52 protein-coding genes and 2 tRNA genes (2 of these 54 only partly in view) are annotated in these 56844 nt (G+C 71.6%); 19 read left to right on the forward strand and 35 right to left on the reverse strand.

Annotation, left to right across the window (positions count from 1 at the left end; genetic code table 11):
* From DA085_RS03905 to DA085_RS03940, 8 genes are all read right to left on the reverse strand, one after another.
* A protein-coding gene (locus DA085_RS03905; protein ID WP_109471636.1) for a proline racemase family protein crosses the window boundary here: on the reverse strand, nt 1–529 show its 5' portion. Its footprint begins 485 nt before the window's first position; the window shows 529 of its 1014 coding nt (coding positions 1–529); the start codon lies at nt 527–529; its stop codon lies off the left edge, out of view.
* Between the two features lie 36 nt (nt 530–565).
* Entirely contained in the window at nt 566–1513 is a 948-nt protein-coding gene (locus tag DA085_RS03910) for a proline dehydrogenase family protein (RefSeq protein ID WP_237565297.1), read from the reverse strand.
* Nucleotides 1514–1517: 4 nt separating this feature from the next.
* On the reverse strand, nt 1518–1937 hold the full coding sequence (locus tag DA085_RS03915) for a cupin domain-containing protein (RefSeq protein WP_109471637.1): 420 nt from the start codon (nt 1935–1937) through the stop codon (nt 1518–1520).
* 1 nt (nt 1938) lies between these two features.
* Complete coding sequence (locus tag DA085_RS03920; protein WP_161958405.1) at nt 1939–2826, reverse strand: glycine betaine ABC transporter substrate-binding protein; 888 nt, start codon at nt 2824–2826, stop codon at nt 1939–1941.
* Nucleotides 2827–2935: 109 nt separating this feature from the next.
* Nucleotides 2936–3853, reverse strand: a complete 918-nt coding sequence (locus tag DA085_RS03925) for an ABC transporter permease (RefSeq protein WP_109471639.1) — start codon at nt 3851–3853, stop codon at nt 2936–2938.
* On the reverse strand, nt 3843–5075 hold the full coding sequence (locus tag DA085_RS03930) for a quaternary amine ABC transporter ATP-binding protein (protein WP_109471640.1): 1233 nt from the start codon (nt 5073–5075) through the stop codon (nt 3843–3845). Before DA085_RS03930 ends, DA085_RS03925 begins: the two co-directional genes overlap by 11 nt.
* Nucleotides 5072–6031 carry an ornithine cyclodeaminase family protein gene (locus tag DA085_RS03935; RefSeq protein WP_161958406.1) on the reverse strand — a complete coding sequence of 320 codons (960 nt, stop codon included), beginning with the start codon at nt 6029–6031 and terminating at the stop codon, nt 5072–5074. The genes DA085_RS03930 and DA085_RS03935 overlap by 4 nt, the downstream gene beginning before the upstream one ends.
* Nucleotides 6032–6059: 28 nt before the next feature.
* Nucleotides 6060–8108, reverse strand: a complete 2049-nt coding sequence (locus DA085_RS03940) for an oxidoreductase (RefSeq protein ID WP_161958407.1) — start codon at nt 8106–8108, stop codon at nt 6060–6062.
* 95 nt (nt 8109–8203) lie between these two features.
* Here DA085_RS03940 and DA085_RS03945 point away from each other — a divergent pair, with 95 nt between their 5' ends.
* From DA085_RS03945 to DA085_RS03960, 4 genes are all read left to right on the forward strand, one after another.
* Complete coding sequence (locus DA085_RS03945; RefSeq protein ID WP_109471642.1) at nt 8204–8875, forward strand: GntR family transcriptional regulator; 672 nt, start codon at nt 8204–8206, stop codon at nt 8873–8875.
* A complete protein-coding gene (locus DA085_RS03950; protein ID WP_237565298.1) occupies nt 8872–10179 on the forward strand; it encodes an aconitase X in 1308 nt (435 codons plus the stop codon). Before DA085_RS03945 ends, DA085_RS03950 begins: the two co-directional genes overlap by 4 nt.
* On the forward strand, nt 10160–10624 hold the full coding sequence (locus DA085_RS03955; RefSeq protein WP_109471643.1) for an aconitase X swivel domain-containing protein: 465 nt from the start codon (nt 10160–10162) through the stop codon (nt 10622–10624). The genes DA085_RS03950 and DA085_RS03955 overlap by 20 nt, the downstream gene beginning before the upstream one ends.
* Before the next feature lie 121 nt (nt 10625–10745).
* Nucleotides 10746–11156: a transferase gene (locus DA085_RS03960; protein ID WP_109471644.1), complete on the forward strand. Its 411-nt coding sequence runs from the start codon at nt 10746–10748 to the stop codon at nt 11154–11156.
* A gap of 1 nt (nt 11157) precedes the next feature.
* On the opposite strand, the gene DA085_RS03965 is transcribed toward DA085_RS03960, so the two are convergent.
* From DA085_RS03965 to DA085_RS04015, 11 genes are all read right to left on the reverse strand, one after another.
* Nucleotides 11158–11931 (reverse strand): anti-sigma factor, encoded by a 774-nt coding sequence (locus DA085_RS03965; RefSeq protein WP_109471645.1) that lies wholly within the window; start codon nt 11929–11931, stop codon nt 11158–11160.
* On the reverse strand, nt 11928–12488 hold the full coding sequence (gene sigK, locus DA085_RS03970) for an ECF RNA polymerase sigma factor SigK (protein WP_202619093.1): 561 nt from the start codon (nt 12486–12488) through the stop codon (nt 11928–11930). The genes DA085_RS03965 and sigK overlap by 4 nt, the downstream gene beginning before the upstream one ends.
* Before the next feature lie 81 nt (nt 12489–12569).
* Nucleotides 12570–13373: a class F sortase gene (locus DA085_RS03975; RefSeq protein ID WP_202619094.1), complete on the reverse strand. Its 804-nt coding sequence runs from the start codon at nt 13371–13373 to the stop codon at nt 12570–12572.
* Nucleotides 13374–13376: 3 nt separating this feature from the next.
* Complete coding sequence (locus tag DA085_RS03980) at nt 13377–14150, reverse strand: CHRD domain-containing protein (protein ID WP_109471647.1); 774 nt, start codon at nt 14148–14150, stop codon at nt 13377–13379.
* A 73-nt stretch (nt 14151–14223) separates the two neighbouring features.
* A complete protein-coding gene (locus DA085_RS03985) occupies nt 14224–14835 on the reverse strand; it encodes a response regulator (protein ID WP_109471648.1) in 612 nt (203 codons plus the stop codon).
* Nucleotides 14832–16988 carry a sensor histidine kinase gene (locus tag DA085_RS03990; protein ID WP_109471649.1) on the reverse strand — a complete coding sequence of 719 codons (2157 nt, stop codon included), beginning with the start codon at nt 16986–16988 and terminating at the stop codon, nt 14832–14834. Before DA085_RS03990 ends, DA085_RS03985 begins: the two co-directional genes overlap by 4 nt.
* A 4-nt stretch (nt 16989–16992) precedes the next feature.
* On the reverse strand, nt 16993–17727 hold the full coding sequence (locus DA085_RS03995) for a hypothetical protein (RefSeq protein ID WP_109471650.1): 735 nt from the start codon (nt 17725–17727) through the stop codon (nt 16993–16995).
* 383 nt (nt 17728–18110) lie between these two features.
* Nucleotides 18111–18187: transfer RNA gene (locus DA085_RS04000), tRNA-Asp, on the reverse strand.
* Nucleotides 18188–18267: 80 nt separating this feature from the next.
* Nucleotides 18268–18340 (reverse strand) — tRNA-Glu (locus DA085_RS04005).
* A 112-nt stretch (nt 18341–18452) separates the two neighbouring features.
* A complete protein-coding gene (locus tag DA085_RS04010) occupies nt 18453–19658 on the reverse strand; it encodes a YkvI family membrane protein (protein ID WP_109471651.1) in 1206 nt (401 codons plus the stop codon).
* Between the two features lie 90 nt (nt 19659–19748).
* The gene (locus tag DA085_RS04015; protein WP_109471818.1) at nt 19749–20777 is read right to left on the reverse strand and encodes a PHP domain-containing protein; all 1029 of its coding nucleotides are present in this window, start codon (nt 20775–20777) and stop codon (nt 19749–19751) included.
* 46 nt (nt 20778–20823) lie between these two features.
* Here DA085_RS04015 and DA085_RS04020 point away from each other — a divergent pair, with 46 nt between their 5' ends.
* Nucleotides 20824–21270 carry a GNAT family N-acetyltransferase gene (locus DA085_RS04020; protein WP_202619095.1) on the forward strand — a complete coding sequence of 149 codons (447 nt, stop codon included), beginning with the start codon at nt 20824–20826 and terminating at the stop codon, nt 21268–21270.
* Nucleotides 21271–21309: 39 nt separating this feature from the next.
* On the opposite strand, the gene DA085_RS04025 is transcribed toward DA085_RS04020, so the two are convergent.
* Nucleotides 21310–21810, reverse strand: a complete 501-nt coding sequence (locus DA085_RS04025; RefSeq protein ID WP_109471652.1) for an Lrp/AsnC family transcriptional regulator — start codon at nt 21808–21810, stop codon at nt 21310–21312.
* A gap of 72 nt (nt 21811–21882) precedes the next feature.
* Here DA085_RS04025 and DA085_RS04030 point away from each other — a divergent pair, with 72 nt between their 5' ends.
* Nucleotides 21883–22500, forward strand: coding sequence for a LysE family translocator (locus tag DA085_RS04030; RefSeq protein WP_237565320.1), 618 nt, complete (start codon nt 21883–21885; stop codon nt 22498–22500).
* Between the two features lie 25 nt (nt 22501–22525).
* Here the strand turns inward: DA085_RS04030 and DA085_RS04035 are convergent, their stop codons facing one another.
* The 3 genes from DA085_RS04035 to DA085_RS04045 are packed head-to-tail and all read right to left on the reverse strand — an operon-like array spanning nt 22526 to nt 25244.
* Nucleotides 22526–23245, reverse strand: coding sequence for a DUF4097 family beta strand repeat-containing protein (locus tag DA085_RS04035; protein ID WP_109471654.1), 720 nt, complete (start codon nt 23243–23245; stop codon nt 22526–22528).
* The gene (locus tag DA085_RS04040) at nt 23245–23913 is read right to left on the reverse strand and encodes a response regulator (protein WP_109471655.1); all 669 of its coding nucleotides are present in this window, start codon (nt 23911–23913) and stop codon (nt 23245–23247) included. The genes DA085_RS04035 and DA085_RS04040 overlap by 1 nt, the downstream gene beginning before the upstream one ends.
* Nucleotides 23910–25244 carry a sensor histidine kinase gene (locus DA085_RS04045; protein WP_109471656.1) on the reverse strand — a complete coding sequence of 445 codons (1335 nt, stop codon included), beginning with the start codon at nt 25242–25244 and terminating at the stop codon, nt 23910–23912. Before DA085_RS04045 ends, DA085_RS04040 begins: the two co-directional genes overlap by 4 nt.
* 131 nt (nt 25245–25375) lie before the next feature.
* Here DA085_RS04045 and DA085_RS04050 point away from each other — a divergent pair, with 131 nt between their 5' ends.
* Nucleotides 25376–27610, forward strand: coding sequence for an MMPL family transporter (locus DA085_RS04050; RefSeq protein WP_109471657.1), 2235 nt, complete (start codon nt 25376–25378; stop codon nt 27608–27610).
* Between the two features lie 53 nt (nt 27611–27663).
* Here DA085_RS04050 and DA085_RS04055 read toward each other — a convergent pair whose 3' ends face one another.
* Nucleotides 27664–28368: a DUF2461 domain-containing protein gene (locus DA085_RS04055; protein ID WP_237565300.1), complete on the reverse strand. Its 705-nt coding sequence runs from the start codon at nt 28366–28368 to the stop codon at nt 27664–27666.
* Between DA085_RS04055 and DA085_RS04060 the strand changes: the two genes are divergently transcribed.
* Nucleotides 28367–29311 (forward strand): GNAT family N-acetyltransferase, encoded by a 945-nt coding sequence (locus DA085_RS04060; RefSeq protein WP_161958408.1) that lies wholly within the window; start codon nt 28367–28369, stop codon nt 29309–29311. The two genes, DA085_RS04055 and DA085_RS04060, sit on opposite strands and share 2 nt — an antisense overlap.
* A 106-nt stretch (nt 29312–29417) precedes the next feature.
* Here the strand turns inward: DA085_RS04060 and DA085_RS04065 are convergent, their stop codons facing one another.
* The 8 genes from DA085_RS04065 to DA085_RS04100 form a co-directional block, all read right to left on the reverse strand.
* Nucleotides 29418–30677, reverse strand: a complete 1260-nt coding sequence (locus DA085_RS04065; RefSeq protein ID WP_109471660.1) for an MFS transporter — start codon at nt 30675–30677, stop codon at nt 29418–29420.
* 243 nt (nt 30678–30920) lie between these two features.
* Nucleotides 30921–31892, reverse strand: a complete 972-nt coding sequence (locus DA085_RS04070) for a glycine betaine ABC transporter substrate-binding protein (protein WP_109471661.1) — start codon at nt 31890–31892, stop codon at nt 30921–30923.
* A 77-nt stretch (nt 31893–31969) separates the two neighbouring features.
* The gene (locus DA085_RS04075) at nt 31970–32890 is read right to left on the reverse strand and encodes an ABC transporter permease (RefSeq protein ID WP_109471662.1); all 921 of its coding nucleotides are present in this window, start codon (nt 32888–32890) and stop codon (nt 31970–31972) included.
* The gene (locus DA085_RS04080; RefSeq protein WP_109471663.1) at nt 32890–34143 is read right to left on the reverse strand and encodes a quaternary amine ABC transporter ATP-binding protein; all 1254 of its coding nucleotides are present in this window, start codon (nt 34141–34143) and stop codon (nt 32890–32892) included. The genes DA085_RS04075 and DA085_RS04080 overlap by 1 nt, the downstream gene beginning before the upstream one ends.
* A gap of 259 nt (nt 34144–34402) precedes the next feature.
* Complete coding sequence (locus DA085_RS04085; RefSeq protein ID WP_109471664.1) at nt 34403–37633, reverse strand: S41 family peptidase; 3231 nt, start codon at nt 37631–37633, stop codon at nt 34403–34405.
* A 137-nt stretch (nt 37634–37770) separates the two neighbouring features.
* A complete protein-coding gene (locus tag DA085_RS04090) occupies nt 37771–39156 on the reverse strand; it encodes an SPFH domain-containing protein (RefSeq protein ID WP_202619096.1) in 1386 nt (461 codons plus the stop codon).
* Nucleotides 39149–41086, reverse strand: a complete 1938-nt coding sequence (locus DA085_RS21790; RefSeq protein ID WP_272914473.1) for an SPFH domain-containing protein — start codon at nt 41084–41086, stop codon at nt 39149–39151. The genes DA085_RS04090 and DA085_RS21790 overlap by 8 nt, the downstream gene beginning before the upstream one ends.
* Before the next feature lie 383 nt (nt 41087–41469).
* Nucleotides 41470–42441, reverse strand: a complete 972-nt coding sequence (locus DA085_RS04100) for a hypothetical protein (protein WP_109471665.1) — start codon at nt 42439–42441, stop codon at nt 41470–41472.
* Nucleotides 42442–42758: 317 nt separating this feature from the next.
* Here DA085_RS04100 and DA085_RS04105 point away from each other — a divergent pair, with 317 nt between their 5' ends.
* From DA085_RS04105 to DA085_RS04140, 8 genes are all read left to right on the forward strand, one after another.
* On the forward strand, nt 42759–43763 hold the full coding sequence (locus tag DA085_RS04105; RefSeq protein ID WP_109471666.1) for a pirin family protein: 1005 nt from the start codon (nt 42759–42761) through the stop codon (nt 43761–43763).
* Nucleotides 43764–43775: 12 nt separating this feature from the next.
* Nucleotides 43776–45947: an aminodeoxychorismate synthase component I gene (gene pabB / locus DA085_RS04110; RefSeq protein ID WP_202619097.1), complete on the forward strand. Its 2172-nt coding sequence runs from the start codon at nt 43776–43778 to the stop codon at nt 45945–45947.
* Between the two features lie 32 nt (nt 45948–45979).
* The gene (locus tag DA085_RS04115; protein ID WP_109471668.1) at nt 45980–46477 is read left to right on the forward strand and encodes a hypothetical protein; all 498 of its coding nucleotides are present in this window, start codon (nt 45980–45982) and stop codon (nt 46475–46477) included.
* A 10-nt stretch (nt 46478–46487) separates the two neighbouring features.
* The gene (locus DA085_RS04120) at nt 46488–47336 is read left to right on the forward strand and encodes an aldo/keto reductase (RefSeq protein ID WP_109471669.1); all 849 of its coding nucleotides are present in this window, start codon (nt 46488–46490) and stop codon (nt 47334–47336) included.
* A gap of 203 nt (nt 47337–47539) precedes the next feature.
* A complete protein-coding gene (locus DA085_RS04125; RefSeq protein WP_109471670.1) occupies nt 47540–48532 on the forward strand; it encodes an ATP-binding cassette domain-containing protein in 993 nt (330 codons plus the stop codon).
* The gene (locus DA085_RS04130) at nt 48532–49377 is read left to right on the forward strand and encodes an ABC transporter permease (RefSeq protein ID WP_109471671.1); all 846 of its coding nucleotides are present in this window, start codon (nt 48532–48534) and stop codon (nt 49375–49377) included. Before DA085_RS04125 ends, DA085_RS04130 begins: the two co-directional genes overlap by 1 nt.
* 197 nt (nt 49378–49574) lie before the next feature.
* Entirely contained in the window at nt 49575–50537 is a 963-nt protein-coding gene (locus tag DA085_RS04135; protein WP_109471672.1) for a glycosyltransferase family 2 protein, read from the forward strand.
* Nucleotides 50524–50946, forward strand: a complete 423-nt coding sequence (locus DA085_RS04140; RefSeq protein WP_109471673.1) for a GtrA family protein — start codon at nt 50524–50526, stop codon at nt 50944–50946. The genes DA085_RS04135 and DA085_RS04140 overlap by 14 nt, the downstream gene beginning before the upstream one ends.
* Nucleotides 50947–51022: 76 nt before the next feature.
* Here DA085_RS04140 and DA085_RS04145 read toward each other — a convergent pair whose 3' ends face one another.
* The 3 genes from DA085_RS04145 to DA085_RS04155 all read right to left on the reverse strand — a co-directional run bounded on the left by DA085_RS04145 (nt 51023) and on the right by DA085_RS04155 (nt 53932).
* Nucleotides 51023–51520: a hypothetical protein gene (locus DA085_RS04145; RefSeq protein ID WP_109471674.1), complete on the reverse strand. Its 498-nt coding sequence runs from the start codon at nt 51518–51520 to the stop codon at nt 51023–51025.
* Between the two features lie 45 nt (nt 51521–51565).
* Nucleotides 51566–53638, reverse strand: coding sequence for an MMPL family transporter (locus DA085_RS04150; protein ID WP_109471675.1), 2073 nt, complete (start codon nt 53636–53638; stop codon nt 51566–51568).
* Nucleotides 53639–53719: 81 nt separating this feature from the next.
* The gene (locus tag DA085_RS04155; RefSeq protein WP_109471676.1) at nt 53720–53932 is read right to left on the reverse strand and encodes a dodecin; all 213 of its coding nucleotides are present in this window, start codon (nt 53930–53932) and stop codon (nt 53720–53722) included.
* A gap of 234 nt (nt 53933–54166) precedes the next feature.
* Between DA085_RS04155 and DA085_RS04160 the strand changes: the two genes are divergently transcribed.
* The 3 genes in view from DA085_RS04160 to DA085_RS04170 are tightly spaced (each overlapping or abutting the next) and all read left to right on the forward strand, a layout consistent with a single transcriptional unit that may run on beyond the window.
* Complete coding sequence (locus tag DA085_RS04160; RefSeq protein WP_109471677.1) at nt 54167–55177, forward strand: tripartite tricarboxylate transporter substrate binding protein; 1011 nt, start codon at nt 54167–54169, stop codon at nt 55175–55177.
* Nucleotides 55174–55683: a tripartite tricarboxylate transporter TctB family protein gene (locus DA085_RS04165; RefSeq protein ID WP_154402090.1), complete on the forward strand. Its 510-nt coding sequence runs from the start codon at nt 55174–55176 to the stop codon at nt 55681–55683. Before DA085_RS04160 ends, DA085_RS04165 begins: the two co-directional genes overlap by 4 nt.
* A protein-coding gene (locus DA085_RS04170; RefSeq protein ID WP_109471679.1) for a tripartite tricarboxylate transporter permease crosses the window boundary here: on the forward strand, nt 55684–56844 show its 5' portion. Its footprint extends 348 nt past the window's final position; only the first 1161 of its 1509 coding nucleotides appear in the window; the start codon lies at nt 55684–55686; its stop codon lies off the right edge, out of view.

The raw sequence follows: 56844 nt of genomic DNA on the forward strand, positions 1-56844 counted from the left end.
GCTGGGCGTAGATGGCGCCGCTGTAGGAGACGTCGACCACGAGGTCCCCGACAGAGGTGCTGACCGGCACGTCCCTGGCCAACAGATAGCTCGGGACGTTGACGAAGTCGACGGCAGCGACCCGTCCCTGCTCGGTGTGCACGCGCGCGGTGACACGGCCGGAGGGCACGTCGATGACGACGTCCGTGGCGCCCGTGTCAGGTGCGTGGACCCGACCGGTCTCGACCGCCCACACGCCGAGCGCGATGGTGCCGTGTCCGCAGGCCGTGGAGAAACCGTCCTTGTGCCAGAACAGCACGCCGAAGTCAGCTCCGTCGTCGTCGGGCGGAGTGATGAACCCGCCGTACATGTCCGCGTGACCCCGTGGCTCGAAGCAGAGCACCTGCCGGGCCCGCTCCACCGCCTCGTCCGAGGCGGCGTTGACCCGGCGTTCGGCCACGCTCGCCCCGGACAGGGGGATCCCGAGGTGGCTGATGATCCGGAACGGCTCGCCGCCCGTGTGGTAGTCCTCGGTGTGGTACTGCTCCATGGGGCTGCCCTCCGTGGGGTCGGGGTCGTCAGTGCGTCAGGCGCGCTGGACCAGGGCCCGCAGGAAGAACCGGAGGTTGTCGGGCTTCTCGGCCAGCCTCCGGGTGAAGTAGCCGTACCAGTCGGTGCCGTAGGGCACGTAGACCCGCACGGTGTGGCCGAGGTCGCGCAGGCGTCCCTGCTCGTCGGTCCGGATCCCGGAGAGGAACTGGAACTCGAAGCTGCCCGGAGCCCGTCGGGTCTCCTCAGCCAGCGCGAGGGCGGCGGTGATGACCTCCGGGTCGTGGGAGGCGACCATCGGGTAGCCCCGGCCGTGCATCAGCAGCCGCAGGTCCCGCAGGTAGGCGGCCGTGATGGCCGGCCGGGTGCGGTGGGCGACCGTCGGTGGCTCGTCGTAGGCGCCCTTGACCAGGCGCACCCTGGACCCGGTGTCGGCGAGTCGGCCCAGGTCGCCCGGTGTCCGCAGCAGCATGCTCTGGATCGCCACCCCGGTGTCCGGGAACTCCTCACGGAGCGCGTGGAGGACGGTCAGGGTGGAGTCGACCGTGGTGTGGTCCTCCATGTCGATCGTCATCCGTGCCCCGAGGGACTCGGCCTTCTTGGCGATCCCGCGGACGTGCTCGGTGACCCGCTGCATCCCGTAGGACCGGTCCGTGCCGCCGAGGAACAGCCCCAGTGCCGAGAGCTTGACGGAGACCTCGGTGCCCTGAGCGACGCCGGCCTCCTCCAGGGCACCCAGGAGGGTGAGGTACTCCTCGGCCGTCGCCCGGGCGACGGCCTCCTCCTGGGTGTACTCCCCCAGGAAGTCGACCGTGGCCAGCAGCCCACGCTCGCGCAGGGCGCTCACCGCGGCGACCGCGTCGGTGGTGCGTTCGCCGGCGACGAATCGCTCGACGACCCTCCGGGTGACGGGCATCCCGGAGAGGGCCCGGCGCACGCCGGGCAGGGCGGAGAGGGCCAGGATCGGCCTGCGCAACAGGTTCACCTGGTCAGGCCTCGATGATCGATCCGGGCGGTGCGCAGTAGAGCACCTTGAGCATGCCGGGCCCGCGGTTGATCGCCTGGTGGTGGGTGCCGACCGGGTTCAGCAGGAACTGCCCCTCCCGCACCACGATCGCCTCCCTGCGGCGGGGCAGCAGCATGGTCAGCTCGCCGGAGATGACATAGAGGAACTCGTCGGCGTCCTCGTGCAGGTCCACCCAGAAGCTCTCCCCGGGCAGGCACTCGAACTGGCCCAGCTCGTAGCGGTCGTTGGCGATCAGGGTGCGCATCAACGCGTCGCCGGGCTCGTAGCGGTCCTGCGGGCCCGGCCGGTCCGGCCTGGTGTAGAGGGTCAGCGGCACGTCAGCCGGGTCGATGACCTGGGGGAGGCGCTCGTCTGCCGGGCTGTGCTGGTCCTGCTCGCTCATCTCAGCCCTCCGTCCACTCGTTGACGACGTCCTCGTTGTCGGCGATCCACTCCCGGACGGCCTCCTGCTCCTTGCCCTGGCCGGCCTCGGTGATCGTCAGCTCCAGGGACTCCAGCTCCTCGGGCTCCATGTGGAAGCGGGCCAGCTGGTCGATGACCTCGGTGTTGCCGTTGAACTCCTTGGAGGCGATCACCTTGTAGGTGTCGTTCTCGCCGAAGGAGCCCTCCGTGTCCTCGAGGAGCTGCACGGGGTACTTGTTGAAGGCCCAGTGCGGCTGCCAGAGGGTGACCGCGATCGGCTCCTCCTCCGTGATCGCCTTGTCGAGGGCGGCCAACATGGCGGGCGTGCTGCCGTCGAGGATCTTCAGACCGTCCAGGCCGTAGTCGCTCACCGCGTTGTCCTTGAGCTGGCGCATGAGGCCGGTCCCCGGCTCGATGCCGACGATCTGGCCGCCGACCGCCTCCGGGTTGGCCGCCAGGTCCTCCAGCGTGTCCATGTCGACGTAGTCGGGGACCGCCACGCCCTGGATCAGGGTGTCGTACCACTGGCCGACCACCTCGAACTGGTCCTCGAACTCGGCCCAGTAGTCCTCGTGCGTCCGGGGGGTCGCGGCCATGAAGATGTCGAGCTGGCCCTGGGAGACACCGGAGTACAGCGCGGCGACCTCCAGCTGGGTCAACGTCACCGTGTAGCCCTGCTGCTCGAGGAGCTCCTTCCAGAGGAAGCTGTTGGCGATGTTCTCGTCCCAGGCGATGTAGCCGATGTTGACGTTCTTGTCCTCGTCGCCACCGGCGGACGTGGACTGGGTCTCGCCGCTGCAGGCGGTCAGCAGGAGGGCACCGGAGAGCGCCACGGCGGCCAGCCGCTGGAGGGGGGTCGAACGGTTCATGGTGTGGTCCCTTTCAGGGTGGGTTCGGATCGGGTATGCCGTGCGTCGGGGTCGGTCGTCGTGTCTCGTTCGGGGGGCTGCGCCCGCGACAGGGTGGGCGGTGCTGCCGTCAGTGGACGGGGGCCTGGCCCACGACGGTCGGGGGGTCGGCCGCCTGGTCGTCGTCCCCCTCGTCCTCGTCATCGCCGTCCGCGGGGTCGCTGTGCCGGTCGAGGGGGAAGGCGCTGGTCAGTCGGTCCAGGAGGATGGCGAGGAAGACGACGCCGATCCCTCCCTCGAAGCCGGTGCTGACCTGCAGCCGGCTGATGCCCTCGACCACCACCGCGCCGAGGCCTCCCGCGCCGACCATGCCGGCGATGACCACCATGGACAGCGCCATCATGATGACCTGGTTGACACCGGCCATGATCGAGGGGACGGCCAGGGGTAGCTGCACCTGCCGGAGCAGCTGGTTGCGGTTGGCGCCGAAGGCCAGCGAGGCCTCGACCATCTCCGGGTCCACCTGCCGTAGCCCGAGCTCGGTGAGGCGCACGGCCGGGGGGATCGCGAAGATGAAGGTGGCGACGGTGGCGGGGACGACACCGATCCCGAAGAAGAACACGGCGGGGATCAGGTAGACGAAGACCGGCAGGGTCTGCATGAAGTCCAGCACCGGGCGGATGGTCGCGCTGGCGGCGTAGGTGCGGGCAGCGAGGATCCCGGTGGGCACGCCGACCAGGACCGCGAGGAACGCTGCCACGATCACGATGGCCAGGGTCGCCATGGTCGCTCCCCACAGGCCCATGGAGTCCACGATGAGCATGCCCAGCAGGGTGAACACCGCGAAGCCGATCCCCCGGGCCCACAGCGCCAGGACGGTGGCGGCCACCGTGATGACCAGTGCGTGCGGCGCGGTGAGGACGAAGAGCACCGTGTCGATCAGGACCGTCATCACCCAGGCGATGGCGTCGAAGATCACGGTCGCGTTGGTCTGGAGCCACCGGACCGTGGCGGCAGCCCCCTCGCCGATGTGTAGGTCAGGAAGCATGGCTCCTCATTCCGGTCAGTGAGTCGAGCAGGGCACCTCGGGTGAGCACCCCGAGCAGGCGTGCGTCCGCGTCGAGCACGGCCAGCGGAACAGGTCGGCTGCCGACCTGTTGGACCAGGTCGATCAGCACGGTGTGTCTGTCGACGGCCTCGTAGTCCTGGGTGATGAGGTCCCGGACCGGGGAACCGTCGCCGGCAGCAGCCAGGAGGTCCTCGCGGGTGACCACACCGGCCACCCGGCCGTCGTCGCCGACGGCGTAGGCAGCGTCGACCCCTGCCTCGTCGACGCGGGTGAGCAAGGACCCTGCGGCCTCGTCCGGGTGTCCCACCGGGTCGGCCGGGTGCATCGCGGCACCTGCCCGGATGACCCTGGAGCGGTCGACGTCGGCGATGAACTGGGCGACGTAGTCGTCGGCGGGGGTGCTGAGGATCTCGTCGGCGCTGCCGACCTGGACGGCTCGTCCGTCGCGCATCACCATGATGCGGTGGCCCAGGCGCATCGCCTCGTTGAGGTCGTGGGTGACGAAGACGATGGTCTTCTGCAGGTCCGTCTGCAGCTCGAGGAGCAGGTCCTGCATGTCCCGCCGGATGAGGGGGTCCAGTGCGCTGAACGGCTCGTCCATCAGCAGGATGTCGGCGTCGGTGGCCAGGGCCCTGGCCAGGCCGACCCGCTGCCGCATCCCACCGGACAGCTCGCTGGGCCGGGAGCTCCCCCAGCGTCCCAACCCGACCTTCTCCAGGGCCCAGGCGGCCCGCTGCCGACGCTCGTCCGGGTCGACGCCCCTGACCTGGAGGCCGTAGGCGGCGTTCTCCAGGACGGTGCGATGGGGGAAGAGCGCAAAGTGCTGGAAGACCATCGTGACGGTCTGGTTGCGCAGGGTGCGCAGCGCGGACTCCGGCACGTTGGTGATCTCCTGGCCGCCGACCCGGATCGACCCGCTGGTCGGTTCCACGAGGCGGTTGAGCATCCGGAGCATCGTCGACTTCCCGGACCCGGACAGGCCCATGATGACGAAGACCTCACCCCGCGCGACCGTGAAGTTGAGGTCGTCCACGGCCCTGGTCCCCGGGCGCTTGGCCCTGCTCCGTCCGCGCCGGCCCGTCCGGTCCCCCTCATAGATCTTGGTCACCTTCTCCACGACGACCAGCGGCGGGGCGGGTGCGGGGTCCGTCGCGGTCGTCGTGGACCCGGTGAGGGGGGCAGAGGTGCTCGGATATGTCATGACTGGCCTCCGGGGATCGGGTCGGGGAGCAGGTCGAGTCGGGTCGCGACCAGGCGGGCCACGACGACGTCGCTCCAGCCCTGTCCGACGCTCTTGAACAGACGGGGCCGTCCGGCGGCTGGTCGCAGCCCGGCCACGAGCTCGGTCAGGTCCGCGTCGATGGCCCGGGCAGGATCCACGCCGTCCTTCGCGGCGAGCAGGAGGTCCCCGGCCTCGGCCATCGCGGCCTGTCGGTCCTCCACGACGACCGTCGCCGAGGCGACCAGGGCGCTGTCCACCTCCCGGGCGGTGGGCGTGTGCGAGCCCATCGCCACCACGGTGGCCTCCGGCCGGAGGTCCCGGGAGTCGAACAACGGCTCCGAGGCCGAGGTGCAGCACGCGACGATGTCGGCGTCGCCCAGGTCCCGGAGGCTCCCGGGCCGGGCCGGCAGGCCCTTGGCGACGAGACCCTCGGCCAGCTGCGAGACGCGCTCGGGCGAGCGGCCGAGCACCCGCACCTCGCGGAGGGGTCGGACCTCGTGGATGGCCAGGGCGTGGGCGGCGGCCTGCGGCCCGGTCCCGAACACCGCGAGGGTGTCGGACCCGGGCGTCGCCAGGTGCTTCACTGCGAGCGCGGACAGGGCCGCGGTGCGGCAGTTGGTGAGGCTGACGGCGTCGAGCACGACGGCGGGGGCCATGGTGCGCTCGTCGAAGAGGACGTAGAGGCCCTGGATGCGGGGAAGGCCGGCCGCGGGGTTGTCCACGCCCACCGAGAGGAGCTTGACCCCGACGGTGCCTGCGACGCGCGCGGGCATGTAGAGCAGGTGGTCGCTCCCGAACGGGGTGCTGGTGCGCAGGGGCGACTCGGCCGTCACGGAGGGGTCCCGCAGCGCGGCTTCGAGGGCGGTGACGGCGTCGCCGTAACCGACAGTGGCCTCGAAGGTCTCGGCAGTGACCAGGTGGAGCGGTTGACTCATCGGGGAAGGTCCTCGGGGTAGGGGTGGATCACAGGGGGGCGCACAGTCGGAGGGCATCGAGCACGGCCGCGTGGATGTTGCGGCTGGCGACCGCGTCGCCGATGCGGAACAGTTGGTAGGCGCCGGTCTCGTCGCGGGTGACCGACTGGGGCCGGGCGGCCAGGAGAGCGTCCTGGTCGACCTCTCCCAGGTTGCGCGAGCCGGCGAGGAGTGAGTGGTAGAGCTCGTCGACCGGGGTCGTGCCGTGCTCGACCACCACCTGGTCATACGTGCGCACGACCTCGCGATCGGCATACTCCGACCACAGGACCGCCTCCAGGCCGCCGCCCGCCGCCCGCCGGACCTCGCGCAGCTGGAAGGCGAGCGTCACCTGCACGTCGTGCTCGGCGAAGAGGGACAGGTAGGCGGGGGAGTTCATGCTGCCGACGTCCTCGGCGAGCATCCGCTCGGGGGTCACGAAGTCAACCCGTGCACCCGCCCGGACCAGGGCCTCGACCGCGTCCATCGCCGGGTAGCCGTTGTGGTCGTCGTACACGAGCACGTGACCGGGCGACCGCAGCGCGCCGCTCATCACGTCCCAGGTGTCCAGCACCAGGTCGGCACCAGCGGTCAGGAACGAGGTGTCGGGCACTCCACCGGTGGCCACGATGACCAGGTCGGGAGACTCCGCGAGGATGTCCTCGCGCGACGCGTAGGTGTTGAGACGCAGGTCCACGCCTGCGTGTCTCGCCTCGGAGACGCGCCAGTCGATGATCCCCATCAGGTCCCTGCGCCGCGGTGAGGTGGCGGCCAGGGCGACCTGTCCGCCGGGGGCGGCGTTGGCCTCGAACAGGGTCACCTGGTGACCGCGGGCACCCAGGACGCGAGCGGCCTCCAGTCCCGCCGGCCCACCGCCGACGACCACGGCCCGGCGTCGGGAGGACCCGGGGGTGATCTCGTGCGGCAGGGAGAGCTCCCGCCCTGTCGCCGGGTTGTGGATGCACTTGGCGTCCCCGGCCTGGTAGATCGAGTCCAGGCAGTAGGAGGCCCCGACGCACGGCCGGATCCGGTCCTCCTGACCGGTCGCCACCTTGTGGACCAGGTAGGGGTCCGCCAGCTGGGGGCGGGTCATCCCGACGAGGTCGACCAGCCCCTCGCGGAGCGCGTGCCGGGCCGTCGACACGTCCTGGATCCGGGCCGCGTGCATGACCGGGACCCCGAGGGCGCGACGGACCTCGCCCGAGCGGTCCAGGAACGGGGCCGACGGTGTCCCCATGCCGGGGATCAGGCGGGCCAGGGCCTGGTCGCTGCCGATGGTGCCGTAGACGGTGCTCACGAGGTCGATGCCGTCCTGGACGTAGGCCTGGGCCGCCGCCAGCGCCTCGTCCCCGCCCAGCCCGCCGGGGCGGTCCTCCTCCATGGACATGCGGATCCCGAGGATGAACTCGCTGCCGACGGCGGCGCGCACCGCCTGGATGACCCTGCGGGGAAAGGCCAGGCGGGCGGACAGGTCGCCGTTCCACGCGTCGTCACGGTGGTTGAGGTCGGGGGAGAGGAAGCCGTCCAGGAAGTGCCCGTAGTGCTGCAGCTCGATCCCGTCGAGTCCCGCGTCCCGGCACCGTTCGGCGGCGGCGGCGTAGTCCGCGACGATCCGGTCCAGGTCCCACGGCTCGGCCGTCTTGGTGAAGCTCCGGTGGGCCGGTTCGCGCCCGCTGGACACCGAGACGAGAGGGAGCCAGTCACCGGTGTAGTTGCTGGTGCGCCACCCCAGGTGGGTCAGCTGGCACATGACCGCGGCGCCCTCGTCATGGACCTCATCGGCGAGCGCGCGGAACCACGGGACGATCTCGTCACGGTAGGCCAGGAGGTTCCCGAAGGACGCCGGGCTGTCCGCCGAGACCACGGCGGAGCCGCCGATCATCGTGAGACCGACACCACCGCGCGCCTTCTCCACGTGGTAGCGGCGGTACCGCTCCTTGGGCATCCCGTTCTCGCCGTAGGCCGGTTCGTGGGACGTGCTCACCACCCGGTTGCGCAGCTCCAGGTGCTTGATCCGGAGCGGCTGCAGCAGGGGGTCCAGGCTCGTCAGTGCGGGCACAGCTACCTCCTCACAAAGGGACCACGTCAACGGTGACCGGTGATCGATTACCGGCTATCATGGGGAGGTATGACCGACCTGTCAAGGTGTCTCCCATGATTTCCACCACGGCGCTGGAACGCGATGACAGCCTGCGCGACAAGGCGCTGCGGATCCTGCGGCAGGCGATCGTGTCGGGGGAGATCCAGGCCGGCGAGCTGTACTCCGCGACCGCCCTCGCCCGACGGCTGCAGGTCTCGGTGAGTCCGGTCCGGGAGGCGATGCTGACCCTGGTGAACGCCGGGATCATGGAGCCGGTCCGCAACCGTGGCTTCCGGGTCGCCGAGCTCGGGGAGAGCGACCTGGACGAGATCTTCGAGCTGCGCGTGCTGCTGGAGGTCCCCGCCGTCCAGGCGCTGGCCGCCACCGACCTGAGCGGGGAACGGGAGCGTCTGGAGGAGCTGGTGAGGGCGACCGAGGAGTCCGCCCGGGACGGCGACGTCACCCGGTTCCTCGCCACGGACCGCGAGTTCCACCTGGCGCTCATCGAGCAGCACGGCAACGGTCGGCTGACGGACTGGGTGGCCAACCTGCGCGACCAGACCCGGCTCTACGGGCTGAAGGACAGCCACTCCCACCCGCTGGTGGAGGCGGCGGCCGAGCACCGCGCCATCCTGGAGGCCATCCTCGAGGGCGAGGGTGAGCAGGTCGGGCAGCTGCTGACCTCGCACCTGAGCCACATCCGCAACGAGTGGGCCTCCGGACCGGGGCAGGACGTGCCGGAGTGACCGGGACGGCGCCGCCCGCGACCGACCCGCGGCTCACCGACGTCGAGCAGGCGATGCTCGACGGCGCTCACGGACCCGCTGTGGCGATGGCGATGCGACTCGTCGTCGCGCTCGCCAGGGTGCGTGGTGCCAGCCGGCTCATCGAGGTCAGCGCCGCCCACATCGACAGCTGCCTCTATCACGGTCGCGCGGGCCTGGACTTCGCGACCAGGCTGGTCGAGCTCGGCGGCACCGTGCGCATCCCGACGACCCTCAACGTCGGCTCGCTGGACCTGCTCCACCCGGCCATGGTGCTGCGCCGGACGCCGGCGGAGCAGGAGGTGGCCACCCAGGGGCGCGCGCTGATGGATGCCTACGTCGCGCTCGGGTGCCGACCCACGTGGACCTGCGCCCCCTACCAGGTCGACGCCCGGCCCGGGCTGGGCGAACATATCGCCTGGGCGGAGTCCAACGCGATCGTCTTCGCCAACTCGGTGCTGGGGGCGCGCACCGACCGCTACGGGGACTTCCTGGACATCTGTGCCGCCGTCACCGGCCGGGCGCCCCTGGCTGGGCTGCACCTGAGCGAGAACCGCCGGGGGGACCTCATCATCGACTGCAGCGGGCTCCCGGAGCGGGTCCTGGACAGCGACCTCGCCTACCCCCTCCTGGGCTACGTGACCGGACTCCGCTGCGGGTCGGGCAACCCCGTCCTGCTCGGCCTGCCGCCCGACACCAGCGAGGACCGGCTCAAGGCGCTCGGCGCCGCGGCCGCCTCGTCCGGTGGGGTGGCGCTGTTCCACGCCGTCGGCGTGACGCCCGAGGCGCCCACCCTGGCGGCTGCGCTACAGGGCCGGGACGACGGCGACGTCGAGCGGGTCGTCCTGACGACGGCCGACCTGGCCGCGGCCCGCCGGGAGCTGTCCACCGCCGGCGGGGACCACCTGGACGCGATCAGCCTCGGCACGCCGCACGCCTCGCTCGCCGAGATCCGGGCCCTCGCAGAGGGTGTGCAGGGCGGAGCACCACTGCGGGCCGGCGTCCCCTTCTACCTCTCCACCGGGCGCAGTGTCCTGGAGCAGGCCCGGGCGGCGGGTCACGTCGAGGTGCTGGAGGACGCGGGCATCACCTTCGTCGTCGACACGTGCACGTATGTCACCTCGATCCTGGACCCCGGCACCCGCGTGGTCATGACGACCTCCGGCAAGTGGGCCCACTACGCACCGGCCAACCTGGGCATCGACGTGGTGCTGGGCAGCCTGCAGGAGTGTCTGGCCTCCGCCAGGGCCGGGAAGGTGGTCCTCGATGACGCGCTCTTCGGCTGAGCACCGGACCAGGACGTGGACCGGTCGGACCCTGCACGCCGGCCACGCCGAGGGCGCCCTGCTCAAGCTGGACCTGCCGCTGTCGTTCTGGGGCGGGGCGGGACACGACGGCACCATCATCGACCGGCACCACCCCCAGTGCGGCCAGCAGCTGAGTGGCCGGGTGCTCGCGATGACATCGGGGCGAGGATCGAGCTCGAGCTCCAGCGTGCTGGCCGAGCTCCTCCGGGCAGGCGTGGGCCCGGCGGCACTGGTGATGACCGAACCCGACGCCATCGTGGTGCTCGGGGCCCTCGTCGCCTCCGAGCTCTATGACCTGGACACCCCTGTCATCCAGCTCGATCCGGCGGACTTCGCCGACCTGCAGGACGGTGCCTGGACCCGGATCACCGGCGGCGCGAGCACGGTCGTGCAGACGATCACGCCCGGGGGAAGGCCCTCCTGAGGGTGTGATCCGGGCGACCCGCGGCGCGGGAACACGCCTCAGCCATTGAACGTTGGAACAGATCCGGGCGGTGTGAACCGCTCGGTAACCCCAACGACAAGTCCCGAGGGAGGGATCAGATTTGGCGAGGCGTCGCAAGAAGTACGTCGAGATCGAAGAGGTGCCCGGCAAGCCCTTGCGCTACTGGCCGCACGAGCTGGGAGGCGGCCTGGTCGCCGAGGGCGCCGTGGTGGACCCGCACGCCTACGTGCACGAGTCGGCCTACATCGACCGCGGTGCGCGGGTGGCCCGCGGTGCGCGGGTCAGCTCCGGTGCGTGGGTGGCCGAGGACGCGGTGGTCAGTGAGGACGCCGTGGTCGGCACCAACTCCAGCGTGGGCCGGGGCGCCCACCTGGGTCGCGGTGCCCGTCTGGGCATGCGCGTGAATCTCGGCGACGGCGCGCGCGTGGCCGACTTCGTCACCGTGGAGACGGACGAGCGGGTGCCCTCCGGTGCCGTCCTGCGTGACCAGATGGACCGCAGCGCGGCCTGAGTCACCCCTCGAGCGGCACGGCGACGATGGGGTCGCTCGTCGGCTGCTCAGACCCACCTGCCGGCTCGATCGTGATGCCAACCGCGACGGCGCCGGCGGGTTCCCCCTCGAGGAGGACCTGGTCCCCGTCGCGCGGCATGAGCCCGGCGGAGACGGCGGTGCCGTCCTCGTGCACGAACCACAGCTGGTAGTCCTGCCCGGAGGGCGCGGCGGTCATGTCCTCGGTGAGGACGACCGCCCGCTCCAGGGAGGATGCCGTCACGACCGTGACCGTGGCGCCGTCCACCGACTCCGTGGTCCGGACGGCGTCGGGGGCGTCGAGGACCTCCTGCACGGCAACGACCGAGGGGTCGGGCGTGTCCTGGGGCCACTGCGTCACGGCCACGGTGCCGACCGCGATGGTGGCCGCGGCGACACCGGCCAGCAGCCAGCCACCGCCGCGCGAGCGCCTCGCGCGGCGCGTCCGGCGCTCACCCAGCTCGTCCGGGCCGTCGTGCCGAGGTCCCCGGTCCTGGCGTGGCGTCCCCTCCTGCGGCGTCGTCGCGATCTCCCTGAGCAGCTGCGCCCGCAGGGCGGGTGGCGGCTCCACCGAGAGGTGCTCGCTCAGCGCGACCGTCGCCTCCGCCAGCTCGGCGACCTCCGTGCGGCACGCGGCGCACCCGGCCAGGTGCTCCTCGAAGGCGGCGCGCTCGTCAGGGTCGACCGCGTCGAGGGCGTAGGCAGCGGCGAGGGAGTGCACGTCCTCGCCGGGGGCACCCGGCGTCTGCTGGCTCACTGTCCACCTCCCAACTGGTCGCGCATCCGTCTCAGGCCGTCCCGGATCCTCGTCTTGGCGGTGCCGAGCGGCACCCCCAGTCTCTCCGAGACCTCGACATGGGTCAGCCCATCGAAGAACGCGAGCTCGATGGCCGACCGTTGCGTCTCGGTGAGGACGTCGAGGGCCGAGTGGACCCGCGTGGCTTCCATCCGACCCTCCGCGGTCTCGGCGGTGATGTCGAAGGGAGTCTCGACGTGCTGTGATTCGTAGGCGTGGTCCCGCCTGGATTGGGCGGCGGCCGACCGGACCCGGTCGACGGCGCGGCGGTGGGCCAGGGTCAGCAGCCAGCCCAGGGCGCTGCCGCGGGACGGGTCGTAGGAACCGGCCGTCCGCCAGACCTGCAGGAAGACCTCCTGGGTGACCTCCTCGGCCTGGGCCCGGTCGCGCAGCACGCGGAGGACCAGCCCGAGGACGCGCGCGCCCGTGGCGTCATAGAGGACCGCGAAGCTCTGCTGGTCGCCCTGCGCCGAGGCCTGGAGGAGCCGCGACAGGTCCTCTCCCGGGTCGGCGGCCACCGCCCCATCATGCACTGTGGTCAGGGGCCCTGCGTGTTCGAGGCGACGGCGCGCCCCCGGACCGTGCACGGTGGACGCGCGTCACCGGCCCGGCGCGGGGTGGACGAGGCGGGCGAACACCACGATGTTGTCCAGGTGGGCCCGTCGCTCCGGGTCGTAGGTGCCGCCGCACGTGATCAGCCGGAGCTCGGCCCCGCCGGTGTTGCCGTAGACGGTGGCCTTGGGGAAGGCGTCCTTGGGGAAGCTCTCCGCCCCGTAGACCTCGAACACGGCCGTCGTGCCGTCGGCGCGGTCGACCTCGACCAGGTCGCCCGGCACCAGGGCGCCCAGCTCGAAGAACACACTCGGCACCGAACCCTGGCTGGTGACATGGCCCTCGATGACGGCCGGGCCGACCTCCCCGGGAGTGGGCGAGCCCGCATACCAGGCGGCCTGGTCGTACCGGTCCCCGCTGGGCACCTCCAGCCGGCCCTCGTCATCGAGACCCAGGGCGTGCAACGGGCTCTGCACACCGATCGCGGGGATGCTCACCGCCACCGGCTCGGACGCCGGCAACGGCTCGGGCTGCTCAGCCGCCGCCGGGCGGCTGCTGTCCGGGGCCCGCGTGGTGGGTGCCGTGTCGGCCCGGGAGGTGCTGCGCCCCGGTGCGTCGGGCTCGGCCGTCGGCGCGGTGACCCCGGCTGTCGGTTCGGTGGCCGCCGGAGGGTCCTGTTCGTCGGCAGGCTGCCCGGCGCCCGTCGTATGCGGCGCGCTCACCGGAGCGGGCGGCTCACCGACCTGGTGGGCCAGTCCCCATCCCAGGAGGGCGACTCCCAGGGCGAGGAGCAGCCCGAAGGCCACGAACGGCATACGCCGCCCGCGGCCTCCGGTCCGTGCGTTGTCCACGGGTCAGCTGCGCTCGCCGGCCCGGCGACGGGTGGCGGCCAGACCGAGGCCACCAAGGCCGAGCGCCAGGACGCCCATGGTGAGGAGCCCGATGTGCTCGGTGCCGGCCGTGCCGCCGCCGCCCGTCGCGACACCCTCCTCCGGCATCTCCATCTGGGCGACCTCGAGCTCACCGCACAGGGCCGGGTTGGTCGCCTCGGCGGGGAGCGCGGGGTCCAGGTCGGACTTGGCGTCGCCGTCGTAGGTGCCGCTCCCGTCGTGGTCGACGCCGTGGACGACCACCACGCCGTTGCCGTCGGCGATCTGCGCCGCAGTCTCCGCGTCGACCTCGATGGTGCGCTCGTAGGTGTAGCTGCCGGTCGCCGGGAAGTTGGTCACGTCGAGGGCGTGCTCGCCGCTGGTCATGCCCGGCTCGTTGGTGAGGCTGAGCGCCACGCCGCCGTAGGACGGGACGCCGTCAGAGGTCTGCAGCTCGCCGTTGGGGCCGGTGCCCTCGACATCGGCACCGGGGCAGGTGTTGGTGCCGCCGATGTGGACGTGCTGGGCGTGCGGGGCACCGTCGAGCAGCCCCTCGCTCTCCAGGATGATGTGGAGCTGGTTGCCCTCGAGCATGCCCCAGGCGGTGCCGGAGGCCCCCGAGTCGTTCAGCTCGGCGAGCGTGCCGGACAGCTCGGTGCCTCCGTGGTCGTCGGCCGACGCGGGGGCCGCCGCGAGGAACGGGAGCCCGACGAGGGCGGCGACGGCGAGGGGGGCGAGTCGGGATCGGGTGGTGCGCATGACATCTCCTTCGTTGGTGGTCTGTCATGCCTGATTCGCTGCCGTCGCGACATCGGATTGGTCCGCTCCGTCGTCAGGGCCCCAGGCCCCGCATCCGCAGGGCGGCCTGGGTGCGGTCGCGGACCTGGAGCTTGGCCAGGACGCGGGACGCGTGGTTCTGGACGGTCTTGAGGGACAGCCCGAGCTCGCGGGCGATCTCGGCGTTGGACCGGCCGGCGGCGATGCCGCTGAGGACCTCCGACTCGCGCACCGTGAGGTCGTGCGACCACCGGTGGCCCCCGGACAGGACCTCGTTCGCCACGCCCGGCCCCAGGACCGCGCCGCCGGAGGCCACGGTCCTGACCGCATCGAGGACCTGCGCCTGGGTGGCGCCCTTGAGGAGATATCCCCGGGCCCCGACCCGGAGGGCGGCGACCACGGTGTCGTCGTCGTCCACCATGGTGATGACGAGGATCGCGGGGGCGGGATCCTGCGACATGAGCTGTCTCGCCACCTCGATGCCGGGGAGGTGCGGCAGTCCCAGGTCCAGCAGGACGACATCCGGCCGCAGCTCGCGGGCGATCCGGACCGCTTCGCGCCCGTCCCCCGCCTCCGCGACGACAGTCAGGTCATCGGCCGTCTCGAGCAGACCCACCAGTCCTCTGCGGAACAGCGGGTGGTCGTCGACGACCAGGATCCGGGTCATGGTGTCGCGACCGTCCTCGCCGGACCGCCCGAGCGTGTGGCGTCCTGAGGGTGTGTCTCCGGGGAGCGTGTCGTCGGGGCCGCGGGCGACGTGGTGTGGGTCCGGCCCGCCGACGCGGCCAGGGGGAGGCGGGCGGTGACCGTGGTGCCGGACGCCGGGCGCGCGTCGATCGTCAGGGTCCCGCCGAGCTCGGCGGCACGCTCCCGCATGGCCGTGAGGCCGACCCCGCCCTCGCGCGGCTCGAGCACGCCGCTCCCGTCGTCCCTGACCACCAGGACCAGCTCGTCGCCGCGGCAGGTGAGCCCGAGCCAGGCGTGGTGGGCACCCGCGTGGCGGACGACATTGGTGAGGGCCTCCTGCGCGATCCGGTAGGCCGCTACCTCCGTGGCCGCGGGCAGCTCCGGCAGCGCCCCGATCTCCACGTGCGGCTCGACGTGCGTGCCCGGTTCGCCTGCTGCTGGGTGGACCGCGACGCGTCGTGCCAGATGGTGCACGGCAGTGGCGAGGCCCAGTTCGTCGAGGGCCGGTGGCCGCAGTCCCTCGACGACGTGGCGGACCTCGGACAGGGCGCGTTGGATGCCGGTCCTGAGCAGCACGAGCTCACGGTCCGCCTGGTCGGGAGCCAGCGCGCCGACCCGGTCGCGGAGCCGGTCGACGTCCAGGACCAGCGCGGCCAGCGTCGGGCCGAGTCCGTCGTGCAGGTCGCGGCGCAGCCTCTTGCGTTCCTCCTCACGAGCCAGGACGAGACGCTCCTGCGCCCGCCTCAGGTCCTCGACCAGGCCCGCGGCGCGCAGTGCCTCGGCGACCTGCCGGCCGATGTCTCCCAGCAGTCGCCGGTCACCGGCGCCCAAGGGTGTGCGTGCCCACCGCATGGTCCCGACCGTCGCGCCGTAGGCCATGAGCGGCAGTGCCTCCGTCGCGTCCGGACCCGGCCCTGACCGGCCGGGCGAGCGGGCACGGTCGGGGGCGCGGGCATACGTCCCCCGCGCGACCACCTGTCCGGACCGGTCGGTGACGACCAGGTCGGGGAGGCGCAGGAGCGTTGCGAGCTCGGTGACCATCGCGTCGAGGAGCCCCTGCAGGTCGGTGGCGTCCCGCAACCGGCGCTCGGTCGCCGAGAGCACCTCTGCGGGGGCCGACCAGTGTCCGTAGGTGACCCTGTTGGCCACCGACTGCAGTCCCTGGCGCATCGGAGTGAAGGCGAGCGCCAGGACGCCGCCGCCGACCCAGGGCAGCCAGTCCGCATCCGGCCGGCGCAGCAGGATGCCCACGGCGGCGATGGTTCCGGCATACACGGCGACGGCGGCCCCGGTGACGAGCACATAGGTCAGCGAGCGCGACAGGACCAGGTCGATGTCGTAGAGCCGACGCTGCAGCAGCGCGACCGCGATGGCCACCGGCACCGGGGCCGAGGCCACCGCGAAGAGCCAGGGCGGTGCCCACGGTGTCGCGGCCAGGGGGAGGCACAGTGCAGGGACGGCGAACGCGAGGGCGAACCACGCGAGCTGCTGGTGCTCCAGGGCGGTCGCGGCGCGCCACTTGATGCGGAGACCGATGACGGCGACAAGCAGTGTCGCCAGAGCGAGGATCAGGGCCGAGACCGCCAGGGCGTCCGCCACCAGCTGCCACGAGGTGGGCAGGCCCGTGGGGCTGCGGAGGTGGGCCATCCGGCTGTCGAGCGGATACGGTGCCAGCACCGAACCGAGGACCAGCAGCACGACGGACGCGAGCATCAGCCTCGCCGGCGCCCGCTTCGCCGGCCAGGCGGTGCGACCGTCGGGGAACACCAGGGGCACCCCCAGGACGAGGACCAGCCAACCCGTGCCGCGCAGCGCCGTGCCCAGGACAGCCGCGACGGACGCCCCGGCAACCACCTGATCCGCGCTGACCCAGCCGGCCACTCCCCAGGCGAGGAGCAGCTCCCCCACGGCCCAGGTGGTGGTGCCGAGGAGGATCAGCCGGCCCACCCGGTTGCCCGGGCGGGCCACGACGATGACCGTGGCGGTCACCGCATACGCCGTGATGACCAGGGCGACCGCGACCCGGTCGGTCAGGTCGCCGGGCAGCCCCCACCGGACCGACAGCGCGGCGGCCAGCACGGCGACCGTGGCGGTCGTGGCAGCTGCTGTCGCCCGCAGGCGCCCGGGGCCCATCGCCTCAGACCCCGCGCAGCTCGGCGTCGGCGCCGGGAGCGGCGGTGTGGCCGGCGCCAGGAGTGGCGGTGTGGTCGGCGTCCGGTGCCGGGCGGTGACGGAGGAGGATCACACACAGACCGACCCACCACACGATATAGACGAGCGTGGGGCTGTCCTGCTGCCCGACGGCGGCCAACGGCGGGGCGGCCAGCAGCGCTGCCCCGGTGAGCAGCCCGAGGCCCGTGACCCAGCGACGGCCGAAACCGTCGGCGAGGGCAGACAGTGCGACGCAGGTGACGTGCGCCCCCAGGCACAGGAGACTCAGCAGGTAGGCGAAGACGCGCATCGAGTTGAGCGCGGAGGCAGCAGCCACATCGAGGTCGTGCTGGAACCCGTAGGCGGCAGCCGCACCGGCCGGGAACCCGACAGCCAGCGTGACGGCAACGTAGGTCCCGGCCATGACGAGGCCCGTCCTGGCGGCCCACCGGCCCCACTGCGACGACCGGCCCATGGTGCTGGCGAGGAAGACCGCGACCGGGACCAGGAGCACGAAGCCGATCGACTCCACGAGCCAGCCACCCAGGATCATCGTCAGGTCGCCCTGTCCGTAGGCCTCCTCGATCCCGGCGGTGCCGTCCTCTATCAGGGCACCTCCTCCGCTCATCGCCAGGCCCGTGACCAGCAGGGCCAGGTGGGCCAGGCCCAGGCCTCCGGCGACTCTGGCCGCACCGGGTGTGCGGGACAGCGGTGTGTTCATGGTTCCTCCTCGGGGAGCGGCCTCGGTCGAGGCCGGTTCCCACCACCGTGCTGCGCGCGGGGGCGTCACGGAGGAGGCGGATTCCCAGGGCGGCCGGGAAGTTCTCCCGGGTCGGTCTGAGGAGGGTGCCGCCGCGCTGCACGCGGGTCGGCCTGAGGAGGGTGCCGCCGCGCGGCGCGCGAGCCGGGCGTGAGGGAGCGTCGCGCCTGTCTGGAGGGCGCGGACACGGGCACACGAGCCCCCGCTGGGCGGCCACACAGGAGACACAGTACTCGCGGGTCCGGACGGTGGCGCCGGCTGACGTCGTGCCTGGTCGGGCGGCGGGGGCGTGGTGTCCGTCTGGCACAGAAGAGCGCCGCCACCCTGAGGGTGACGGCGCTCTGTGGCGACCCCGACGGGACTCGAACCCGCGACCTCCGCCGTGACAGGGCGGCGCGCTAACCAACTGCGCTACGGGGCCTGGTGTCAGGCCTTCCTGCAGTGACCCGGGGGCCACGTCCTGCTCGGTCCGAAGACCAATTGCGGTCCGGATGGACCACGTATCCCCAACGGGATTCGAACCCGTGTTACCGCCGTGAAAGGGCGGGGTCCTAGGCCGCTAGACGATGGGGACCCGTCCTGTCGGCCCCCCGCCGCCAAGCGCAGCTCGGATCCGTCGAGGACGTCCGAGAGCATACGTCAGGAACTGACCAAACTCCAAAGCGAGCTCCCGGGCGGCCCGCCCCTCAGCTTGCCTCCTGCCCGGCACGGCTCCTGTCGTGCACGAGGGGCTCGGAGGGCTCGCTGATGGACAGCCCCTGCCGGGTCACGATGAGGTAGGTGCCGCGCACCAGCAACGGGATACCGAAGACCGCGATCATGGCATAGGCCATGGCGGTGTAACCCGTGGCGATGAGGTCGATGATGCCCACCTGGGCCAGGAGCAGTGCCAGCAGCAGGGTGACCACGGAGATCGCGCCGGCCGTCGCGCGGCTCATCGGCCTGCGGTCGGCGTCCACGAGGCTCTGGTCGACCCGCGCGACCAGGGCGTAGATCATCCCGGTCGCCGTCTCGATCAGGGTCCAGCCGACCACGATGCCGAAGACGACGATGACCCACAGCGCCTCGGTGCTGAGCATCTCCAGCCACGGCACGGACGCGTCGAAGATGCCGGCGTCCGGGTAGAAACCCATCAGGGCGAAGTAGGTGAGGAACCACGGGACCGTCATCAGCAGACCGGCGACGATGCCGGCCACGACGGTGTGGCGCAGGCGGGTCTGCCGCCGGACCGTGAACAGGGCGGCCGGGTAGACCGCGAGGTTGTAGCCGACGTAGAGGATGCCCGACCAGAGCACGGCCCACACCGAGACGTTCGGGTGCAGCGAGTGGTCGCCGGAGCTGAGCGTCGCGGTGATGGCGTCCCAGTTCTCGCTGATGATCAGGACGGCGAACAGGATGTAGCCGGCGTACAGGGCGGCGGTGCCGACGCTCTTGAAGCGCTCGATCAGACCCTCGCCGTAGAAGTTGAGCAGACCCACGATGACGATCATGATCCCGACGCCCAGCCAGTAGTTGAAGCCGAGGGTCTCCTGCAGGATCTCACCGGTGGCTGCGGCCATGATCGCGATGATCAGGATCGCCAGCAGGATGTAGACGATGTCGAACAGCCAGTAGAGCGGGCCGATCAGCTTCTGCAGCAGCGTGCGGTAGTCGAAGGCCTGGAAGCGGCGCGCGATCTCGAACATCAGGAAGGCCATCAGCCCGAAGCCGATGATGATCGCCACCCCGGCGATCCACCCCAGGGCGCCGTACTTGGCGCCGAACTCGACGATCTCGCGGCCGGTGGCGTAGCCACCGCCGATCAGGACCGACTGCAGGATGACTCCGGGCAGGAGCAGCCGGCCGTAGGGGCCGTTGAAGAAACCTTCTCTCGGGGCAGCCTGTTCGGCCATCGGGACCTCCTCGTCTCCAGCCCCAAGGTAGCCATGTCCGTCAGAAGAGCCAAGGACCCACGCCACCTCGGCGGGCCGTGTGCGGGCCGGTCAGGTGGTGGGGGAGGCCCAGTCCAGCAGCTGCTCCAGCGGCCACGTGTTGACGATCCGCTCCACCGGGACGCCCAACCGCTCGGCCCGCTCCGCGCCGTAGGCCTGGAAGTCCAGCTGACCGGGGGCGTGGGCGTCGGTGTTGAGCGCGAACAGGCAGCCGCTCTCGATCGCCAGGGTCAGCAGGTCGTCCGGTGGGTCGCTGCGCTCGGGCCGGCTGTTGATCTCGACCGCGGTGTCGTGCTCCGCGCAGGCCTCGAACACGGCCACGGCGTCGAACGAGCTCTGGGGCCGCTTGCCCCGGTCGCCGGTGATGAGTCTCCCCGTGCAGTGGCCGAGCACGTTGGTGTGCGGGTTGCGGACGGCGGCCACCATCCGGCGGGTCATCGCGGCCGAGTCCATCTTCAGCTTGCTGTGCACCGAGGCCACGCGGACCTCGAGACGGTCGAGCAGCTCCACGGTCTGGTCCAGCGTGCCGTCGTCGAGGATGTCGACCTCGATCGCCTTGAGCAGCCGGAAGCCGGGGCCGACGGCCTTGTTGACCGCGTCGACGACCTTCAGCTGCTGGGTCAGCCGGGCGGCGGTGAGCCCGTTGGCGACCGTCAGCCGGGGGGAGTGGTCGGTCAGGGCCAGGTAGTCGTGACCGAGCTCCATCGCGGTCGCGACCATCTCCTGGATCGGCGAGCCCCCGTCGGACCAGTCCGAGTGGCTGTGCAGGTCACCGCGCAGGTGCGTGCGCAGTTCCTCCCCGCCATTGACCAGCGGACCGCCCACCTCCGCATCGAGGTCGGCCAGCTTCGTCGGGACCCGGCCCGCGACGGCCTCCTCGACCACCGCTGCGGTGGAGGGCCCGATGCCGTCCAGCTGCTTGAGCGTTCCGCTGCGCACCCGCTCGTGCACCTCGGCCTCCGGGATCGCCAGCAGCGTGTTGGCCGCCTGACGATAGGCCTTGACGCGATAGGTCGAGGCGCGGCTGCGCTCCAGCAGGAAGGCGATCCGTCGCAGGGCATCCACCGGCTCGATGGTCATGGCCCGACGGTAGTTGACCGGCGCCCGCACGGCATACGCTCGGCTGGTGACCGGACCCCAGCTGCGCGTCGCCACCTTCGCCGACCTGACCGCCCGTCAGCTGCACGACCTGCTGCGGCTGCGGGTGGACGTCTTCGTGGTCGAGCAGGAGTGTGCCTACCCCGAGCTCGACGGGCGGGACACGGAGCCGGGCACCGAACACCTGTGGGTCGAGGTCGACGGCGCGGTCGCGGCCTGCGTGCGGGTCCTGGAGGGGGACGGGTGCGCCATCATCGGCCGCGTGGCGACCGCCCAGGGACACCGGGGGCACGGCTACGCCGCCGATCTGGTCCGCTTGGCACTGGACAGGATCGGCAACCGGCGCACCGTGATCGGTGCGCAGACCTACCTCGAGGGCTGGTACGCACGGTTCGGTTTCGTGCGCTCGGGACCGGACTACGTGGAGGACGGCATCCCGCACCTGCCGATGGTGCGTGAAGCACCCGGGGCCTGATCCTCGGCGCCGCGTCGCGCTGGCGGACCCTCGCCCCCGCTAGGGGTGCGCCCGGTGACGCAGCGGCGCGATCCACGGCTCACCGAAGATGAGCTGCGTGCGGCAGTGGGCGACCTGCGGCAGGGCCAGGAGCCGGTCGATGATGAGCGTCTGCAGCTCGGTGCTGTCGGCGACGGCGACGTGGAGCAGGTAGTCCTCGGTGCCACTGACGTTGTAGACGGCGAGCGTCTCGGGGAGCGCGAGCGCCTTGCTGACGAAGTCGGTCGCGGTGTCGCGGGCGTGCGGGCGGATCTGGATGCCCAGGAACGCCTGCTCCCCGCGACCGAGCAGGCTGGGGCGCACGTGCGCCCGGGTCGCCACGATCGTGCCGTTGCGACGCATCCGCCGGATGCGCTCCAGGCAGGTGCTGGGAGCGACACCGACGCGGGCTGCGATGTCCTTGTTCGGGATCGTCGCATCCACCTGCAGAAGCTCCAGGATCGCCCAGTCGACCGAATCCAGTTCGGGAGTACGACCTGATTTCCTCGAATGTTCGATCATCCCCTCAGGCTACAGAACTCTCCCCTTACGGTGGCTCCTCGGTCGGATCGGCACGGAGGAGACACAGTGGGCATGGAGTCGTGGCTGGCGTTCGTCGCGGCGCTCGTCGTGGCACTGGCGGTCCCCGGTCCCGACCTCGTCCTGGTGGTGCAGTCCTCGACCCGGGGTGTGCGGGAGGGGGTCTCCACCGCCGCCGGGGTCGTCACCGGGTTGACGGTGCATGCGGTGCTCGCGGTCGTCGGAGCGACCGCCCTGGTGATGTCGGTCCCCAGCGCGCTCAGCGTGGTGCGCCTCCTCGGTGCCGCAGTGCTCCTGTGGATGGGGGCCAGCATGCTCCGCTCGTCCGCCGAGGCCACGGCCACGGCGTCGGCCTCGGGCCCCGCTCTGCACGGCGGCTACGCCCGCGGCCTGGTCACCAACGTCACGAACCCGAAGGCCCTGTTGTTCTTCGCGGCGATCCTGCCCCAGTTCATCGGCATCGGCGAGGGGGCAGGGCTCCGCACGGTGGCCCTGTGCGCGACCGTCGTGGTGGGGAGCGAGCTCTGGTGGTCGGGCACGATCGCCCTGGTGCACCTGCTCGGCCTCCAGCGGTCGCCGGCGGCCGATCGCGTCATCAGCCTGGTCGGGGGCGCCTCGTTGCTCCTCATCGGTGCCGGACTGCTCGCCTCGACCGTCCTGGATCGGATCTGACCGCCGTGCGCCGTGAGCGGCGCGACTAGCCCGTCCTGCGTAGCGTGATGTCGCCGACCGAGGTGTGCACGTCGAGGAGATGTGACGCCCCCGGCTCCGAGCCCACCCGGTTCGTGACGCTGCCGATCGAGGTGTCGGTCTCGACGCGGTAGACCGTCCCGTCGTCGGGCACGCTGATCTCCACGTCACCGGTCGATGAGGTGACCCGGACCTCGCGCGGCGGGTCCACGAGGTCGAGGGAGACATCACCGACGCTGGACCGTGCGGTCACCGTCTCGCTGCCGATCCCGGTCGCCGCGACGGTCCCCACGTCGGAGCTGATCGAGAGCGGCCCGGTGATCTCGATCACCGTGACGTCGCCGACCGCGCTGGTGACGTCCACGGCCGAGTCGTGGGGCACGACCAGGGACCACGAGACCGAGCAGTTGCTCCACCAGGAGTCGTGGCAGGTGTCGGAGATCGCCGCGCTGTCTCCGTCGACGAGGACCTCCGTATGCGGTGTGGTCAGGCCGGACCGGACGGTGGCCTGGGCGCTCGGGGTCTCGCCCGGGCCGGCGGCCCGCACCGTGACGTCACCGACCTCCCCGTCCAGGGTGAGCTGGCTCAGCCGGGTCGGTAGGGCGTGCCGGGTCTGGTCGGTGCCCTGGACGATCCTCCCCACAGCCGGCAGCGCGAGCGCCAGCACCAGGAGGACGGCGACAAGGCTCCCGGCGAGGAGGATCGCGCGCCTGGTCGAGGCAGTCATCAGGACTCCTTGGTCCGGTCGAGCCAGTGCAGGACGGCCAGCACCCTGCGGTGGTCCTGGTCCGTGGGCGGTAGGTCGAGCTTGGTGAAGATCGCGGACACGTTCTTCTCCACGGCGCCCTCGCCGATGAACAGGGCCCGGGCGATCGCGGCGTTGGTGCGACCCTCGGCCATCAGCCCGAGGACCTCGCGCTCGCGCGGCGTGAGCCGGTCCAGCGGGTCGGCGTTGCGGGCGCGGGACAGCAGCTGCCTGACGACCTCGGGGTCCAGGACCGTGCCGCCGGCGGAGACCTCGCGCAGGGCGGCGATGAAGTCGGCCGTGTCGGCGACGCGGTCCTTGAGCAGGTAGCCGACCCCGGTGGCGCGGCTGGCGACGAGCTCGGTGGCGTACTGCTCCTCGACGTACTGGCTCAGCACGAGCACCGCGGTCGTGGGATACCGGTCCCGGACCTGGAGGGCCGCCCGGATCCCCTCCGAGGTGAACGTCGGGGGCATGCGGACATCCACCACGACGAGCCCGGGTCGGTGCCGCTCCACCGCCTCCAGGAAGGAGGCGGCATCGGGGCAGGCCTCCACGACGTGGAAGCCGCCCTCGGTGATCAGGCGGACGAGCCCGTCGCGCAGCAGCGCGGAGTCCTCGGCCAGCACGACCTGCACGGGGGATGTCATCGGGTCTCCTCGGTCGGGGTGGGAACGTGGCCGCTGCCCTGCGTGGACCGCACGGGCAGATGGATCAGGACGCCGGTCGGGCCGCCCGCCGGCGAGTCCAGCGCGATGGTGCCGTCGACGGAGATGACGCGCTGACGCAGGCCGACCAGCCCGGTCCCGAGACGGGGGTCGGCACCGCCGACCCCGTCGTCCCGGACCTCGATGACCAGCGCCGGCGGGACGAGCACCCGGTCGAGTCCGATCCGGACCCGGGCCCGGGTCGCGCGCGAGTGCTTGGCGATGTTGGTGAGCAGCTCGGAGACGCAGTAGTAGCCGATCGCCTCCGTGGTCGGGTCCAGCCGCCCGACGCCGGAAGCCTCCACGGTGACCGGCACGGCCGACCGGGCTGCGAGGGCGGAGACCGCGGCGTCCAGGCCACGGTCGGCGAGGATCGGCGGGGTGATGCCGCGCGCCACGTGTCGCATCTCCACGATCGCCTCCTTGGAGGCCAGGTGTGCCTTGTCGAGCAGCTCCCGTGCCCCCTCGGGGTCGTGAGTGAGCCGCTCGCGGGCCATACCGAGGTCCATCGCGATGGCGACCAGCCGCTGCTGGGGTCCGTCGTGCAGGTCCCGTTCGATGCGGCGCCGCTCGGCCTCCACGGAGTCGACCGTCTCGGTCCGGGAGGTCGTCAGCGTCTCGACCCGCTCCGAGAGGTGGGCGATCTCCTCCTCGGGGTCCTGCCCCAACAGCGATCGCGCCAGCTGGGTGTCCACCAGGGTGACCTGCCGGGCCGCCAGTGGCACCAGGAGCAGCATGGCCAGGGCCACGAGCCACAGCACGGTCGACGCACCGGTCGACTCCAGCGGCACGACGCCGAACAGACGCATCCCCTCGTCCCTGACCCGTCCGGCATACAGCGGGAGGGCCAGCACGGCGAGGCAGCTCGCCAGGACGCTGCTGACCAGCGAGCCGGTCAGCAGACCCCACAGGGCGTGCAGGCCGGAGTAGGCGGCGGCCCCGCGGTGCGCCCTGCTCATCCCCAGGGTGGTCACCCAGGCGGGCTCGCCGGGGGACCCGCGGAGGGTGATCCGGCGTCCGGTGAACGCCTCCAGCAGGCCGAGCTGTGCCTTGGCGAACAGCAACGCCAGCCACAGTGAGGGCCACAGCAGCAGGAACCCCGCGCCGAGGGCCACCAGCAGGACCGCGCCGAGGACGAGGCACACGGCGAGGACCAGAGCGACCAGTCCCGTCAGGAGGTTGAGCACCAGGAACGCGACGTGCTGCCAGCCCTGCAGCCACAGCCCGAGCAGACCGGGCCGGTGCAGCGCGAGGGGCGGGAGCACGGGGGACATGCCACAACTCTAGGTTTGGGCGCCGGCGTGTGGCAGGCAGCTGACCACCGACCCGGGGGTGGGGTTAACCCCCCTGTCACTCGGGTGTCTGCGCCAGTGTGTCCGGGCCCGCCGGTCGGCAGCCTGGAGGCATGACCACGAACCAGACCCACACCGTGCGGCGCCCGGGGGCGCCCGTCGACGCGGCGGAGAGCGCCGGCACCGTGCTGGAGGCGCCCGCCCACCGCCCAGATCAGTCCCGCAGCGCGGTCGCGCTGTGGTCCGTGCGCCACAAGTGGCTGGTCCTGATCACGTCCTTCGCTATCGTGCTCGGGGGCGTGGCTGCGATGGCCGGCATCGGCATCAGCACGCAGGGCCAGAACGACCAGCTCGTCGGGGACTCCGCGGCGGCGTTCGAGATCCGTGACGCCGCTGACTTCGGCGAGGCGCCGACGGAGTTCATCATCGTGACGGACCCGGACGGACCGCTCGACCCGGCGCGCAGCGAGCAGCTCGCTGCCGAGCTGACCTCGGCGTATGAGGCGGCGCCCGGTGTGACCGCCGTCGGCCAACCCTTCCCCGGGGCTGACGGGAGCCTGGTGCTGCCGCTGGAGTTCGCCGAGGGCGAGGAGGGCGAGGCGCAGCAGGTCGCCCGCTCCGTCGAGATCACCAGTGAGCTGGGAGCGGCGCACCCCGACCTGACCGTCGGACAGTTCGGCGAGACCTCGCTGGACAACGAGGTCAACGGGGTGCTCGGGGATGACTTCCTGCGTGCCGAGATCTTCTCGATCCCGGTCACCCTGATCGTGCTGCTCCTGACCTTCGGCGCCGTGGTGGCCGCGGGGGTGCCGCTCGTGCTCGGCATCGGGAGCGTCGCGGTAGCCCTGGGTGCCACCGCCATCGTCTCCAACGGCATCCTGCCCGTCGACCCCAACAGCCAGAGCCTGGTCCTGCTGATCGGCCTGGCCGTCGGCGTGGACTATGCGCTGTTCGTGCTGCGCCGAGCCCGGGAGGAACGGCACGCCGGAGCCACCGTCGAGGACTCGATCGCGATTGCCGGGGCGACCGCCGGCCGGGCCGTCGTCATCTCGGGTGTCACCGTCGTCATCGCCATGTCCGGGATGCTCGTGGCCGGCGGCCTGTTCACCTCCCTCGGGCTGGGCGCCATGCTGGTGGTCGGGGTCGCAGTGCTGGCCTCCGTCTTCGTGCTCCCCGCGATCCTGGCCGTGCTGGGGGACAAGGTCGAGGCCCTGCGTCTCCCCTTCACCCGGCGCCGTGAGGCCCGCCGCGGGTCGGTCGACACCTTCTGGGGCCGGCTAGCCGGACGGGTGACCAGGCGCCCGGGGGTCGCCGCGGTCGTCGTCGGTGGCCTGCTGCTGGCGCTGGCCTTCCCGGCCCTCGGCATGAAGACCGCCATCGGCGGCGTCGAGACCCTCCCCAGGGACCTCAAGGCCGTGCAGGCCTCCCAGCAGTTCTCGGCCGCTGTCCCTGCGGAGTCCACGGTCCTGCAGGTCGTCGTCAGGGCGCCCGCCGAGTCGGCCGACCGGGTCGAGGCTGTGCTGCTGGGTGAGTCGGAGGACGCCACCGCGCTGGATCTCGTCTCGGCCACCGACGAGGAGGTCGTGCGGTCCACCGACAGTACGGTCAGCACCTGGAACATCGGCACCGAGATCACGGCCAGCGACGACCGGTTGCACGACGTCGTCGACGAGGTCCGGGCCCAGGTGATCCCCGACATCGAGGCCGGCCTGGCCGGCGTCGACGGTGTGGAGGTCCACCTCGGCGGTCAGGCTGCCGTGACCGATCTGACCGACTGGATGGACCAGAAGCTGCCGTGGGTCGTGGGCTTCGTGCTGGTGCTCGCTCTTCTGGTGATGATGGTGTCGTTCGGCTCGCCCGCCCTCGCCATCGCCACCGTGGGTCTCAACCTCCTGTCGGTCGGGGCCGCCTACGGTGTCCTCGCGTTGGTCTTCGGCGGAACCTGGGCCGAGGGACTGCTCGGCTTCACCTCAACCGGTGCGATCGCGGCCTGGCTCCCGATGATGCTGTTCGTGCTGCTCTTCGGACTGTCGATGGATTACCACATCTTCGTCACCAGCCGGATTCGTGAAGCTCGTGACAAGGGAGCCTCGGCCGCGGAGGCCATCCGGGTCGGCGTGGCCCGCTCGGCCGGTGTCGTCACCGCCGCAGCGGCCGTCATGGTCGGGGTCTTCTCGATCTTCGGCACCCTCTCGATCCTGGAGATGAAGCAGCTCGGCGTCGGCCTGGCCGTGGCGGTCCTGCTCGACGCGACCATCGTCCGCGGAGTCCTGCTCCCGGCCGTGTTCGCCCTCCTCGGCGACCGGGCCCACACCGGTCCGTCCTGGCTGCCGCGACTGCACCACTGACCCTCGCCGGCACCGGGCAGGCGTGGTCAGCCCGGCACCACGGGCCGGTCCGATCAGCCCTGCACCACGGGCCGCAGCCAGTCGAGCAGCGGTCGCACCTCGCGCCAGCCGGTCCGGACCTCGTCCAGGAGAGCGGGCGTGGTGACGATGTCGGCGTCCTCGATCCACCGCAGGGCAGAGATCGTCCGGTGCCGCAGCAGGTCGATCCGCTCGTGGTCGCGGCTCCACCCGCGAGGGGCGGTCTTGAGCTGGTCGCCGCCGACCTCCCAGCCGGCACCGCGCAGCTCGGCCACCACCCGCTCCAGCGTCGCCCCGCGTGGACCGGCCACCGCCTCGCGGTAGGCGGCGAGGGTCGGGGCGTCCATCTGGTAACAACCGCCGCCGAGCCGGAACCCGTCAGCCGACACCTCGGCATACCAGCCCGTGCGGCTCCCGGTGCTGACGTAGCCGCCCTGGTGGGTCTTGTAGGGACTCTTGTCCGCGGAGAACCGCAGGTCGCGGTTCGGCCGGAAGACCCTGCCCGGCCCGAACTCGTCCTCCAGCCCCTCGAGCAGGGCGGTCATCGGACCGCGGACGCCCGCCTCGTAACGCTCCCGGTTGGCCTGCCAGAACCCGGTGCTGTTGTCGAGCTCTAGCTCGGCGTAGAAGTCGGCGGCGTCGTGCGGGAACCCGGGGAAGGCCATGCCCGCCAGCGTATGCCGTGGGGTCGGGAAAACCTGGGGCGCACCGTCCGCGGGACGCGGCAGAATCACTGTCATGTCCCTCACCTGGCGCGCCCTGACCCGCGACGACGTGCCTGCCGGGGTCGCGCTCACCAACCTGGTCGGGAAGGTCGACGGGACGGGTGAGGTCACGACCGAGCAGGCGACGGCGGAGATCTTCGAGATGCCCCGGTTCGACGTGTCGACCGACACGGTCACAGTCTGGGACGGGCAGGAGCTGCTCGGGCTGGGCTCGGTGTTCTGCCGTGATGCGCTGGTCGAGGGCCGTGCCATGGTCGGGCTGGACGGGAGCGTCCACCCCGACCACCGGGGCCGCGGCATCGGCAGTGCGCTGCTGGACCGGCTGGAGGCCCGCGCGGTCGAGCTGGCGGGCACGGTCCACCCGGCGGAGCCGCTGCGGCTGCGCAGCTCCGGCGGACTGCCCGACTCCTCCCGTCAGCGGCTCCTGGAGGCCAGGGGCTACCAGCCGGACAACTACTTCGTCACCATGCAGGTGCAGCTCGCGGACTGGCAGGACCCGGGGTCACCGTCCACCGCCGTCGTCCCCGACGAGGCCCAGCTGCGCGGCACGCTGGACGCGCACAACGACGCCTTCCGGGACCACCGCAACTTCAGCCCCATCGCCGCCGACCAGTGGGAGCACTGGCGACGGTCCTCGACCTTCCGTCCCGACCAGTGCCGGGTCGTGGCGGAGGGGGACCGCGTCCTCGCCTACGTGATCACCGGCGAGAACGAGGAGGGGGTCATCCACGTCGAGCTGGTCGGCACGCGGCGTGAGGCACGCGGCCGTGGGCTGGCCCGACAGGTGCTGCTGTCCTCGCTGCGGGCCGCACGGGACGCGGGCTACCGGGTCAGCGAGCTGGAGGTCGACTCGACCAGCCCCACCGGCGCGGACCGGCTCTATGTCTCGGTGGGCTATGAGTCCGTGCGGGTCGTATCGCGCTACTACCGCGATGTCGACCCGGTCCAGCCCGGGTGAGCGAGCCTGCCTCAGCACGCCGTGGGGCGGACGAGACCTCCCTCAAAAGGTGCTGGGGGCGGGCGAAACCTCCCTCAAAAGGTGCTGGGCGCGGGCGGAACCTCCCTCAAAAGGTGCTGTGGGCGGGCCGAGTCTCCCCAAAAATTGGGGAAGTCTGGGCCGCGCGCAGGGTGCGGGCACCCAGCAGTGCCAGGCCCATCGCCAGCCAGGCCGCCACGACGGGCACCACGAACGCCGGCTGGTGACCACCCCAGTCGGCGAGCCGGCCCGCGATGCTGGACCCCACGGCATACCCCAGTCCGGTCGTGGCCGCCAGGATCGTCATGGCGGCGCCGAGGCGACGCACCGGGGTGATCCGCTCGGCGAGGGTGAACGTCGTGATCATCGTCGGGGCGATCGCGACGCCCAGCACCAGCAGCGCGACCGTGAGCAGGCCGAGACCGTCCACGGCCAGCAGCGGCAGGACCAGCACCGCCAGGGCCACGGTGAAGGCACGCAGCCGGCTCTCGTAGGCGTAGGTGTCGGGGACCGCGATCACGGCCAGCCCGGCCAGCACGCTGCCGATGCCGAGCAACGCATGGAACAGACCTGTCAGCCCCGGCTCCCCGGCATCGGTCGCGAGCACCGAGGTGCCGGCCTGCACCGAGCCGAAGATCATCCCGACCGACAGCTGGACCGCGGCGAGCACCAGCAGCGACGGGGTGAGCAACCGGCTCGGCCCGTGACTGGTGCGGGTCGCCGGCCGGCCGACCAGGGCGGCCGTCGGATGGATCGCGAACCAGGTCCCGAACGCCGCCAGCAGGACCCCCGCGGCAACGATCGCGGCACCCGGGTTGACCAGCGCGCCGACCACGCCGACCAGGGCTGGGCCGAGGACGAAGGACGCCTCGTCGGCAGCACCCTCGTAGGAGAACGCCGCGTCGACCACGTCGCGCCGCTCGACGCCGGCGTGACGGCTGATCGGCCGCCAGCGCACGCGCGCCATCGTGCCGACCTGCGGGGTGAAGGCACCGGCGACGGCGGCGACCACGAGGAGGGGCCACCAGGCCTGGCCCTGCTCGTAGGTGTGGGCGAGCAGCACCAGACCCAGGAGGCCGAGGGAGCCGACGACGGACTGCACGAGGAGGACGGGGCGCTGCCCGACCCGGTCAGTGAGCGTGCCCGCGAGAGGGGAGGCGACGGCGTTGGCCACCGCGAGCGCGCCGGCGGTGGCACCCCCGGCGCCGTAGGATCCGGTGACGCCGGAGACCAGCAGCATGGCACCCAGCTGGGACATGGCCAGCGGCAGGCGACCGAGGAAGGCCACGAGGACATAGACGGGGCCGGTCAGGGCAAAGAGGCGTCGATAGGACGCGACGGGTGACACGCAGGATCCTCCGGGAGACAAGAAGGTGAAGCCGCGCCATCCCACCCCTGGCGCGTGAACCCTGTGCGCCACCATTCTACCGGTCCCTCGGGCTGCTCCGGGCCGTGCCGTTGGTGAGACCGGTCACCGTGACCACCCACTCACCGGCTCGGACGCACGCAGCCGGCTGTCGGCATACGGCGGGAATCACGAGGGCCCCGACCGCGCGGTGCGGTCGGGGCCCTCGTCGAGGCTCAGGTGGGATCAGGACGTCGGGATGACGTCCGGGTACTCCTCCAGCCAGGCGTCGATGGCCTCGGCTTCCTTGCCCTCGCCGTACTCGTTGACGACCATGTCCTCCAGGGCGCCGTACTGCTCGTCGTCGAGCTTGATCGAGCCGATCAGCTCGGCCGCCTCCGGGAACTCCTCAGCGAAGCCCTTGGTGCCCAGGAAGTGCAGGGCCTCTGCCTCGCCGAGCGCACCCTTGGGGTCCTCGAGGTCCCTGACCGGGAACGCGCTGTTGGCCCAGAATGGACGCCACAGCGTGACGACGATCGGCTCCTGGTTGTCGGTGGCGTCCTTGAGCTGCGCGAGCATCGCGGTGGTCGAGGACTCGACGAGGGTGAAGTCGTCCAGGCCGTACTCCGGGATCACCGACTCCTTGGTCTGACGGGTGAGGCCGGCACCGGGCTCGATGCCGATGATCTGCCCGCCGAGCTCGTCGACGTGCTCCGGCAGCTCCTCGATCGAGGTGATGTCGCTGTACTCCGGGACCGCGAAGGTCAGCTTGGCGTTGTCGTAGTACGCCCCGAGGTCCTCGATGCGGTCGCCGTACTCGTCCATGTAGGCCACGTGGGTGACCTCCGGCCAGGCGCTGGGATAGATGTCGACGTCACCGTTGGCCAGGGCGGTGTAGAGCGGCGCGGCCTCGGTGAGGGTCTCCATCTCCACGGTGTAGCCCTGCTCCTCCAGGAGGTGCTCGAGCAGGTAGGCGGTGGACAGTCCGTCCGTCCAGGACGGGATGAAGCCGAGGGTGATGGTGCCGCTGGCGCCGCCCTCGCCCCCGGCGGCCGCGGTGCTGTCACCGCCGTCGGCGGTGTCGTCGGCTGCCTCGTCCGCGGCGTCCTCGTTGGTGCCGTCACCGGCGTCCTCGGAGCCGCAGGCCCCGAGGGCGAGAGTCAGTGCGAGGGCGGACGCGATCGTGCCCGCGGTGCGTCGGTTGCGGTGCAACCTCATAGGGATCGTTCCTTTCTTCCTTCTGGGAGCCGGCGCGAGCCGGCCTTGCTCGGTGTGAGTGTCGATCCGTTCGGTGGTCAGGAGGCGGTCGTGCTGGGCTGCCTCCTCGCGGTGGTGTTGCGTCGGATCAGGGACCGCAGGGACTTGTCGGAGCCGGAGCCGCCGACGGCGGCCGTGAGCCGGTCGAGGTAGATGGCGAGGACGACCACGGAGAGCCCGGCCTCTGCACCGAGACCGATGTTGAGGGTCGCGATGGACTCCACGACCTTCTTGCCGAGGCCGTCGGCGCCGACCATGCCGGCGATGACGGCCATGGACAGGGCCAGCATGATCACCTGGTTGATGCCCGCCATGATCGTGGGCACCGCGAGCGGCAGCTGGATGCCGCGCAGGATCTGACGCGGGGTCGCCCCGAAGGCCTGCCCGGCCTCGACGGTCTCGGCGTCCACCTGTCGGATGCCCAGCTCGGTCAGGCGCACGCCGGGGGGCAGGGCGAAGACGATCGTGGAGAGCACGCCGGGCACGTAGCCGATGCTGAAGAACAGGATCGCGGGGATCAGGTAGACGAAGGCCGGCATGGTCTGCATGAAGTCCAGCACCGGTCGCACCAGGTTGCTCACCAGGTTGTTGCGGGCCGCCAGGATCCCGATGGGCACGGCGATGAGCACCGCGGCGGCCGTGGCGATGACGACCAGGGCCAGGGTCTGCATGGCCGGGATCCACATGCCCATGGCCACGATGAGGGCCAGCGTCAGGGCCGAGCCGACCGCGAACTGCCAGGACCGCAGCAGGAGGCCCAGCAGCGCCAGGGCCACGATCATCACGTCCGGCGGCACGAGCAGCATCACGTCGATGAGCCCGTTGATGAGGGTGCCGAGCACGTCGCCGATGGCGCGGAAGATCTCGCGGAAGGTGCTGTTGAGCCAGTCGACGCCCTGGTCGACCCAGTCGCCGACTGCGACGCCGGGGATCACGGTGGTGAGCTCTTCCTCGTTCATCAGCGCACCTCCGTCCCGTGGTCGACCCCTGCGGGTATGCCGACAGGCACGTTCTCCAGGGTCTGGCCGTTGCCGTTCGACTGGCCGTTGCCCATGGCCGCGAGCAGCGTCACGTCGGGGATGACCCCCACCAGCCGTTGGTCCTCATCGCGCACCACGAGCGGCGCAGGGCTGCTGGCGGCCTGGGTGAAGAGGTCGCTCAGCGTGGTGTCCGGCGAGGTGTAGGGAAGCTCGGCCCGGTGGAGCGGGAGGACGTCGGTGCCCTCGCGGACCGCCGCGGCCACGTCGTGGGACCAGACGAGGCCGTGGACCGTGCGGTCCCGGTTGACGACGAGGAGCCACGCGAGCTGGTGCTCGCGCATCAGCTTGTGCGCGGCCTGCGGGCCCGACGTGGAGCCGAGGACGGCGACCGGCTGCTCCATGACGTTGGCCGCCGTGAGGACCCGGGTGCGGTCGACGTCCTGGACGAACTCGGCCACGTAGTTGTTGACCGGGTTGTTGAGGATCTGCTCGGCCGTGCCGATCTGCTCGATCCGCCCGTCGCGCATCATCGCGATCCGGTCGCCGAGGCGCATCGCCTCGTTGAGGTCGTGGGTGATGAACAGGATCGTCTTGTCCAGCCGCTGCTGCAGGTCGATGAGCTGGTCCTGCATCTCACGGCGGATCAGCGGGTCGAGGGCGCTGAACGCCTCGTCCATCAGCATGATGTCCGTGCCGGCGGCCAGAGCGCGGGCCAGGCCGACCCGTTGCCGCATGCCGCCGGAGAGCTCGGAGGGCATTGAGGCACCCCAGCCCTTCAGGCCCACCATGTCCAGGGCCTGCTCGGCCCGGGCGCGACGGTCGCTGCTGTTCATCCCCTGCACCTGCAGCCCGTAGGCCGCGTTCTCGCCGACGGTGCGGTGCGGCAGCAGCGCGAAGTGCTGGAAGACCATGCTGATCTTCTCGCGGCGGACCCGGCGCAGACCGACCGCGTCGAGGCTGCTGATGTCCGTACCGTCGATCACGACGGTCCCGGCCGTGGGGTCGAGCAGCCGGTTGACCGTGCGGATCAGGGTTGACTTGCCCGAGCCGGACAGCCCCATGACCACGAAGATCTCACCCGGGTCGACGCTGAACGTGGCGTCGATCACCGCGGGTGTCAGTCCCCGGGACCGCAGCTCCTCCCGTGTTCTTCCCTCCCGGAGGGCACGCACCCCGCGTTCGGGGCGGCGCCCAAAGATCTTGAATACTCCGTCGGCCTCTAAAGCAGGCACAGGTCTCCCGTGGTCGGCAACACTTATCCCGGCACACCCCTGACGCGACGGACGTCCTGACCGGGGCCATCGTTCCGAAGCGCTCAGACTCGGTGCGCCGAAGCACCCCGACGGTAGCAAGGTTCGGGGAGCGAGGCCCACAAGGTCACGGCAGGGTCACGCCGTGGTCACGAGTTGGCAGACAATTGGCCTCCCTCGCCGGGAGCTACCGCAGGCGCGGTGAGAATGGCACGCGGTCGCCGCCCGCGCGGCACTCCTCTCACCGTACGCGCGGCTCCGGCAGCTCCGGAGGAGTGGCGCTGGGCGCCTCCTCGAGGCGGCGGAGGACCTCCGCGATGGCGCGGTCGAGCTGGGGGTCGGCCGGCCCGAAGAAGTCGGCGGGGGAGTGCACCACCTCGATGTCGGGGTCGACGCCGTGGTTCTCCACCCCGTAGCCCTTGCCCTCCAGCCAGAACGCGTAGCGCGGCTGGGTCACGGAGGTGCCGTCCACCAGGTCGAACCGGCCGTCGATGCCGATGACACCTCCCCAGGTCCGCACGCCGATGACGGGGCCGATCCCCAGGGCCTGGGCACCGGCGTTGACGATGTCTCCGTCGGAGCCGGAGTTCTCGTTGGCGACGAGGACGACGGGACCGCGGGGCGCCTGGTCGGGGTAGGAGTAGGCGGCCGCGAAGTGGCGGCCCACACCCCAGCCGACGACCCGGCCCAGCAGGCGGGAGAGCACCATCTGGCTGGTGTGGCCGCCGCGGTTGTAGCGCACGTCGGCGATGAGTCCCTCGGCGCGGGCGGCCCGCCCGAGGTCGCGGTGCAGCTGGGCCCACCCGGTGCTGGTCATGTCGGGCACGTGGAGGTAGCCGACGCGGCCGCCGGAGTGCTCGCGGACGTAGTCGCGGCGCGACCGGACCCAGTCCTGGTAACGCAGCACCTCCTCGTCCGCCAGGGGCACGACCACGACGCGGCGGTCCCGACCGTCGCGGCGCAGGGTGAGCTCCACGGGCTTGTCGGCCGCGCCCACCAGACGCGGTGCCGGACCGAACGCGGGGTCGACCGGCGAGCCGTCCACCGCGACGACGAGGTCGCCCTCCCGGGCGTCGACACCGGCAGCGCGCAGCGGCGAGCGGGCGTCGGGGTCGGTCGTCTCGCCGGGCAGGACCCGGTCGATCCGCCAGCCGTCGCCCGCGGGCGACAGGTCCGCGCCGAGCAGGCCCAGTCGCCGGGCCTGGTCGCCGAGCGGGTCAGCCGGTGTCACGTAGGCGTGCGAGGTGTTCAGCTCGGCGACCACCTCCCACAGCAGGTCCACCAGGTCGTCGTGGGTGCGCAGCGTCGACACGAGCGGGCGGTAACGCTCGGTCACCCCGGCCCAGTCGACGCCGTCCAGGTCCTCCCGCCAGTAGTGGTCACGCATGAGCCGCGCGTTCTCGTCAAACATCTGGTGCCACTCGCGCTGCGGGTCGACCTCGAACCGGAGCCGGGACAGGTCGACCGTCACGGCCTCACCGGCGTCGTCCTCGGGTTTGTGGTCGGCCGGCTGCACGATCACCTGGTCCTTGGCGGTGAGCACGACGCGCTCGCCGTCACCGGACACGGCGTAGTCGTCCACCCGGTCGGCGATCGTGGTGACCTTGCGCTGCTCGAAGGACCAGAACTCGAGGGTGTCGGCGGTCGGGTCGCCGGCCACTCCGGCCCGGCGGGTGCCGAGGACACCCGCCTCGCCGGCGATCCGCACCCAGAGCAGCCCGCCCTTGGCCGGGCGCAGGTCGCGGTAGTCGCCCGAGGCGACCGGGAACGGGACGATGCGCTCCTCCGCGCCCTCGGGGTCCAGGTCCGGACTGGCCGGCGGTGGCTTCGGCCGGCCGGCCCCGTCGCCGGAGGTGTCGTCGTCCGGGTGCGGCTTGCTGATCCGCCACCCCTGGGCGCTGGGGCCGAAGGGTGCGGGGTCGGTTGCGGCCAGGGGCAGCAGCCACGGCCTGGTCGAGCCGGTGAAGGACAGCATGAACTCGTGGGTGTCGTAGGTCGGGTCGAACGTCCGGTCGGACAGGAACACCAGGTAGCGGCCGTCGTCGGTGAACGCCGGTGACCGGTCGTTGAGGTTGCCCTCGGTGAGCACGACCGGGCCCTCGTCGCGCGTCACGTCGGTCACCACGAGCTGGAACCGCTCGCCCTCGCGGGTGGGCTGGGCCCAGGCCAGGTAGCGCCCGTCCGGCGAGAAGACCAGCGACCGGGGCTCGCCGTGCTGGGAACGGCCGAGGGGGCGGATGCTGCCGTCCGCGACGGTGACCAGGCTGAGGCGGCCGTCGTGCGAGACGGTGGCCACGGTCTCCCCGTCGGGAGCGGAGGAGGTATGCAGCACGCGGCCCAGGGCGCCGCCGGCCAGTCTCCGGGGCGGCTGGCTCCCGTCGAGGTGGTGCACCTCGAGGGCGTCCTCGCCGTCGGCGTCGCTCACCACCACGGCCTGTCCGCTGCGGCCGAGCAGCTCCGGCTCGCGGACGCGCACCGCCGGGTCGGCGACGAGTGCGCGGGCCGGTCCCTCGCGGTGGCTGAGCCAGAACGCCGTGCCCCTCCAGCCGACCAGGCTGGCATCGCCGCCGTGGTCCGGCACCAGGGTGTGGAGCTGGTCGGTCGTGTCGGCCGAGTAGGTCGCCGGCGCGCCGACGGGGACATCGATCTCGAGACGGCGCGGCTGGCCGGCGAGGTCCTCCAGGAGCCACAGCACGCCGTGGCTGTGCCACACGATCCGCGTGCCGTCGGTGCTGGCGTCGCGCACGTATCCCTCGGCCGGGCCCTGGTGGGTGAGCTGGGTCGGCTCGCCGCGCTGTGGGTCGTCCCACAGCCACAGGTTGGCCTGTTCGGTGCTGCGGTCGGGGAAGGTGGCTGCCCGGTCGGAGACGAAGACCAGCCGGTCACCGATCCACATCGGGTCGACCAGGCCGGCCTCGTCGTCGGGGAGGAGCCCTGTCCAGCTGCCGTCGCCGGCGGGATCCAGCCACAGCCGGGGTGCGGTGCCACCGCGGTAGCGCTTCCAGTGAGCCGGCTGCCGGCTGCCGGGGGTGCTGAGCGCGACCGCCCCGTCGGAGCGGACGGCGACACCCCAGGCCGGCCCGTAGGTCAGCCGTTCGACGGAGCCGTCCAGGGCGACGGCGCGCACCGTGAGGTGCCGGATGTTGGCCTCGCCCGCGTGGGAGGCGGCGAGCACACGGCCGTCCGCCGTCCACCCCAGGACCAGGGTGTTCTTGGCGCCCCACCAGGTGAGCCGGCGGTTCTGGCCGGTCGCCAGCTCCACGACGACGACCTCCGGGTGACCGTCGCGGTGCGAGATGTAGGCGATGTGGGTGCCGTCGGGGGAGAAGCGTGGCGTGCGGGCCGGGGCCGCGTCGTTCGTCAGCCGCCAGGCGCGGCCGCCCGACAGCGCGGCCAGCCACACGTCGTCCGCGGCGACGAAGGTGACGAGGTCACCGTGCAGGTGCGGGTAGCGGAGGTAGGGCGAGGTCACCTCGCCAACCTAGTCGTCACGAGGGAGACGGCCCGTCTGGCGCGCCTCAAGGTTCGGCAACGAGTCGGCAAAACGCGAGGGCCCCCGGGTCGCGAGCGAAGTCGCGACCCGGGGGCCCCTGGGTCGTGCGGTGCGGGCTACTGCCGCCGGCCCCGGACGGCCTGCACGGCGCGCTGCGCCACGTTGCCGGCCGCCTCGGCGACCTCGTCACTGGACTGCTGTGCCTGCCGGATCGCCTGGCGCGGCCGGGAGCTCGCCCCCGCCTGGATCTGCGGGAGCAGCTGGGCCATGAGCAGGGTGGACAGGGCCGAGTTGTCGCCGCTGCCGGGATCGGTGTGCACGATGACCGGCCGCGGCGCGCTCTCGGCCAGGACGGCGCCGACGTCGAGTCGGCGACGGGCCAGCTCGTACTCCAGCACGGCCCGGTTGTCCCGGTAGGCCGTCGCCAGCTGCTCCTGGGCCTTGGCCTCACCCTGGGCGGCGACCAGGTTGGTGCGCGCCCGGGTCTCGATCTCGTAGCGCACCTTCTGCGCCTCGGTCTCGCGCTCCTCCAGCATCTGCGCGACGTCCTTGCGCGCCTTGTTGAGGGCCGCCTTGACCTCGACGATCTTGGCGCCGCGGATCTTCTTGGAGCGCTCGATCTCCATGAGGAGGGTGTCGATCCGGCGCTTGCGCGCCAGCTCCCACTCCTTCTCGTAGGCCACGAGCTCCTTGGCGACCCGCTCACGCGTGGCCAGGTGCTCGCGGTACTGGTCGGGCAGCTGGACGTCCGGGATGTTACATCCCATGATCTGCACGCCGTAGCGGGTCAGCTGCCGGTTCAGGAGGTCCTGCATGTCCTTGACGTCACTGCCGCGCAGGTCGTAGGCGCGCTCGGTGCGCACCTGCCGGCTGCGCTGACGGATCGCGTCCTGCACCGAGTTGGACAGCACCAGGTCGAAGTTGCCGGCACCGATCGTCTGCACGAAGCGGATCGCGTCGACGATCCGGAAGCGCAGGAAGAACTCGATGGACTTCAGCGGGACGTTCTCGTGAGTCGGCGAGGACAGGACCGGAGCGGCATACGGGATCTCCGTGGTGACGTCCACGACGTAGGCGACGCGCGCCCACGGGTGCCAGAGGTAGTGACGACCCGGGGCCAGGCCCGGCCCGCTGATCGCGCCGAACTTCGTGAGGACACCGACCGTGCCCTCCTCGATCTCGACGATCGAGGAACGCCACCACCACAGCGCCCCACCGACGAAGGACAGGATCGCCACGGCGATCGCGAGGCCGCCGAGGGCGCCACGGTCGGCACCCATCAGCAGGAAACCGCTGACCAGCGCCCACAAACCGAACCACAGCAGGGTCGTCCACCGCAGGCCACGGCTGTCACGGGGGATGACCACCGGCACCAGGGCGCCGGAGTCACCACCGCGCAGCAGTCGCGCGACGTCGCCCCACGAGGAGACGACCTCCTTGATCGAGCTCATGCCCTGACCGCGGATGGTCCGGGAGGCCTGCTCCATCATCTGCTCAGCCACGGTGCTCACCCTCGTTCCTCATCTGGTCGTTCTGCGGTCGCTGGCCCGGTCCCGGAGGGAACTGCCCGGGAGGCGGTGGCGGGGCCTGGCCCTCGGGCCGGTGCTGCGGCGCTCCTGGGAACTGCTGCCCGGGCGGTGGGCCCTGCGGGGGCTGCCCGCCCTGGAACGGCGTCTGCCCACCGGGCCCACCGGGGCCCTGGGGGCCGGGGCCCTGGGTGCGTGACGGCATACCCGGCTGTCCCGGTGCCGGACGCTCGGGTGCCGGCGCCTCGGAACCCGGCACCTGGCCGGTGTCGCTGGCCTCCTCGATCTGGGCGGCCACCGACTCGTCCGTGACCGACCGCCGGATCTGGTCGAGCACCTGCTCACCCTCCGGGTCGTCGACCGGCTCGCTGGCCGGGAGGATCTCCACGTCCGTGGCCTCCGGGGCCTGCAGCAGGTCACCGATCTCGTGCTCACGGCCGGCGACACGCTCGGCGATCTCCGACTGGCGGGACCGGATCGCCTCCATGTCCTCCGCGGAGAAGAGCTTCTGGTCCTGACCGCCGACGAGCTCGCGGGCGATCTGCAGGTAGTCGACACCGTCGGACTGCCCGCCCACCCGCACGATCTGCGGGAGCGACTCGGACAGGCTCTCCATCTTCTCCAGCATGTCCTGCTGGTAGCGGTAGTCCAGGATCTCCGGGGCCAGGGCCGCGCTGAGCGCGCGGATGTCCAGGGCCTGGGCCTCCAGGAGGGCGGCGTTGGCGTTGGCCGTCGACTCCGACTCCACGAACCGCTGACGGGCCAGGGCGTTGGCGCGGTTGGTCTCCCGCTCCAGCGCCGTGTCCATCTGCGCCTGGTAGCGGGCGATGTCGGCCTGGATCGCCGAGAGGTTCTCGTTGAGCGAGGCGAGGTCCTTGTTCAGGTCACCCTCGTTCTGCTCCTTCTTGAGGTTCAGCTCGTACTCGTAGGTGTAGGCCTCCTTGGCCACCCGGATCATCTCCGGGGCGGCCAGGTCCATGCGGTACTCCTGCGCGGACGGCTCGGCGTGCGTGATGTTCGCCGTCGTGAGCTCGACGGCCGGGGCGAACTGCGCGTTGAGCTGGTCCAGCAGGCGGGCCGTGCTCTCACCGACCAGGTCGTAGATCCCGGAGGCCTCCTGGTCGTAGATGAGCGAGCGGGTGGTCTCGGAGATGGCGTTGTTGAGCTTGTCCTGGAAGCCCTGCACGGCGCCGAGCACGAAGACGAACTCACGGGCGTTGACGATCCGGAACTGCAGGAACAGGTCGACCGAGGCCTGGACACCGGACTTGGTGGGGGCCTGGCGGATCGGGGCGTTGAACGGGTACTCCCGCGTGGTGTTGACGATGTAGGACACGCGCTTCCACGGGTTCCACAGGGTGACCCGGCCGGGCCCGACCTCGGCCTCGACCTTGCCGAACCGGCTGATCAGGGCGGTGCAGCCCTCAGGCACCATCACCATGCCCTGGCGCCACCACATGAAGGCGGCGATCAGGAGGACGAGGATCCAGTAGTGCGGGCCGAAGACCGCCCCGGTCAGCCCCTCGAACGGGAGCAGCACGACGGCGCCGACGACTCCGACGATGATCAGCATGATCACCGGCAGCATGGCGCGCAGCTTGCGCCCCTTGGGCATCACCATCGGCGTGATGACGTGGACCGGTCCGCTCGGCCCCATCTCGAAGTGGCTGCGGCTCAGCTTCTCCGCAGCGTCGTCGAGGGAGACGTTCTCCGAGTTGATCCGCGTCCCGGCGGAGCCCCCCTCACCCCGCGCCGCAGGGAAGTCCCGCTTGTTCAGGTCGAAGTTGCTGTCCGACCCGGCCCCTCCCATCGCCTGCTGGAGCGACTGCCCCACGACATCGCGCACATCTGCGCCGCCGGCAACCTGCCTGGCGGCCTCGATGAACTGTTGTGATCTGTTGCTCACACCATCTTCCCCTCTGTGCTTCCGTCTGGCACGACCTCGCCGCGCGGCTCCGAGTCTGTCACAGGGGCAGACGGCGCTAAAGGGTTCGCGGTTCCCCCGAACGTGCTGGTCGCGTCGGTCCGGCGCCGGTGCTTCCGCTCTGCAGAAGGCGTCGCATGCGACCTCAACTGCAGAGCGCTCGCGGTAGGTGCGCGGGGGTGGGCCCGTAGGTTCTGCAGAAGGTGTCGCATGATGTGACTTGTGCAGAGCGCTGGCGGTGGGCGGAGACGGCGGCGGTGGTGGCGGTGGTGGTCGTGGTGCTCTGACGTCGCTGGCGCCTTTGCTCCGCGGAAGACGCGCACCCCGACCACGCCCGTGGAACCCGCGCGGTGTCGTGTGCGACGTCAGGAGGCCAGGCGACGCCGGGCGAGGCCCCGTCGGACCTGGTCCATGAACCTCTCCTCGAAGGTCCGCAGGCCGAGCAACGGGATGCGCAACGTCATGTCGTCCGCCAGCGCGACCTCGTTCTGGCGCAGCGAGTCCTGGACGGGAGCAAGGCCGACCCAGTGTCCGGACCCGTCGATCTCGACGTGCAGCCCGGGGCCGTCCCAGTAGACATCGAGGTAGGCGCTGCCATCGGGAAGTCGCCGCCGCACCTGGCGACTCGGGATCGGGAGGTGGTAGATCCGGCACAGTCGCGCAAAGTCCAGCTCGCCGAGGCTGTGTGCGCCATCGCAGATGTCGCCGATGATCGTGTCGAGGAAGTGCCGGCGTCGCGAGCGTCGTACCTCGCGCCAGCGGGTGAGCAGGTCCTCAGTGCGCAGGAGCCTTTGCTGCACCGCCATCGCCAGGATCGTGGCGGCCTGTCGGTCCGAGCGTGCCCACTCGGCAGCGCGGACGGCAGCCACGGCGGGTGAGGTCCGGGGCAGACCGCCTCTCATCACCGGTCCGACGACGCGGGGGCGGTGCACACGAACCCCCGGCAGAGCGTGTGCGCGGTTCCGGCAGGGCACGGTCACATCGATGTGATCGACGGTCCAGCCGGTCAGCCCGCCCGCGAGGAGTGCGCTCGCACCGTCCAGCACCGCGCCGGGGCCCGACTCCCAGACCGCCCACCAGGCACGGGCCTGACCGGCGAGCTCGGATGTGGTGATGCCGAGGGTGTGCCGACCGAGGACCGCCCACCGACCGGCCTCGACCTCCGAGCGGATGTCGCTGCTGGTGAGCCCGGCCGCGCGCAGCATGCGGCGTGTGGCCACGCCGCCGTAGGCCGAGGCGACGCCCTGGGCGGTGGCGGAACGCCGGGCACGTCGTTTCGCCCTCTGTAGTGAGAAGCGCGGACGGGGCGTCCGGGACTCCTGCCGCGGATCAGACATCGATTCAGCATGGCGAAGTTCCGGTTCCTGTGGCGCTGCCCTGTGGATAACTTCGGCCGCGCGAGATGGCACGGGTCGGCGTCGGCGGCTCTGCGCCCACGTGCTCTGCAGAAGGTGTCGTATGCGACGTCAAGTGCAGAGCGCTGGCGGTGGTGGCGGCGGTGCTCTGCGGTCGCTGGGGCTTCCGCTCTGCAGAAGGTGTCGTATGCGACGTCAAGTGCAGAGCGCCGGCGGTGGGGGTGCGCTGGCGGTGGTATGCGCTGGCGGTGGGCGGAGGAGGGTGTGCGGCGCGAGAGGATGTCGCTAGGGTCGTGGCTATGAGCAACCTGGAGGTCGCGCCGCCCGAGGTCGCCTGCGGCGCTGACGCTGACCGCGGCGCCGAGGCTGCACCGCCGGTGACGGTCATCGCCCCGCGGGAGGTGCCGCTCGGGGGACCCCGCGCGATGCTGGTGCGGCGCACGCTGCCGACGCGCGAGCGGACCATGATCGGTGCCTGGTGCTTCGCGGACCACTACGGCCCGGACACCGTGGACCAGACCGGCGGCATGGTCGTCCCGCCCCACCCGCACACCGGTCTGCAGACCGTCTCGTGGCTGTTCACCGGTGAGATCGAGCACCGCGACAGCACGGGCGTGCGGGCGATGGTGCGACCCGGCGAGCTCAACCTGATGACCGCCGGCACGGGTGTCTCGCACTCGGAGGTCTCGACGCCGGACACGCGCATCCTGCACGGCGTCCAGCTGTGGGTCGCCCTGCCCGAGGAGTCGCGGTTCGTCGACCCCGGCTTCCAGCACTACGTGCCCGAGCCCGTCGAGCTGGAGCGTGGCCGGGTCTCCGTCTTCCTCGGCAGTCTCTCGGTGGACGACCCCTCAGTGAGCGGTCCCATCCAGGCCGACGTCACGGCATACTCACCCCTGCTCGGCGCCGAGCTGACCCTGCAGCCGGGTGCGGTCGTCACCCTGCGCCTCGACCCCACCTTCGAGCACGGCATCCTGGTCGACGGCGGCCCCGTCTGCGTGGGCCCGGAGCAGGTCGCGGCGCACGACCTGGCCTACCTCGCGCCGGGTCAGGAGACCGTCGAGGTCCACGCCGGCGAGCACGGTGGCCGCGTGATCGTGCTCGGCGGCACGCCCTTCGGGGAGCAGATTGTCATGTGGTGGAACTTCATCGGGCGCGACCACGACGAGGTCGCCCGCTCCCGCGAGCAGTGGCAGGCCAGGGTCGAGCAGGGCGCCGACACCCCGTTCGGCAGCTTCGCCTACGACGGTGACCCGCTGCCCGCGCCTCCCCTGCCAGGGGTGCGTCTGCGACCCAGGGGCTGAGGCTTGGCGCGCGTGCTGCTGATCGACAACATCGACAGCTTCACCTACAACATCGCCGACCTGCTGCACCGCGTCCTCGGTCACGCGCCGACCGTGTGGCGCCACGACCACCCGCTCGAGGACCCGGCGGGCGCCCTCCGCGCGTTCGACGCGATCGTCGTCGGCCCCGGCCCGGGACGGCCGCAGCAGGCCTCCGACATGGGGCTGAGCACCCTCGCCCTGCGGCAGCGGGAGGTCCCGGTGCTGGGGGTGTGCCTCGGGCACCAGGGGATGGCCCACCTGTCGGGCGATGCCGTCGTCGAGCTCGCGGAGCCCGTGCACGGCCTGGTGAGTGAGGTGCTGCACGAGGGGACCGGGCTCTTCGAGGGCGTGCCCTCGCCGTTCCCCGTCGTGCGCTATCACTCCCTGGAGGTCAGGCCGGCCGCCTCGTCCCCGCTGGTCGTGACCGCCCGCGCCCTCGACGACGGAGTGGTGATGGCGCTCGCGGACCCGTCCGCACGGCGCTGGGGCGTGCAGTTCCACCCCGAGTCCGTGTTGTCCGAGCACGGTGCGCGGGTGGTCACCAACTTCCTGCGTATGGCGGGACTCGCCTCCTCCGTGACGTCACCGGCCGGGGACCCCGCGGCGGTGGAGGGCGACCCTGCCGTGGCGGTCGGGGACGTCCACCGGCACGTGGTCCCGGCCAGCCACGCGGCGCGCGTCGTGCGGCTCGCGTCGGAGCGGGTGGGAACGGTGCGCGACACGTGGTCGCTGCACCAGGCGCTGTATGCCGACAGCCCGACCGCCTTCTGGCTCGACGCCTCCACGACTGCCCTGGGCAGCCCGTCGGGGGCGCCGCCGCTGCCGCCGGCCGTGCGCTGCTCGGTGCTCGGCGACGCCTCGGGGCCACTGTCCTACGTCCTCACCCACCGGGTCGGCTCCGGCACAGAGCTGTCCACGGGCGAGCACCTGGAGGGATCGCTGCTGGCCAACCTGGCGCTGCTGCGGAGCCGCCTCAGCATGGAGGGCGAGGTGGACCTGCCCACCGCCTTCCGTCCCGGCCTCGTGGGTTACCTGGGCTATGAGCTCAAGGCCGAGACGGGCGGGGCGGCGACGCACACCTCGCCGTTCCCCGACGCCAGGTTCGTCCTCGCCGACCGAGCCCTCGTCGTCGACCACGAGGTCGGCGAGGTCCACGCGGTCTGGCTGTGGGACAGCGAGACCCGCTCGGAGCAGGACGCCTGGGTCGAGCACGTGCGGCGGGCGCTGCGCGGTGTGGAGGAGCGCCGGACCGGCGAGGGGCAGCGGACCGGCGGCCGGACCCACGAGAGTGCTGCGGGAGGTGACGGGCCGGACGAGCCGACCCCTCGGCATACCAAGGATGCCTATCTGTCCCTGATTGCCCAGTGCCAGAAGGAGATCCGTGCCGGCGAGTCCTATGAGATCTGCCTGACCAACACCGTGACGTGGTCCCGGCCGGTCGACGAGACCGCACTCGCGGGAGCGATGCGCAGGGCCAGCCCCGTACCGTTCGCCGCGTGGCTGCGCGGCCCGGGCCCCACCGTGATCAGCGCCTCGCCGGAGCGGTTCGTCTCGGTGTCCGCGGAGGGGCTCGTGGAGGCGCGGCCGATCAAGGGGACGCGGCCCCGTGGCAGCGACCCGGCGAACGACGCGGCCCTGGTGGCGGAGCTGCGCACGTCGGTCAAGGACCGGGCCGAGAACCTGATGATCGTCGACCTGCTGCGCAACGACCTGCACCGGGTGTGCCGCTCGGGGTCGGTGCACGTGCCGGCCGCCTTCGAGGTCGAGACCTACGCCACCGTGCACCAGCTGGTGTCGACCGTCCGCGGACAGCTCGCGGAAGGCATGGACTGTCTCGACGTGATCGGCACCTGCTTCCCGGGTGGGTCGATGACCGGGGCGCCGAAGGTGCGCACGATGGAGATCCTGGACCGGCTGGAGGGGGGCCCGCGTGGGGTCTACTCGGGCGCGCTCGGCTGGATCGGGCTCGACGGGGCGATGGACCTGTCGATCGTGATCCGCACCGTCACCCTCACCGAGGGGGTGGCCGAGTTCGGCGTCGGCGGCGCGATCACCGCCCTCTCCGACCCCGAGGAGGAGTATGCCGAGACGCTGGTCAAGGCGGAGGCCCTCACCCGGGCGCTCGGCGAGGCCACGGTGGCCGACAGTCGGCGCATTCCATGACGCCGGAGGTGCGACGGGTGGATCATGGGCTCATGACGGACGGGCGGATCCTGCAGGAGGGACACGCGCCCACCCCGTTCACTGCGGAGGAGATCCGCAGAAGCTGCCGGGACGGTCTGCGGGTGACGGTCGCGTCGACCCGTGGCGCGGGCGTCAGCTTCCACACCACCACCTTCGTGGACGGAGACGCCGAGGGCGTCACCCTGGAGTCCTGGGAGGGTGGCCGCGACGGGACGCCCACCGGCCCGGTGAGCCGGGCACGCGCGACCTGGGTCGAGCTGCAGGGCCATGCGTCCTTTCCGTCCGCGACTACCGAGCTCGGTGAGGAGACGATCACCGGGCCACTCGGCGCCCTCAGGTGTCGTCGGTATGCCGTGCGTCGGGAGGAGGGCACCCGCACCTTCTGGTTCGCGACCGCGCACCCGGGCATGCCGGTGCGGGTCGTCGGACCGGACCGGGAGGACGAGGTGGTGGAGCTCACCGTCGTGCCGCGTGGCCCGACGGGCAACAGCCGCGTCGCTGACACGTAGGCTCGTCGCCATGACGGACACCACCATCCCCAGCATCGAGCTCAACAACGGCGTGACGATTCCCCAGGTGGGTTACGGCGTCTTCCAGGTGCCGGATGACCAGACCCAGCAGGCGGTCGAGCAGGCCCTCGAGGCCGGTTACCGGCACATCGACACGGCCGCGGCCTACTACAACGAGGCCGGTGTCGGCGCCGCGGTCCGGGCGAGCGGGCTGCCCCGCGAGGACATCTTTGTCACCACCAAGCTGCGCAACGGCGACCAGGGCGCCGAGACCGCCCTGACGGCGTTCGAGAACAGCCGCAGGGCCCTGGGCCTGGACGTCGTGGACCTGTACCTGATCCACTGGCCCTACCCGAGCGCCGACCAGTACATCGAGACCTGGCGGTCCTTCGAGAAGCTGTATGCGCAGGGCGCGGTCCGCGCGATCGGCGTCTCCAACTTCCTCCCGCAGTTCCTCGAGCGGCTGCTCGCCGAGACCGACATCGTGCCCGCCGTCAACCAGATCGAGATCCACCCCACGTTCCAGCAGCCGCACACCCAGGACGCCACGTGTGCGGCAGGCATCGCGGTGGAGGCCTACTCACCGCTCGGGCAGGGCAAGGACCTCAACGACGCGGCGGTGACGGCGGTCGCCGAGCGCCTCGGCGTCACCGCCGGCCAGGTGGTGCTGCGCTGGCACGTCCAGCAGGGCACCATCGTCATCCCCAAGTCGGTGACTCCAGAGCGGATCACCAGCAACCTGGACCTGTTCTCCTTCGAGCTGACCGACGAGGACATGGGGGCCATCAGCGCGCTCGACACCGACGAGCGCATCGGTGCCGACCCGGCCACCGCCGCCTTCACGCAGGTCCGCAGCTGACGGCATACCGTCGCCTGCGCGGCCCGGGTGCCCGAGGGTGCCCGGGCCGTTCTGTGCCCCGACCCACACTGTCAGTGCCCCGCGCCATACTCGGAATGAGGCTCTCACCGGCGCCCGGCCGACGCTGATCGTGGCGGGAGATCCGATGAGTTTCCAGACCCGGCCGTGTCTACCTGGAGGCTGGGACGGACGAGGGAGTGCACATGAGTGACATCATCGAGGCCAGGGGACTGGTCAAGCGGTATGGCGAGGTGACGGCCCTGGACGGGCTGGACCTGACCGTGCCCGAGGGGACCGTGCTCGGTCTCCTCGGGCCCAACGGAGCGGGCAAGACGACGGCGGTCCGCATCCTGACGACGCTGCTCCGGCCGGACGAGGGCCGGGCCGTGGTGGCCGGCATCGACGTGACCAGGGACCCGCAGGGCGTGCGCTCACGGATCGGCCTGTCGGGGCAGTATGCCGCCGTCGACGAGCACCTGACCGGCTTCGAGAACCTCGACATGGTCGGTCGGCTCTACGGCCTCGGTCGGGCTCGGTCCCGGGCCCGGGCGCGGCAGCTGCTCGAGCGGTTCAGCCTCGCCGAGGCCGGTGACCGCCCGTCCAAGACCTACTCCGGGGGCATGCGCCGCAGGCTGGACCTGGCGGCGGCCCTGGTCGCGGAGCCTCCCGTGCTGGTGCTCGACGAGCCGACGACGGGCCTGGACGTGCGGGCCCGCCAGGAGATGTGGGACGTGATCCGCGAGCTCGTGGGCGGCGGCGCCACGCTGCTGCTGACGACGCAGTACCTCGAGGAGGCCGACCAGCTGGCGGACGACATCATCGTCATCGACCGCGGCCGGGCGATCGCCCACGGCACCGCCGACGACCTGAAGAGCCAGGTCGGAGGAGAGCGGGTCGAGCTCGTGCTGCGCGACGCGACCGACAGCCGGGCCGCCTTCGCGGCGCTGGCCACCGTTGCCACCAGCGAGGTGCAGCGGTCCGAGAGCGGCAGGACCATGGGCGCCCGGGTCGACTCCGGCCAGCACGCCCTGGCGCAGGTCCTCCGACAGCTGGAGGAGGCGCGGGTCGAGGTGGTCGACATCGGGCTGCGCCGACCCACCCTGGACGACGTCTTCCTCGAGCTGACCGGCCACGTGGCCGAGGAGCACGAGCAGACCGACGAGCGTGAGCTGGTCGGCACCAAGGAGGGATCCTGATGACCGCGACCCTGACCCGCCCGGAGACACCGCGGCGGTCCACGACACCGGCCAGCGTGCTCAGCGACAGCTGGGTCATCGCCAAGCGCAACCTGATCAAGATCAAGCGGGTGCCGGAGATCCTGGTGTTCATCCTGATCAGCCCGATCATGTTCGTGCTGCTGTTCGCCTACGTCTTCGGCGGCGCCATCAGCGTGTCCGGCAGCCCGGAGGGCTACCGCGAGTTCCTGATCGGTGGCATCTTCGCCCAGACCGTCGTGTTCGGCTCGACGTTCACCGGCGCGGGGCTGGCCGAGGACATGCAGAAGGGCATCATCGACCGGTTCCGGTCCCTGCCGATGTCCCGCGCGGCCGTGCTCATCGGGCGCACCGCCTCGGACGTCGTCTACAACGTGCTGACGCTGATCATCATGGCCCTGACCGGCCTGCTGGTCGGGTGGCGGATCCGCAACTCGGCGATCGACGCCCTGGCCGGCTTCGCCCTGCTGCTGGTCTTCGCCTACGCCTTCAGCTGGGTGATGGCCTACGTCGGCCTGCTGGTGCCCAGTGTCGAGGTGATCAACAACGCCTCGTTCATCGTCATCATGCCGATGACCTTCATCTCCAACGCCTTCGTGCCGCTGGAGACGTTCCCGACGCCGCTGCGGGTCTTCGCGGAGTGGAACCCCGTGTCCACGGTGACGCAGGCAGCCCGTGAGCTGTTCGGCAACACCAGCCCGGCCGCCGTAACCTCCGACCCCTGGTCGCTGCAGAACCCGGTGCTCTACACCCTGATCTGGACGGTCGTCATCGTCGCGGTCTTCGCGCCGCTGTCGATCGCACGGTTCCGCCGCACCTCCGCCTGACGACAGGTGGGGTATGCCGAGGGGCCGGGTCCGCGAGACCCGGCCCCTCGACGTGGGGCTGGGGGTCCGGCCCTGGCGCGCCGGGCCCGCCCCAGGCGGCGCCCGCGTATCCTGAGCCCGTCCACGGTGACAGGGAGGGCCAGGGCTCACCGCTCGAGTGCTCCCGGGGACCTACCGGGCCTGGCCAGGAGGAAGAGATGAGCTCCCGTTCCGACCGACCCGAGGTGTCGATCGTCAGCCCGGTGTTCGACGAGGAAGCCGGCCTGGCCGCCCTTGTCGAGCGGGTCGTCCGGGCGGTGGAGCCGGTGGCGGACTCGTTCGAGATCGTCCTGGTCGACGACGGCTCACGGGACGGGTCGTGGGCCGAGATCGAGCGCGCGCACGCCAGGGACCCGCGGGTGCGCGGCGTCGGGCTGTCGCGCAACTTCGGCAAGGAGTCGGCCATCGTGGCCGGGCTCGAGGCCGCGCGCGGCGACGCGGTGATCGTCATGGACTCCGACCTGCAGCACCCGCCCGCCCTGCTGCCCGAGCTCGTGGCCCGTTGGCGCGCCGGGGCGGAGGTGGTCGAAGCCGTCAAGCTGGACCGCACCGGCCAGGCCCTCGGGGGGCGGCTCGCCTCCACGCTCTTCAACCGGGTGTTCGAGCGACTGACCGGCGTGGACCTGGTCGGTGCCTCCGACTACCGACTGCTCTCCCGGCGGGCGGTCACCGCGCTGCTCGCGCTGCCGGAGCGGACGACGTTCTTCCGTGGCACGAGCACCTGGATCGGCTTCCCCAGGGAGCAGGTGCCGTTCCGCGTCGACCCCCGGGTCACCGGCCGGTCCCGGTGGGGGTTCCGGGCGCTGCTGCGGCTGGCGCTCAACGGCATCACGTCCTTCACGCCGGCGCCGCTGCACCTGGTGACGATCGGCGCCGCTCTGTTTGCGGTGTTCGCCGTGGTCCTCGGTGTGCAGACGCTGGTGCGCTTCCTGCAGGGCGACGCCGTCACCGGTTTCACGACCGTCATCCTGCTGCTGCTCATCCAGGGCACGTTCATCCTGCTCGGCCTCGGCATCGTCGGTCAGTACCTCGCGCGGATCCACGACGAGGTCAAGAACCGGCCCCGCTACCTCGTGGCCCGCTCGTCCCCGCCGGACCGGGAGCCCGATGCCCGGCGGTGAGGGCAGGGCGGTCACCGGCAACGGCCTGCTCAGCGGCGGCCGCCTCCTGCGCTACGCCGTCGCCGGGGGACTCAGCGCGCTCACGCACGTCGGGACGCTCACCGTGCTCGTCGAGACGGGGCTCGCGTCGCCGGTGGTCGCCTCGACGATCGGCTTCGTGCTGAGCATCGTCGTGTCCTACTCCCTGCAGAAGGCCTGGGTCTTCTCCTCCACGGCCGCCCACCGCACCACCCTGCCGCGCTTCCTCGTCGCGACCGCCGTGGGCCTGCTGCTCAACGCCGCCGTGCTCGCCCTGGGCACCGAGGTCCTGAGCGTCCACTACGTCCTGGTCCAGGCGGTCGCCCTCGTCCTGATCCCGTTGAGCAACTACCTCATCAACTCGCTGTGGACCTTCCGTCACGCGGGCTGAGCCGGTCAGCCGGCACAGGGGGAGGTATGCGGAGTGGCGGGGTCCCGCGGACCCGGCCCCTCTGCATACGGCCAGGTCAGTCGGCCTGGTCCAGGCCGATCACCAGGAGCTCGGCGGAGTCCTCGGGCCAGACGAACCGGAGCACCGTGCCGTCCTCCTCGTGGGACCACGACTCGATGACGATCGCGTGGTCGGGGACGGTGAGCGCCAGGCGGTAGAGCTCGCCGGGTCGGCGTGCCCGGGCCAGCAGGACCGTGCTGTCCGCGAAGGCGAGACGCCCGGTGTGGGGGCCGGGGGCGGGTCGGATGGCCCGCAGGGGGACGCGACGCGAGACCAGGACCCGCAGTCGCAGGTCGAGCAGCGCCTCCAGCGTGTGCGCGCCCTCACGCTCCACGGCCGCGAGCTCGCGCTCCAGCTCGACCTCGTCCTCGGGGGTGAGCTCGGGGTCCCCGGGGCGGTGACGGTGCCGCTCCGGCCGCCGGGCCGCGGCGCGCTGCCGCCGGTCGCGGAGGGCGCGTGCGAGCCCCAGCCCCAGGACGAGCACCAGGGCCAGGGCCAGCACCGCCCACTCCATGACGACAGTGTTGTCCCACCGCCCAGGCGGCGCCAGCGGTTTGCCTCAGTCGGGACGGTGCCGTCCTGCGCCCACCGGGTCCACGCGGCGCGGCCACCAGAAACCTTCCCCCAGGGTGAGCACGATGGCGGGGACCAGGACGGTGCGCACCAGCAGGGTGTCCAGCAGCACGCCGATGCAGATCACGGCCCCCACCTGGGCCAGCACCACGAGGGGCAGCACCCCGAGCACGGCGAAGACCGCGGCGAGCAGGATGCCCGCGCTGGTGATGACGCCGCCGGTGGCCGCCAGGGCACGCAGCACGCCCTCCCGGGTGCCGACCGCGCGCGCCTCCTCCAGCGTGCGGGTGATGAGGAAGATGTTGTAGTCGACCCCGAGCGCGACGAGGAACAGGAACGAGTAGAGCGGCACGATCGGGTCGAGGCCGCTGAAGCCCAGGATGCTGGTGAACAGCCACCAGGAGACCCCGAGCGCCGCGCAGAAGCTGGCGATGACGCTGGCCACCAGGAGCACCGGTGCCAGGACGGAGCGGAGGATCGCCACCAGGGCCAGCAGGACCAGTCCGAGGATGATCGGCAGCAGCACCGCGCGGTCGCGCGAGCTGGCACCGGACTCGTCGACGGCCTGGGCGGCGGTGCCGGCCACGTAGGTCTCGGGAAGGTCCGCGGAGGCTGCACGCACCTGCGCGAGCGCAGCGCGGGCGTCCTCGGAGCCGGGCTCCGTGGTGAGCACCACGCTGAGCTGGGTCACCCCACCGCCCTGACCGCTGACCCTGACCGAGCCGACGCTGCCGACGGCCTGCAGGTCCGCCACCAGCTGCTCGACGGCCTGCTCGTCCTCGGTGGCGGTCACGACGGTGGTGGGGTCCGCGGCGCCTCCGGGGAAGGACTCGGCCAGGCGCTCGGCCGCAGTGATCGCCTCCGGCTCGTCGGTGAACTGCTCGGAGGACGGCAGACCGAGCTGCAGCTGGGTCAGCCCGAACGCCATCGCCGCGAGCAGGGTGAGGGTGCCTCCGATGAAGGTCCCGGGTCGGGCGGCCACGCGGTCACCGACCCGGCGCCAGGTGGAGCGGCGGCCGGCCTGCCCCTCCTCGCCGACGTGGGGCACCCTGGGCCAGAAGACCCAGCGTCCGCAGAGCACCAGGGCGGCCGGAAGCAGGAGCAGGACGAACGCCGCCGCCACGACGATGCCGACCGCGCTGGCGACCCCGAGGCCACGGGTGCTCGGGAACACCGAGAGCAGGAGGGTCAGCACGCCGACCACCACCGTGGCGGCGCTGGCCAGGACCGCCTCTGACGTGCGGCGCAGGGCGCGGGCCATCGCCTCGTGGCGGTTCTCGTGGGTGCGCAGCTCGTCGCGGTAGCGCGAGATGAGCAGCAGCGCGTAGTTGGTGCCGGCCCCGAACACGAGCACCGACAGGATGCCGATCGTGGACTCGTCCCACGGCACGTCCACGGCCGCCAGCACCTGCGTAGCCAGGATCGCGGCCGCCCGGTCCGCGAGCCCGACCACGGCGAGCGGGACGAGCCAGAGGACCGGGCTGCGGTAGGTGAGGAGCAGCAGCACCGCGACCACGGAGGCGGTGAAGGCCAGCAGCGTGGTGTTGGCACCGGCGAACACTTCCGTGAGGTCGGCGCGCACGGCGGCCGGCCCGGTGACCTGCACGCCGACGCCCTCGGGTGCCGACTCGCGCAGGCCTGTGCGCAGCTCGGTGACCGAGGTCGCGACCTCGGTGGCCGTCGCGGCCGGGACGTTCACCACGGCCAGCGCCGCGGTGCCGTCCTCCGCGGGCTGCACAAGGGCGGGCGGCCCAGGCACACCGGTGTCGAGACCGGCGACGACCTGCTCCAGCGCGGCCAGCGAGTCACCGATGCCACTGTCGGCGGTGAACAGGATGATCGCCGTCGCGGTGTCCTCGGTGGGTAGGCGCTCCTGGAGCTCCACCGCCCGCGTCGACGCGTAGCCCACAGGTAACGAGTCCGTCGGGCTCGGCTCGCGGTCGGCCTCGCCCAGGCCGACGATCACGCCCGCACCCAGCAACAGGCCCAGGAGCACCACGACCCAGGCGCTGCGGCGTCCGGTCACGACCCCGACGGGTCCCCGAGCGACCGTCCGCATGATGCCCCCTGAGATGTTGGCTAGCCTTTGTCTAACCTTATGCGCAGAGGGCCCCTGTCGACAAGCGCCGGTCGGGTCGAGCTACTTCTCGACGCGGAAGCCCAGCTTCAGGCCGACCTGCCAGTCCGCCACCTGGCCGTCCTCGCCGAGGTGGCCGCGGATCTCGGTCACCTCGAACCAGTCGAGGTTGCGCACGGTCTGCTTCGCAGAGGCGATCGCGTTGTTGACCGCCGCCTCCACGCCGTCGGGGGAGCTGCCGACGAGCTCCGAGACGGCATACACGTGATTGGCCATGGGGTGCCTCCTGGCGTCGCGCCGGACGCCGGTCGCCCGGCTGTGTCACCAACGTAGCCCGGTTGAGCCGTTCGGCAACAGCAGTCGGGCGCGTGTGCAGGCCCCACGTTGGTGAGGGCCGGATCCGCCGCGGCGACGACCCGCTGCGGCTCGCTGCCCCGGGCGTCTCTTGCTCAGATAGCCTATAGGCTGTAGGTTCCTCCTACGTTTCCCTTCGGAGAGGATCCCGGTCCAATGAAGTTCCCACGCCTCGTCCCACCTGCCCGCGTGATCGCCGTCACGGCGGCCGCAGTGATCGCGCTCTCGGCCTGCGGCCAGAACGCCCCAGACACGCAGTCCGACGGTGAGGCCGCTGCCTACCCGCCAGGCGGCTCGCTCGAGATCATCGCGCCGGCAGGTGCCGGCGGCGGGTGGGACGGCACCGCCCGGTCACTGGCCCAGGTCGCGCAGGGCGAAGGCCTGGCCAGCGACGTCCAGGTCATCAACATCGAGGGCGCGGGCGGCACGATCGGCCTGGCCCGCTTCGCGACGGACGACAAGGAGGGCCAGTTGATGGTGATGGGCGCCACCATGGTCGGCGCGATCCAGACCAACAAGTCCGACACGACCCTCGAGGACGTCGTTCCGATCGCCACGATCACCTCTGAGCACCACGTCCTCGTGGTTCCCAAGGACTCGCCCTACGAGACCCTCGAGGACTTCACCGAGGCGTTCAAGGCCGACCCGGGCGGCAACTCCATCGCCGGCGGTTCGGCCGGTGGCAGTGACCACATCACGGCAGGTCTCTATGCAGAGGCGATCGAGGTCGACCCCACCAAGGTCAACTACGTGCCCTTCAGCGGGGGTGGCGAGGCGCTCGCAGCCATCCTCGGTGGCCAGGTCGCCGCTGGGATCTCCAACCCGCAGGAGTGGGCGGCCCAGATCGACAGTGGCGACCTGCGCGTGCTGGCGGTCACCGCACCGGAGCGGCTGGAGTCGCTCGACGCGCCGACCTTCACCGAGCAGGGCGTCGACGTGACCTTCGGCAACTGGCGCGGCATCGTCGCTCCTCCCGGCACCACCGACGAGCAGAAGACTGCCATCACGGAGATGCTCACGAAGCTGCACGACTCCGAGGCCTGGCAGGAGCAGCTCGAGACCAACGGCTGGGGCGATGACTTCCGCACCGGGGACGAGGCCGCAGCCTTCTTTGACGAGCAGACCGTGCAGATCGAGGAGACGCTGAAGACGATCGGACTGCTGTGAGCGTGTCGGACAACGACACCGACCGGGCCAGCGGCAGGGGCGAGATCGTCCTGGCCGCCGGCCTCGTCGGCGTCGGCCTCTACATGCTCCTCAGCGCCCAGGGGATCCCGGTCCCGCCCACTGACCACGGACCGGGTCCGCGGGTGTTTCCCTACGCCGTCGGCGCCGGGCTCGCCCTCGTCGGGCTCTGGCTCGTGGTGGCGGTGCTCCGCGGCGACCGTGCCGAGGCCGAGGCCGGCGAGGACATCGACCTCGACACCGGCACCAGCTGGACCACCCTGGGGCTGCTGGCCGCGATCCTGGTCGGTTACGTGCTGCTGCTGGAACCCCTGGGCTACCTGCTGGCCACCATCCTGTTCTTCGGCGGCGTGGCCTGGACCCTGGGCAGTCGCAACTGGCGGCTGCTGCTGTTGATCAGCATCGTCCTCCCGCTGGTTGTCTTCCTCCTCTTCACCCGCGGGCTGGGCATCTACGTCCCGAACGGCCTGCTCCAGGCCGTGATCTAGGTGGAGAACTTCTCCCTCCTGCTGGAGGGGTTCCAGGCAGCCCTGCACCCGGTCTATCTGCTGTACGCCTTCCTCGGCGTGCTCGTCGGCACGGCTGTCGGCGTGCTTCCGGGCATCGGGCCCGCGATGACGGTGGCGCTGCTCATGCCGCTGACGTTCTCGCTCGACGCGACCGGTGCGCTCATCATGTTCGCCGGCATCTACTACGGAGGCATGTTCGGGGGCTCGACGACCGCGATCCTGCTCAACACCCCCGGCGAGGCCGCGTCCGTCATGACGGCGATCGAGGGCAACAAGATGGCCAAGGCGGGGCGCGGCGCGGCGGCCCTCGCCACGGCCGCCCTCGGGTCCTTCGTGGCCGGCACGATCGGGACCCTGCTCCTCACGATGCTGGCCCCCCTCCTCGCCAGGTGGGCCATCAAGCTCGGGCCGCACGACTACTTCGCCCTCATGGTGCTGGCCTTCGTCACCGTCTCCGCCGTGCTCGGCTCCAGCCGGGCACGCGGGCTGGCCAGCCTCTTCGTAGGCCTGGCGATCGGTCTCATCGGCGTCGACCAGCTCACGGGGCAGAGCCGCTTCACCTTCGGCCTGCCGCACCTGGCCGACGGCATCGACGTGGTGATCGTGGCCGTGGCGCTCTTCGCGGTGGGCGAGGCCCTCTGGGTGGCGGCACACCTGCGCCGCGCCCCGGTGGAGCTGCTGACCGTCCGCGGACGGTGGTTCACCAGGGACGACTTCCGCCGCTCCTGGGCCCCCTGGCTGCGTGGCACAGCGCTCGGGTTCCCGTTCGGCACCATCCCGGCGGGTGGAGCCGAGGTCCCGACGATGCTCTCCTACGCCGCGGAGCGCCGGCTGTCCAAGCACAAGGACGAGTTCGGCAAGGGCGCGATCGAGGGTGTCGCAGGTCCCGAGGCCGCCAACAATGCAGCTGCCGCCGGCGTGCTGGTGCCGCTGCTCACCCTCGGCATCCCGACCTCGGCCACCGCAGCGATCCTCCTCGTGGTCTTCCGGCAGTACGGCCTGCAGCCCGGGCCAGCCCTGTTCGCCAACAGTGGTGACCTGGTGTGGGCACTCCTCGCCAGCCTCTACATCGGCAACCTGATGCTCCTCGTCCTCAACCTGCCGCTGGTGGGGCTGTGGGTGAAGCTGCTGCAGATCCCC

The organism is Ornithinimicrobium cavernae (assembly GCF_003121625.1).
In the GTDB taxonomy this organism is placed as follows: Bacteria; Actinomycetota; Actinomycetes; order Actinomycetales; family Dermatophilaceae; genus Ornithinicoccus; species Ornithinicoccus cavernae.

Coding starts and splice junctions, on each gene's coding strand:
- DA085_RS03915 (WP_109471637.1), bottom strand. CDS start 1,937: ATGAGCGAGCAGGACCAGCACAGCCCGGCAGACGAGCGCCTCCCCCAG.
- DA085_RS03920 (WP_161958405.1), bottom strand. CDS start 2,826: ATGAACCGTTCGACCCCCCTCCAGCGGCTGGCCGCCGTGGCGCTCTCC.
- DA085_RS03925 (WP_109471639.1), bottom strand. CDS start 3,853: ATGCTTCCTGACCTACACATCGGCGAGGGGGCTGCCGCCACGGTCCGG.
- DA085_RS03930 (WP_109471640.1), bottom strand. CDS start 5,075: ATGACATATCCGAGCACCTCTGCCCCCCTCACCGGGTCCACGACGACC.
- DA085_RS03935 (WP_161958406.1), bottom strand. CDS start 6,031: ATGAGTCAACCGCTCCACCTGGTCACTGCCGAGACCTTCGAGGCCACT.
- DA085_RS03945 (WP_109471642.1), top strand. CDS start 8,204: ATGATTTCCACCACGGCGCTGGAACGCGATGACAGCCTGCGCGACAAG.
- DA085_RS03955 (WP_109471643.1), top strand. CDS start 10,160: ATGACGCGCTCTTCGGCTGAGCACCGGACCAGGACGTGGACCGGTCGG.
- DA085_RS03980 (WP_109471647.1), bottom strand. CDS start 14,150: ATGCGCACCACCCGATCCCGACTCGCCCCCCTCGCCGTCGCCGCCCTC.
- DA085_RS03985 (WP_109471648.1), bottom strand. CDS start 14,835: ATGACCCGGATCCTGGTCGTCGACGACCACCCGCTGTTCCGCAGAGGA.
- DA085_RS03990 (WP_109471649.1), bottom strand. CDS start 16,988: ATGGGCCCCGGGCGCCTGCGGGCGACAGCAGCTGCCACGACCGCCACG.
- DA085_RS03995 (WP_109471650.1), bottom strand. CDS start 17,727: ATGAACACACCGCTGTCCCGCACACCCGGTGCGGCCAGAGTCGCCGGA.
- DA085_RS04010 (WP_109471651.1), bottom strand. CDS start 19,658: ATGGCCGAACAGGCTGCCCCGAGAGAAGGTTTCTTCAACGGCCCCTAC.
- DA085_RS04015 (WP_109471818.1), bottom strand. CDS start 20,777: ATGACCATCGAGCCGGTGGATGCCCTGCGACGGATCGCCTTCCTGCTG.
- DA085_RS04025 (WP_109471652.1), bottom strand. CDS start 21,810: ATGATCGAACATTCGAGGAAATCAGGTCGTACTCCCGAACTGGATTCG.
- DA085_RS04030 (WP_237565320.1), top strand. CDS start 21,883: ATGGAGTCGTGGCTGGCGTTCGTCGCGGCGCTCGTCGTGGCACTGGCG.
- DA085_RS04035 (WP_109471654.1), bottom strand. CDS start 23,245: ATGACTGCCTCGACCAGGCGCGCGATCCTCCTCGCCGGGAGCCTTGTC.
- DA085_RS04040 (WP_109471655.1), bottom strand. CDS start 23,913: ATGACATCCCCCGTGCAGGTCGTGCTGGCCGAGGACTCCGCGCTGCTG.
- DA085_RS04045 (WP_109471656.1), bottom strand. CDS start 25,244: ATGTCCCCCGTGCTCCCGCCCCTCGCGCTGCACCGGCCCGGTCTGCTC.
- DA085_RS04050 (WP_109471657.1), top strand. CDS start 25,376: ATGACCACGAACCAGACCCACACCGTGCGGCGCCCGGGGGCGCCCGTC.
- DA085_RS04060 (WP_161958408.1), top strand. CDS start 28,367: ATGTCCCTCACCTGGCGCGCCCTGACCCGCGACGACGTGCCTGCCGGG.
- DA085_RS04055 (WP_237565300.1), bottom strand. CDS start 28,368: ATGACAGTGATTCTGCCGCGTCCCGCGGACGGTGCGCCCCAGGTTTTC.
- DA085_RS04070 (WP_109471661.1), bottom strand. CDS start 31,892: ATGAGGTTGCACCGCAACCGACGCACCGCGGGCACGATCGCGTCCGCC.
- DA085_RS04075 (WP_109471662.1), bottom strand. CDS start 32,890: ATGAACGAGGAAGAGCTCACCACCGTGATCCCCGGCGTCGCAGTCGGC.
- DA085_RS04100 (WP_109471665.1), bottom strand. CDS start 42,441: ATGTCTGATCCGCGGCAGGAGTCCCGGACGCCCCGTCCGCGCTTCTCA.
- DA085_RS04105 (WP_109471666.1), top strand. CDS start 42,759: ATGAGCAACCTGGAGGTCGCGCCGCCCGAGGTCGCCTGCGGCGCTGAC.
- DA085_RS04115 (WP_109471668.1), top strand. CDS start 45,980: ATGACGGACGGGCGGATCCTGCAGGAGGGACACGCGCCCACCCCGTTC.
- DA085_RS04120 (WP_109471669.1), top strand. CDS start 46,488: ATGACGGACACCACCATCCCCAGCATCGAGCTCAACAACGGCGTGACG.
- DA085_RS04125 (WP_109471670.1), top strand. CDS start 47,540: ATGAGTGACATCATCGAGGCCAGGGGACTGGTCAAGCGGTATGGCGAG.
- DA085_RS04130 (WP_109471671.1), top strand. CDS start 48,532: ATGACCGCGACCCTGACCCGCCCGGAGACACCGCGGCGGTCCACGACA.
- DA085_RS04135 (WP_109471672.1), top strand. CDS start 49,575: ATGAGCTCCCGTTCCGACCGACCCGAGGTGTCGATCGTCAGCCCGGTG.
- DA085_RS04140 (WP_109471673.1), top strand. CDS start 50,524: ATGCCCGGCGGTGAGGGCAGGGCGGTCACCGGCAACGGCCTGCTCAGC.
- DA085_RS04145 (WP_109471674.1), bottom strand. CDS start 51,520: ATGGAGTGGGCGGTGCTGGCCCTGGCCCTGGTGCTCGTCCTGGGGCTG.
- DA085_RS04150 (WP_109471675.1), bottom strand. CDS start 53,638: ATGCGGACGGTCGCTCGGGGACCCGTCGGGGTCGTGACCGGACGCCGC.
- DA085_RS04155 (WP_109471676.1), bottom strand. CDS start 53,932: ATGGCCAATCACGTGTATGCCGTCTCGGAGCTCGTCGGCAGCTCCCCC.
- DA085_RS04160 (WP_109471677.1), top strand. CDS start 54,167: ATGAAGTTCCCACGCCTCGTCCCACCTGCCCGCGTGATCGCCGTCACG.